Raw genomic sequence first — 57,671 nt, forward strand, 5'->3', positions numbered from 1 at the left:
TGCAACACCATCAGATATTTACCGTCACCAGAACGATAGACAAGCAAGAAGTAGTGCGCATCACGCCACATATCTTCACTAGCAAGTCTGATCTGGATCGTCTGGTCGAAGGCCTGCGTCAATTGCTTGAATCAAATAAGCCTTCTACATCACCGAAGCAGCAACGCGAACACGAGCACCATCACTAAGAAAGAAAACAATGATACTTATCCGGGCGCTGTATCTATCCGAGCATTTTTTGAAAGTGCTTAAAGACAAAGAGCCCAAGGCGCATGTCCATTCAGGACTAGCCACAGGACTCAGAAATCACCAATTTACAGAGAACAAAAAAGCTCATCGGCACTTAAAGCCAAATTCTATGCCCTCGCCCGCATTAAACGAAGTGCATTTTTATGAATAGCATCGGCGAGATTCTCAGGACAATTCAAGCGAGTTCGTACTTGAATCCTATAAGAAAATGAGCGTCAAAATGACTATTCGCATCATCTGGTTTCGCAATTAAATAAATGAACTTGAACCGCAAAATGAAAGAAGTTTTTTATCAACCCCGGCATAATCTGATCAAAACTAGATTTTCGGCGAAACATGGCGCCATGTTTCTGAGCCTATGCTTTATGATCTCGCCAGCCAGCGCGGGCGGCGATGCATCTGAAGGCAGTTTGTTTCTCTTGTTGCTTTTGATTTTGGGGATATTAATCGTCCCTCCCTTGCTCCTTGCTCTCATTGTTCCGCTTTTTGTGCCTAGCAAAGATCAAGCAAAACACAAAGTTGCAAGTGAATCTCAAAAAGCGTCTACAAGGTCCGGCTTCATAGCCAAAGTTTTTGTGTTGGCCCTCCTCATTTGGGGCTTTTCACTCTATGCCTACTATCAATTTCGCACATGGCACACAGCCAAACAAGAAAAACAAGGCAGCGAACAATTACTATCAGCAGAGTTAGCAGATGATTTAATGTGGAAAAATACTCCACTACGCGTCGCGGCCTGCCGAGCAGATCTTGCCAGTTTGAGGAACTTAGTAAGTTCAGAACAGAAAGAAGTAGACTTAGACCTGAAACTCAAAGTCGCCAAAGAATGCGCTGTAGGTCGAGAGCAGGCTGAAGTGCTTGCAGTTTTACTTGATGATCCAATCTACCATTCAGAAGATAACTTAAAGGCCATACTGGCAATTTCAGAAGCCGTTTTCGACAGCATGGATATTCAGTTGCTAGCAGTCTTACTTCAGAAAAAAACACATCTCCCCAAAGAACGACTACATGAGTTTTACTTAGCTGCACTCTTAAAAAATGATACGAAAACACCAGAGCAAAAACTTCTCTGGCTCAAAGCGCTATCAGAAAATGGAGTAGATCTCAATTACATCTCTAGCTCAGGTTCCTCCTTATTGAGAGTGGCATTTGAGACCCAGGCAGCGCCCATTATTCACTATGCTTTAGATCAAGGGATTGATCCCTATGCGGCGGTGATCAGAACTGTCAATGTCATCATTGAAAAGCGCATAGAAAGCTCGGGGGGCATCACCACACTTGAAAAAACTGAGCAATTTTCTTGGTCAGCATTGCAATCTTGGACCTTGCGTAGGTTTGGCTACACTTGGCCACAACAAAAAGAGCGCAACATAAAAATTCCCATATTGAACGAAGAGGAAATCCTTGCAATCAACCGTCGACTACGCGAATTAACGTCAGACGAATCAAATTTACGCTTTCAGAATTTTCAACTTCGAACGGATACACCTGATGGCGGCGCTTCACTATTTGCCTACATGCTAGAGCGAGGTGTCAAGTTAGATATTGCTGATGCGTCTGGAAAAGGTTTACTCTCTGCGCGAATGCTCTATTCCGATCAACTTATCGCGGTATTGGCGAAGCTAGAAGATAAGCAGCTTCAACAATTGATCTGTCCTAGGGTTCAACTTGGCACATCATCAGCTTCTTTGATCGATGAAGCCAGAAAATCTCATAATCAAGTATTGATTAGGTTCCTAGAAAACCGCCAGCTCAAGCGCTGTCCAGTGCGACATTAACACCGACCTTCCTATGAACAATTATCTTAAATATTGGCTTTGCTTTGCGATTCTATCCACCTTGGCATCACCTGCTATTGCACACGGCGGCGCCGAAGCAGGCGCCATTATGGTTTTATTTTTTAGCGCAGGCATCGCGATCGTGGTGTTTACAATCGCTGTGATCGTTTGCGGCATCAAACGCTACTCGGCTCTGAAGAACATAGGTATCTCACTACTATTTTCTGTCATCGCGTTTGTGACGGCAGTTTCTGTCTGGACCATACTCATAAAAAACGAAAACCAAATAGCAAAAGAAAAAGCGCAATCGACGGTAGATGATCAAAAAGAGTCCGAACAGATTTGGCGCAATAGTCCATTGAAAGAAGCCGCGTGCAATGCCGATTTAACCAAGCTCAAGACAATTCTATCAAGTAGCAATTTTAATAGAAGGGATCTGAGACGCGCCTTCGAAGACTGTGCGGTGGCGCAAGCGAATGCCGAAGTGGCTGATCTTCTGTTAGACCATATCTTGCGACCAGAATATACTCAAGATAAAACCGCGCATTGCACCTACCTAACGCCTGTTTTTAGACAAATTGGAAAAAGCATCAACTTAGAAGTACTGGCACTCTTTGCGCGAAGAAAATTGAGCTTAGATTGTCGCGAGGGCGTCAGGCAAATACCCACTTGGTGGTCTGAGACACAACAACAAAACAATGCCATATCCGATCCGAATTTTTCTCAGTACTTAAGCTATTTGGCCTCGCAAGGCGTTGATCTCTATGTGGATCTCGGCGGGCGCAATTTGCTATCTTATGCAATGGAATTCGGAGATGCTAAAACTATTGCATTAGTACTCAATGAACAATCCAAACCTTATACCTTATTAGCTAAAAGCTCAGATTGGACCGCCTTGCAATACTGGATATTGCGACGCCATGGATATCAGAGTTCACCACAGATTTACGGCGCACGAGTTATTCCTAAATTAAGTGATCAAGAACGGGCTAGCATACAGGCTCAATTACGTGAACTGACACCCGATGAAGCCAATTTCTTGAATCGTGACGGCTGGCGCTTTTCAAATTGGGGAGACTTCCCAGATGGTGGCGCCGCTTTGTTCCGCTATTTGCGACAGCGTGGTGCAAAGTTGCACATCCCTAATCAATATGGAATCGGCATTTTTAATGGAAGGACCACGTTCTCACCAGCGTTGATTGCCGAGCTAGATCAACTTAAGGATACAGAAATGCGTGAATTAAGCTGCCCAATAGACAATACCGGCGCAGTAAAAATGCCACTATATGCTGAGTCAAAGTTACATCAAAATCGCTCTATTACTGACTATCTCGATAAACGAAGACTCAGTAGCACTTGCTAATTAGCAGCGTGTTTCAATGGTAGGCTTTAAGCTAGATTTTTACACAAGGCCCATTTCTCAAATGAAAAAATTACTCCAATTTATCAGCGTGCTACCCTTGTTCGCAACCATCAATACTGTCAGTGCGGCGAACAAGTTAAATGTAGATCAATACATTGCAAACTACAGCAAATCCTATATTGCTTTGGGTTTGGGTGGTGAAATGGATTTGTCATATCAAAAGCAAATCGGCAAGTTACTAAAAACAAAAAACCTGGCACAACAACAGCGCTTTCTGACTTCACTACAACAACAAAGAAGCAAGCTTAAATTCGTTCCAGAACAGACTCAGGCATCGACCTGCCAAGATTTACAGCTCAAACAAATTGATTTTGAACTAGCCTTATTGAAGGAAAAACTACAGCTCATCCAACGATACAATGCGCTAGGAAAAAATGCCTTGATATCCGACCAAGGTATAGCCAAAAGTAGTATGGGCAAGGCTTGGTACGCCTTTTTGAGTAAAGCTTGGCTGACCATAGAAAGTCAGCCTGAAGAATTGATGGCGTTGGGGAATGCGGAGTTAAAACGCGCACTGCAGCGCTATCGCCAGTTACAAGACAATATGGGCTATGCGGGACGTGATGCAGAATTTGCGACTTATCTAAATAGTGCTGCCTTTCACTATCAAGGCGATTCAACACCACAAGCCGATTACGAAAAGCGACAAGCCATCGTCAATCAAAATCTACACAAACTATTTTTGCCAAACTCCATCCAGCCACCCCAAATCAAAGCATCCCCCATAGGATCAGCCTTACCCGTCGACGGCTATTACGAACCAGAAGAAAACACTTTCTATTTCAACAAAGCCAAATCGCATTACGAACGTCGCAATATCGATTGGTTATTGCTGCACGAAAGTACACCGGGGCACCACTACCAAAGTCGCTATGGCATCGAGCAAGCGACTTGCCCGAACAAACTGCCACACGGATTCTACTCAGCTTATGCCGAGGGCTGGGGTGCCTATGTGGAAGAGTTTGGGCATGAGTTAGGCTTGTTTCAGCAAGATGCCGATGAACTCGGTGCAGTGGAATGGGATTTGGTTCGTTCTATACGGGTCGTTCTCGATGTTGGTATCAACTACTACGACTGGAGCGAACAGCAAGCGAAAGAATTCTGGCAAAGTGAATTACCTATGTTACCGGCTTTAGCGGATCGCGAAATCAAGCGCGTACGCAACTGGCCAGCGCAAGCCATTACTTACAAATTAGGCGCGGTGAAGTTCCGCCAGTTACGTGAGGCGGAACAAAAGCGTTTAGGTGATCGCTTTGACATACGCCAGTTTCACCACAGCATGTTGAAATATGGGCCTCTGCCTATATCGATGCTGGATCAGGTTCTTGGTTCATCGGAATAGAGTCTGCTAAGCTGTAAGCCCAACAGATGATAGCGAACGCGAGATGGACGAATGAAAGAAGATTTCTGCCCCATTTTTCATTTCGCTTTGCAGCACGTCTAAAGTGCTTGATTCCGCTAAAGCATCACTCAAGGAGATTTCGCTTTTTATGTCATATTGACGCTGTTCTTACATCACTGACTCGACTGCCTTTTAAAGACAGCCAACTACTTAACCGTCATGCCAGGCTTGATCCCACTGCTGTCCGGAATAATTTTCTTGCCAGTTTTATTTTGTCGCTCCCTTTTCCCGCAAGCGGCGAGTTGGAAATGCGGGGTCGGGGAGTCAAAACTCGAATGCTGGCGTTTCAACGAAAATGTAGAGCAGCAAAAGATGTGGCTAGACCTTAGCTGCAATTGCAGGGTCTACCACGCCGCACCCCTGCCTCAAGCATTCGAAGCCAGACTCTAGCTAGCGCAATTTTGCGTCAATTCTAAAGTAGCAGCCGTTTTGTACAAATTCAGCAGAATTGAGCATGCTTAACTAAAAAACTAGCATCACACTCTGCCCCTGAACCGGATGGCCGGGCAATTATGATCAGGAGTAAGCATGTTACAAAGACGTCCGATTGCGCAAGCGATCGCCTTACTGTTTTCTGGCTTTGCAATGATGCCAGTCAACGCCCAACAAAATGACAGCAACAACAATACAACGCAGCGTGTCGAGGTGACTGGTAGCCGGATTAAGCGCATCGATGTGGAAACCGCTTCAGCGGTACAAGTGATCAGTAAAGAAGAAATCATGCGCAGCGGTGCGGTCACCTTGACCGATGTCTTGCGTACGATACCGGCAGGTAATGCAGGCGGTTACAACACCGAAGGGCCGCCAACGCAAGCCTTCGGCGCGGCTGGGATTTCTTTGCGTGGTTTGGGTGTTGGTTCAACACTGGTATTGGTCAACGGGCGCCGCACCGCCCCCTACGGCTTCGGTACCGCTTCTTTTGTTGATACTAATTCGATTCCTGTCGATGCCATCGAACGCATAGAGACTTTGCTCGATGGCGCGTCAGCGATCTATGGCGCAGATGCCATCGCGGGTGTCATCAACATCATTTTACGCAAGGACTATCAAGGCAAAGAAGTCTACGGCAGCCTCGGCACCAGTGGCTATCGTGACGCAAAATCGCGTTCTGCGGGCATCAGTTGGGGACAAGGGAATCTGGCAAAGGATGGCTACAACTGGATGATTAATTATGGCCACCATGAACAAGATCCGGTCTTAGCCAATGCACGACCACGCACTAAGGATGCTGATTTCCGTCGTTTTAACTTGACAGATTCTCGCTCCAGTTTCTATCGCAATGTGTATCAAACTGGTGGCTATTATGGCGGCAGTTTTATTGCGCCATTGGCCGGTTGCACCCCAGTCAATGACCCCGCAACACCCGCTTTAAATGGTCGCTGCGTATTGGACAACACAAAAAACGTCAACGTCGTCTCGGCATCGACCAATGATGCTGTCTATGCGACCGCCAACGTAGCGCTCGGATCAGATTGGCAATTATTTAGTGATGCCTCATTTAGCCGTGTTAAGTATGCAGCCAATACCTACAGCTATGGCACTTCCGCGTATGCGGCTTACACCTATGACTTAGTCGATGTAAAAGGTGAATTCGGCAATGCGCCTGGCTCACCGATTGCTTACTTGGTGTTGCCGATCGGGCATCCACAAAATCCGTTAAAAGATAAACCTGCGGCAGTACGCTACAACTTTGACGATATACAAAACCGCATACAATCTGCGAACGATAACTCGCGTCTGACCTTAGGTGCGCGCGGCAACCTCGGTGAGTGGGATACGGAAATTGGCCTGATGTATGCCAAGGCGAAAGGCGCAATTCGCTACCGTGGCTATATTCAAGATGCCGTGCTGACCGGCGAAGTTCTGGACAAAAACGGCTACGTGAATAAGAACTTTATACTCGGCGATGCCGCTGCCAACGATGCAGCATTGATGGCGCGACTGTATCCAGCCATGCGCAATGTATCGGATACCAGCACTGCCCTAATTGATGTCAAAGCCAGCCGCGAGCTATGGCAATTGCCTGGTGGTCGGGTCGGCGTGTCAGTCGGTGGCGAATTCCGCCAAGAAAAATTTAGCTCGGTGCCGGACACCTTATTTTCTTCTGGTGCGATCCAATTATTTTCAATCACAGGTTCCGTTGGTAAGCGCAATGTCGCCGCAGCTTATGGTGAAATCGTGGCACCTGTATTGAAAAATTTGGAACTCAACGCTGCCGCCCGCGTGGATCGCTACAACGATTTTGGTGCAGCCGCGACGCCGAAACTGGGCGTCAAATGGAAAGTTTTGCCACAATGGGCGGTACGTTCGACATTTGCCCATGGCTTCCGCGCGCCAACTTTACCTGAAATGAATTCAGGTACCTTCGCCGGTTATATGAAAGTGCAAGATCCTAAATTCTGTCCGACGCTGAGTGCGGACAATCCACAATGTGATCGTTATGTGCAATATGAGATTGGCCAAAACCCGAATTTAAAAGCTGAAAAATCCAAAAGCTATACATTAGGAACTGTCATTGAGCCGACCACAGGCTGGTCGCTTGCACTCGATTACTACGCCATACAACGACGCGATGAAGTATCGCAAATCAGTGCGAAATATTTGTTAGATCATGAAAGTGCTTATCCTCATCTGGTGATCCGGCATGCTGGCACCAACGTGATCGATAAACTATTATTGCTGACTTCGAATTTGGCGCAAACTGAAGTCCGCGGAATTGATCTGGATGCACGTGGTGAAGTGAATCTGGCTGACTACGGAAAACTACGCCTGAACGCGAGCTTGAATAAAGTACTAAGCTACAAATCGGCGGAAAATTCTAGTGTGGAAAAAGTCGATTACGCTGGTTACTACACAACGCCAAAAAATCGCGCGCGTTTTGGCTTGGCTTGGGAACAAGGCGATATGAATTTGGGCTTCAATTGGAATTATGTTGCTGGCTATTCTTTGAAACCGACACCCGAATCGAATTGCACTTATCAAGAAAAAAATCCCTCGTATTGCCAAGTAAAACCCTGGCTGACGACTGATGCTTACCTGACTTATCGCTATCAAAAGAATCTCAATTTGAGTCTGACAGTACAAAATTTAGTGAACAAGGAAGCCCCGTTTGACGCTTCTATGATCGCCTATCTGCAAGGTTTTAATGCGGCCTTCCATAATCAATTGGGACGCTTTGTGCAGATTAGTGCTAAGTATAGTTTTTAAGCCATTTAAGTTAAAGAACGAAAAATCAAAGCCGATCAACGCGGAAATGCAGAGGAAAGCTGAGAAGACTTTAATAAGCCTCTTACTTCGCTTCCTCGCATTTTTCCGGCGTCTCCGCTTCTCCGTGTTGAGCTCCTTTGCGTCTTAACGTCGTTCCAAGCGTACCAACACCGGCGCCTTCAATGCCGGTCTTTTTATTGATTGATCCATGTCACCGCTACCTTCAAAAATTTCATCAAAATTGACTGCACTTGCAAGACTGATTGCCTTTGCCACAGCGATGACTTTAAGCGCTTGCAACACAGCACCACAAAATCAGCTTTTTCCGAATCCCGCGCACAATGACAGCATGCGCACAGAATGTCCTAGCCTCATTCGAGCTTACGCAGATTTGCCTGATCCAGAAACTTTGTCTGCGCTAAAACGCCGTGCGGAACAAGCATTGGCTAATCACGGTCTACGAGTTCTGTGGGAAGTACGCAGCCCCCATGGACAAGGGTTAGCCTTCTCCGACCAACTCGGAGATCGCCAGCGCTTATCGCGTTTGCTCGATGCCATCTTGCCTGCCTTCACTCGCTACCCGCCCATTTTTTTCCAGAACATGCAGGTGCGCGACATTGTTTTGGTCAAAGATTTTCACGTCGGCGGTCAGTTTAGATTAGCCATGCCCGCACCGGAAAGCGATAGCTTGGTCTATGCTGATAACGGTCACCCACAACTTTGTATGGCTGGCATGGAAATGCGCATGCATCATGAGTTTTATCATCTGATAGAACATCGATTATTTAAAGATTTCTATTTTCGCGATCCTGCCTGGCTAGCCTTAAATCCCGTAGATACCCGCTATGGTCAAGGAGGTGCAACAGCTTATGGCAAACAATTTCAAAACCTCGGTCATCCGCATGCTGGGATGATTAGTATCTACGCCGGCTATGGTGTGGAAGAAGATAAGGCCGAAGTGTTTGGCTGGATGATGACACCTGGCTATGCAGAACGCTTACATGACTGGGCAAAGCAAGACAATTCACTCGCAGCAAAACTTGATTGGATGCGTAAATTATTGATCACGCCATCGCGCTGAAATCCTGATGCTACAAAATAAGACTGTTTTAAAGGAAATCGTACTGAATGTCTTATATGGCTTGACCCGGTATTCACTCATTGACGATAGCAGTGACTGCAACATGGATGCTGGATCAAGTCTCACTACGATCAGGTGGCTATAGATACCGGGCCGAACCCGGTATGACGATGTTTAGCTCATCTTTACCACCGCCTTCGACACTGAACAAATTCAATTCAACGCAAAGCTTGCGGTGCCACATGCGGCAATTTTCTCCCATTCAACATCGCCCAGGTCATTGCTGCCATCACTTGCGCGTTTTGAATTAAATTATCTTTCGAAACATGATCCACTGTATCAACCTGGCTATGCTAGGTATGCGAAAGATAATCGAGAGCATCTTGGACAGCGGCGAACGCGGTATGTACCGTCTCGTTAAGAAGGTGAAGAGGTGCCACTAATCGACATAAAAGTTCTACGCCGTACCAAGCCACAACAGCAAAGCTAATTTACAACTTCGATATTAAAATCAGCACTTTCGTGTCTAGCGATCAACAAATAGTCGCAATACTTTACGGCCTACTTCTAGCACAGCGCCCATTTCGACACATTCGCGTGCGAAAATAATATGTCAAGCCGCCCTCGAATAAATCGCTGACTCTGAAGCTCTTGAGATTGCCGGAAGATCAGCCATTAGCGCTAAAAAACAGAGATAATGCAATTGAAACGAAACCTAGTACGTTAAATGTATTAAAGCTGAATTGATCATCACTTCGATGTTAACAGCCAATTTTTGGTGAAATCCCGAACTATTCAATCACACAGTGAAACGAGCCTAAAATGCTATTTGTGGTAATTTTCAAAGACAAATTGAACCGATCCGACGTTAGAGCAAATTTATTGCAAGCCCATATTGAATGGCTTGAAGAACATCGAGCGATCATTCCGATTGGTGGATCTCTCAGGCATGAACCAGAACAAAATCCCATTGGCGGCTTATGGATTGCCGAAGCGGCTTCTAAGCAAGAGCTGGAGAAGCTCGTGCATACAGATCCCTTCTTTACCGCAGGACTACGCGAAAGTTACGATATCCTACACTGGTCAAAAGCGAATGAGGGACGTAAAGTTTCAATCTAAACTGCTCCTTTTGTCAGTAGAGCAAAAAAGTACTTTACTGCACACAATTCAGGAAAACGAAATTTGAATTGAGGCTAACTAAATCCTATTATGCGCGCACCGTTCTTCCATCAACTTCCAAGCATCGATAGTATGACGGCTGCTTTAGCAGTGTCACAATTCGGGTCTTTCTCGGCCGCCGCAATCGAACTAAACATCACACATGCAGCAGTCAGTCGACGTGTAGCAACACTGGAAGCATGGGCCGGTATTAAGGTCTTTAAACGGCATACGAGAGGCGTGGTTCCCACGGAGGATGGTCAGCGCATTTTGGCGCGTTTAGATGCCGCATTGACACAGATAGAAGAACTATCAATTCCCCGTAAAACCAAGCATGTGCTGCCGCCAGTTCGGGTGGCAGTCACACCATCGTTCGCACGCTTCTTCTTACTTCCAAAACTTTCGCTACTCTCAGGAACACCAAATGACATACACATCGAAGTGATAGCTAGCCTCAATCATGCAGACCTTTTGGGTGGCGAAGTCGATCTAGCAATTCGTTATGGTCGCGGCGCTTGGAAAAAAACCCATGCTGTTCGCCTCAACTAAATTCAATTCAACGCAAAACTTGCGGTGCCACATGCGGCAATTTTTTTCCATTCAACATCGCCCAGGTCATTGCGGCCATCACTTGCGCGTTTTGAATTAAATTATCTTTCGAAACATGATCCACTGTATCAACCTGGCTATGCCAAGTGTGCGAAAGATAATCGAGCGGATCTTGAACAGCGGCGAACGCGGGTATGCCTTGCTCGAAAAAAGCTTGATGATCAGAACCGCCGCCGAGCGCATACGTGATGTCAAGACTATTTAACTCTTTGGTCTGTTCCTTCGCTTCATTCAAGGCAGTGAACCACTCATCGACTTTCATATCCAGAAAGCCAGTAATACGCCCCCCGCCTGCATCTTGCGTCAGCATCGCCTGTATTTTCGTCTTCTCTGCCGCATGCGCTTTCAGATAAGCTTCGCTCCCCAATATGCCCTGCTCTTCACCCGAAAACAAAACGACACGCAGCGTCCGTTTAGGTTTTAGTTTCAGCGCATGCATCGCCCGCAAGACTTCCATCGTCACGACCGTACCTACCCCATTATCAGTGGCACCCGTTCCCAAATCCCAAGAATCTTGGTGCGCACCGAGTACCACCATTTCATTGCTCAATTCTGTACCAGGAAAGTCAGCCACCACGTTGTAGGCTTGCACTATATCTTTACTCAAGCGTCCACCAAACTGAAACTCCAACTTCGGTGTAATCCCACGGGCGATTAAGCGCTGCAACAAGTTGGCATGTTCTTTGGTGATAATCGCGGCGTTCTTTTTATAACGAGTGCTTGGACCGCCAAACATATCTTGCAAATTGCCGCCTCTACCGGAGACAAAAAATATCGCAGCGTAATCGGCAGCGCGTATCGCTTTATTGAATTCTTCAGAATATTGTTGGAAGTTTTTTTCTTGTTCCGGGGTTGGTTTGGGTGACGATATGGCTAGTACAATTTTTCCACGCAAACGCGGTGCAATTTGTTTAAACTCATCTAAGGTTTTCACATTCATCACAATCACTTCTGCAGTCACCTTATGTGGACTACTATCACTCCAGGCATGTTGCTGAACATCCAGTACCTTGCCGTTGGCATTCAGAAGTCTCACACTTGCCACACCTCGCGTCCAGGCTTTACCTAACTCGTAGGCCTCTTCATGCACATTCACCGCGCCGTATGCTTTGAGTTTTTCCATCGCCCACTTCTGCGCCTGACGTAGTTGCGGCGAACCTGTCAGGCGTGGACCTATGCCGTCACACATTTCTTCCAGATTCAACATTAACTGATTGTTTTGTGCAATTTCAGCTAGTAAGTTTTGTGAAATGTTGGCGGTTTTCACTTCTAATGTTTGCGCGGCAGCAGGCGACTGACTTTGTGCAAAACAATAGTTGTGAGATAAAAGACTTACGCTCAAGGCAAGAACAGCAAGTTTGCTTTGACGTGACAAAGATGTGGACATAGGAATCTCAGGTAAATGGGTGAGGAATAGCAAGTCGATTTTTTCTAAGAAAGAGCCAAGCACAAGTTCACTCTCTCTATACAAATTCGAAGGAAATCAAATGTGATTAACGACGAGGCATAGGCGGCAATTTTTTCACGAATTCTGCCAATCCACCTTTGTTACGCACGGCGATCAAGTCATCAATCGCTGGCACACGATTATCAGGATTTTTTGCCACTAAAGATTCATAAGCACGCAGCACGCCTTCGACACCTGCCAAGGTTTTCGCTTCGTCATCGGCTTCGTTTCTCATAGGATCTTTGATCTTCTTTTGCAACTGAAAAGCTGCTGTACTCACGGTATGATGAAAACGCAAGACACGCATCAAATCGCCCTTAGCCACCCCATTGTGAAACCAAAATACACCCTTATCAGGGCCGAACATATAATCGGGCACGTCGTCCGTCCATTTCTGAAACCAACGACCATCAGCCGAACTCATTACAGCTAAAGGATCTTTATCGGCCAAGGCCGCCAGTTTTACAACGCGTTCGCCTTCCTCTGCTGTCGCTGGGCCGCGATCGGCTTGGGCAAATACCGGATTGACAAAGGCAAAGCTGAGTAAAGCAAACGCAAAAATACGTTTCATTAAATTATTTAAGACCATGTTCATTCTCCAAAATCATTAGTTAGTTAATTGTTCGTTTCCCGCTTAGAATAAAAGCATCCGTAAGGGAGAAGGTTCACAGACTATAAGGATTGGATAGGTCTGTCCCTGCAAAACCGACAGAACAAAAAAAACGGCGACGAAATGGAAATATTTGGCGATAAAACAAATTGACTAGTTAGCTCAACTAAATCAAAAAATTTCTTCCGACTATTGCTTGCCAATTAAGTAACTTTCAATTTTCGAGAGGACGACGTCAGTCAAAAATAAAGGCAATTGAGATTAGTTTTTCTCTAAAAGAAGTTGAAATTGCGTCTGTCCTTCGGAATTTAGCATCAGTCTATGTGTGTAGCCGTGGCGATTTAATACCTCACGCACAAACATCAGTCCTATGCCTTGGCCGCCTTTTTTGGTCGTAAAGAATGGCGTGAACAACTGCGAGCTAGCTATATTTTTCAAACCTTTGCCGGAATCACAAATCGACAAATAGCCAGGTGCAGAATCTGTTGCCGCTCGTAGATCTATGCGCACAAAGTGCGGGCCAGCCTCTGCATTTTTCTGTGCAGCTTCTACGGCTTCGATACCATTTTTGACGATATTCATGACAGCCTGTTCAAACAAATGACGATCTATCATTTGTGATGGCAGCGCGTCACGGCATCCCCACTCGAGCGTAATACCATTGTCATGACAACGTTGTCGATAGAGAACTAAGACTGTATCTACAATCTCACTCAAGTCACAAGATTCTAACTGCAGGTCTGGCATTTTGACGACTTGAGTAAAACGTTCAATAAACTTGGCCAAATTGGTATTACGTTTTTGGACTGCGATGATCGCGGTCGAAAAATCTTGACTATCTTCGTCACGCAATTGTTCTCGATAAAAAAGCAAAGACTCCAACACTGATCCCGTCGCCGCGACGGTGTTATTCACTTCATGCGCCAGCACGCGTACCAGTTTTTCGTAGGTCGCTTTCTCCGAGCTGGCTAGTTCCTCGGTAATTTCGTCTATCAATAAAAATTCACGCCGAAAGCCGCGATCGACAAATTCACTGCGTTGGCAACGGAAACGCCGACCTTCTTCATTACTCAATACTTCGCTATGGCCAACGGCGATCGATTGTAAGTCTTCTATAAAACGAGACGCACTACCAGTAGTAGGCACGGCTAAAGCTTTACCCAACTGAATCTCGGAACCAAATAATTGAGAGGAAAAAGCATTACAGAGGCTGACCTTGCCATCAAAATCGAACACGATCACTGCACCCGGGGTTGCCTCCAAAAGTTGATCGAGAAAACCACGTTGTTCGCCTAGCCGCAACCTTTCTTGATACAAGGCATCGAGCATACGATTAAACAGTGAAGCTAATTCCTTGGCTTCTGCATTAGCGTTGGTCTTTATGCGCGCCGCATAGTTTTCATCATGCAGTAAATCCTGGAATTGACGTGCAAATCCAAGCGGTAATAAGGCTTTTTTCAGCACTTGATGACCGATAAAAAAACTGACGATCAATCCGACTTCAATTCCCACAACGACAAATGGGCGCTCATGCATCAAAACCAATGCAAGCGCAAAAAACAGCGCGTGTAACAAAAATAAATACAGCTGTAGACGCCGTTGTGAACTCACTTGGTTTCCTCGTCCATGGCTTCTGCCTCATGATGGGCGATCTGATGTTTTTCCATGCGACGATATAAGGCAAAACGACTCAAACCTAAGGCTTTAGCGACCCGGGACAAATTGCCCTGATGTAGTTCCATTGCCTTCTCTATCATGTGCTTTTCAACCTGATCTAAAGTCATCCCAGAGAATATCGACGTTGAGCTGCATTCTTGTGCATAGACATCGGCAACATCACTTTCGACTGATAGAAAATCCGCTTTCTCCAAGCTGTCTTTGCCAATTAAAAGCAAGGTTCTCTCTATGCTTTGCTTTAGTTGGCGAATATTACCTGGCCAATTTTGTTGAGATAGCCATTCAATAGCAGAAGGCGATAACTGCGCAGTCTGCATGCCATAGTGGTGACATAACTGTTCGGTCAAGCTGCGTGCCAGCAAGGGAATATCACTGCGCCGCTCGCGCAAAGGCGGTAGACGTAATGTGATTAAATTTAAGCGATAGAACAAATCTTCACGGAATTCACCACTGGCAACTTGCTCCGCCAATTCGCGATTGGTCGCTGAGACTATACGCACATCGACCTTCTCAGTTTTACTCGAACCCAAAACCTGATAGGTCTGGTTTTGCAAAACCCGCAGCAGCTTGACTTGATCTGAACGATTGAGTTCGCCGACTTCATCCAAGAACAAGGTTCCCAAATGCGCTGTCGCAAAGTGCCCTTTTCTGTCCGTCTTGGCATCAGTAAAAGCGCCGCGCACATGACCAAACATTTCGCTCTCAAAAAGTGACGAGGAGATCGCACCCATGTTCACCTTTACCGCTTCTTTCGCAGCCCGCGGGCTATTGCGATGAATGGCATCGGCGATTAATTCCTTACCTGTACCGCTCTCACCGAGTATCAGCACTGAGGCATTGGTCTTAGCGACACGACCTATGGTTGCCAAAACTTTCAAGAGCTCGGGATGCTCACCGACGATTTCTGAGAAGTCATATTGAGCATCGAGCTTGTGACGTGTCAGACGCGAGACTGGCGCATCTTCATTCAGCGCCAGCGTGGTTTGAATTAACTGCACCAGCGTTGCGTTATTCCAAGGCTTAGTAAAAAAATCGGCAGCGCCCGCTTTTACCCCTTTGACCGCCAGCGAAATCGAACCCCAAGCCGTCATCAACAATACCGGCAGCCGTGCATGTCTGCGATGAATTTCGGTCATCAAGGCTAAGCCCTCATCACCCGTGGTTTCCAATGAAAAATTCATGTCCAACAAAACCAAACTGAATGGCTGCCGCTCTAACAGTGCTAGTGCTTTAGCAGGTTCATCACAGCTCACACTGGCGTAGCCATTTTGTTTCAAAAGCAGCGCCAGCGAAACCTGCACTGATTCATCGTCATCTACGATTAGAATAGTCTGTGAAGACACGAGTGTTCCCTTTTTCTTTTGTATATTTCATTCGTAGTGCAAAGCTTCAGTCGGGCTCATACGGCTCGCCATCCATGCGGGATACAAAGCACAGGCAATTGATACTGCATAAATAATCGCCATAGCAATGCCTGCCGACACGAAGAAACTATTCCAGCCCATAAACTTAGCAAAGATGCCAGTAAAAGGTAACTGTATCAGAAACAGCATTCCTACCGCCATAGCCAAACTACTCATCAACACCTGCTCCGTCACAATTTGCCCATAAATTTGCGTACTGCTCGCCCCTACAGCACGGCGCAAACCAAGTTCGGGAATGCGGCTATTGACGTTTTGCCAGAGGACACCGAATAGACCGAAAGACACCATCAACAGCAGGAAAACTGCAATCACGACCGGCGGAACAAAGAAAATGGCTTTCTGACGCAGCATTTCGTCTCGCCCCTCGACTAAGGTCGCAATTTTGTACTCAATGTCACTACGCACCTGCTTTAACCGCTGATGCAATTTAATTTCAAAATTGCGCGGCGTGCCAGGTTTTACTTTGATTACCATATTAGTTAGTGGAACTAGAGCATCCGATTCTTGAGCCAGCAAAACGATATTGTCATTCCCCATAAATTCTCCGCGGTAGCGATAATGATCCACGACACCGATTATCTTGATCAAATCCGGGTTCTCACTCTTCGAATTTGCACTCGTGATCGTTTTTCCAATCGGATCTTCATTCGCAAATAAGGTATCGGCTAAACTCTGATTAATCACTGCTAATTTGATCCCACTACCCTCATCATGCTTGGAGAACCAGCGTCCACGAAGAATTTTCATTCCCAATGCGTCGCCCCCTTCACTATCCATTTTCAAAGAAAGAATATCGACCTTTTTGTCGCTATCGCCTTTACGCATTTGTGATCGGAAGGCAGAAAAAGAGTAAGGATAATATTGCACGAAGCTGACTGCGTCGACTTCAGGCATCGCCTTGAGGCTACGATGAAATTGATTGATCAACTCGCGTGCTTGGGAGCGACTTTGCTCTGATGTTTTCACACCTGAATCAGGATTCAAGAAACCATCGACTTTGCCGTCGAGTTGAATACTCCAACGGTTTTCATATTCAAATCCAAGCGGCGTGTTATATAGACGCAAGTTGTAAACAATTCCAACCACGACGGCAAAAACCACAACGAATATCAACAGAATTTCGGCACTAATCATGAGATTTTTACCTTTGCGTTTCCACAATATTTTCAATAAATGTTGCAGCATCAAACATTTCCTTTCAATGCAAAAACCGGATCGAGTTTGGCCATACGCCAAGCAGGCAATATGCCCGACACAACAGAAAAGACCGTCGCGATCAAGACGCCATACAGATACACCGTGAGATTGATCTCACCACGAAAGTAAGGAATCATTCCGGAGAAGCCTAACCACAGAAAAAACAGTTGCATAAACAAAAATGCCAATGCACAAGCAAACAAAGTCAGTAACAGATTCTCGAACAGAAATTGCCCCACCAACTCAAAATTTGAGGCGCCAAAGGCTTTCCGGACACCAATCTCAACGCTTCTTTCCATCATGCGTCCCATGTTCAAGTTCACCAAATTCAATGCGGGTAACAACATGAACAAAAACATCAACACCACGATCCATGCCATCACCGTGCCTGCACCAGAGTCCTCTGACTCTTCAGGTTGACCGCTATTTCTACTCGAAAATCCACGCGCAAATTCATCAAAACTTGTATTTGCAAGCATCTGCGTTTTGGGCCATTTAGTGGGATCATCTTGTTGTACCGTCGCGGAAATTTCACGAAGCTCTTTTTTCATCGTCGACAAATGCGATACATCTTTCGCGAGTAAGATCGCGTTGAAGTCACCACTGAGGCTATTTCTGTAATCACTCGTATTCATGGTCGTTAACGGCGCCCACATATCAGCACTAGAAATCGACTTACGCGCATCTTCCACAACGCCTATAATTTCATACTGTTGCATACTAATGCTGAGCTTGTGCCCAATTGGATTGAGATCACCAAATAGTTTTATTGCCATGGAGCCGGATATCACCACGTAAAAGCTTCCACGTTGAATATCATCATCGTTGATCCAACGACCTGCTAATAACTGAAAATCCAAAATCTTCCAGTAATTATCATCGGTATAACGAATGGTCGATTTATGAACTACATCATCCCGATATATAGCGACAGGCTTTGGGACAGAGACTGCGCCAACTAATTCAGCGCTCTTCATTGGCTTCAAGTATTGTTCGATTAATTTGTAACCCAGATTCGTTGTCCAAACATCCCCTTCGCCATACTTTGTTACGGTACTTACAGTGAGAATTCGGTCTCCGCGTTTCGCTAGCACACCAGATGGTGAATAACTCTGTTCTACCATCGCAGTAACCACCAACAAAACAATCAGCGTCAGCACAATACAAAACAGATTAATTGCCGTATACATTTTCCGCCGACGATAAACGTTCAGAGCGATCATTAAATAGTTCTTCAGCATAGCAATTCCTAAGCGACCAACTGGCCGTCAAACACACGAATGATGCGGCCGCTTTGTTTCGCGTGGCGTTCTTCATGCGTGACCATCACGACAGTGGTACCTTGCTGATTCAACTTTAACAGGATATCCATCACTTCAGCACCCATATGGCTGTCGAGATTGCCCGTTGGTTCGTCGGCTAACAGGATTTCTGGATTACCGACCATGGCACGTGCAATCGCTACCCGTTGCTGCTGACCGCCAGATAATTGGTTCGGGTAATGTTCCATGCGCGCGCTTAATCCCACGCTGGCAAGTGCTTGTTCTGCCAACTCACGTCGCTCCTTGGCGCTGGTTTTGCGGTACAAGAGTGGCAATTCAACGTTATCGATGACGCGTAGATCATTGATCAGATGAAAGCTCTGAAAAATAAAGCCAAAGGTTTTATTGCGCATTTTTGCCAGATCTTTGTCACCCCACTGGTGCAACTCTTGCCCTGCGATTTTGAGCTTGCCTTGCGCTGGTCGGTCAAGCAAACCTAGTAAGTTCAACAAGGTGCTCTTGCCGCAACCGCTAGGTCCCATGATAGAAACAAATTCCCCTTTTTCGATGCGCAAATTAATATCGCGTAAGGCGATCGTTTCGACTTTATCGGTTTGGTAAGTCTTACTGACATTTTCTAATTGAATCATCTTAATTCCTTTGTTTTCTGTAATCTTGTACTTGCCGTGGACGGGTAAGCGTATCAATTGACTCTGAAACTTTCCAAGTGTTTCAATTTGCTGACATCTGACACGATCAGCTTCTCGCCCGCTCGCAATCCTTGTATCACTTCTACCTGTTTACCGTCGCTTAAACCAAACTCCAGGCTTCGCTTTACCGCACGATTATTCTCGAGCACATACACTTCTTGCCTGCCTTTACCATTGATGGCGGGTCCTGCATCGACGATCAGAGTTTTCTCTTTTTGATCCGTAATAATGTTGGCCTCAACTCGTAATTTATGGCGCAAGGCTGGGTGATTTGGCTGCGATAGACTCACTAACAATTTCACTGAACCATTCTGAATCTCGGGCAAGATAGTCTGCACTTCACCTTGAATGATCTGCCCGCTATATTCCACTCTTACCGCTTGTCCGGGATTCAAATAGCGCGCGTAAAAATCCGAGACACTGGCCTCAACCCGAAAATTATGCAGTTCTGAAACCTTGGCAATCAACTGCCCGGTGTTCACACTCGCGCCCTCATCGGTCATGGACCAAGTTAACAAACCATCGAAAGGCGCTTTCACTTGTGTTTGCGCGAGTAAGCTCTGCTGCAATTCCATTTGTTTCTGAAAGATAGAGCGTTGCAAGCGCGCGCTTTCGATATTGCTACCGGTAGTTTTTCGGGTATCGATCAGTGATTCTTTGTGCTGGCGCAATTGCACTTCATTGCGTTTGACTGCCAGCTCAGCGGCTTGCAAGTCAACTTGTGAAGTAATGCCGTTGATGCCCAGTTTTTGAAAGCGAGCCAACTTGACTTTATTGCTTTGCAAATCCAGCTCCAACAATTCAATCTCACTGCTAATTTTTTTCAACAATCCGTCCAATTCATTACTTAATGACTGTACGCGAAGCTCTTGTTGGGAAATCTGTTCGCGCAGATTGTCAATCGCTACACGTATGGCTTGATCGTCCAAGACCATCAATAACTCACCTGCTTTCACCGTTTGTCCCGCTTTGGCAACGATCTTGGTGATACGGGTTTGATTCGGACTGGACAACTGCTCTTCCCGCACGGGCATCACAAGGCCTGAGGCATTGATCGTATTATCGACCTGCCCTATCCGGGCTTCAGAAACACGAATATCGGCAAGCGAAACGGATTGCGTCGCGGCACGATTGATAGCCCATCCTGAGCCGCAAATGACGATTAAGATCAGACTCGCGATGACCCATTTCTTGCGCTGGTGCCCCTGCAATTCCTCTTGACTGAATGTTCTATCCATTTTCAAATTCTCACTTAACTGGGTGGATGACGATACGATGTATGAGGTAACAGCAAGCCATGTGCCAGTTCGTTAAAATTGAAATAGTCTATATAAATCAAAAACTTATCAAATTCTGCAATAAATAGACATGAAACGATGTCGAGTGACGAGTGCGCTTTCACACCAAAAAGTGCGAATTCGCACAAGTGTTTTAAACTCAACATAAACTGGAAAAGCTGATCCGCGCTCAAAAAAAAAGCGCTGCAGAAGACTATCTGCAGCGCTTTTTGAAAAGTAAGGCAATAAAAAATAAGAAGCTTATTTGCCCTGCGCATCTAACCAGACACGAATCGCTGGCAGACGTTCTTGTTTAACTTTGACTCTATAGTTGATCCCCGCGATCACGGTATCAAGTTCACGACGTGCACTTGGGTCGAGATGGGCACTGGCATAGGCGTTTAATTTATCTATCATTTTTGGATCAGAAGATGTGCTTCCCAATGCCGGGAAGAAGCGACTGCGTGAGGTGCCATCTACTCTGTCGTTAACTTTCGCCATATTGGCAATGGCAAAATCAAATGCCAAGTCAGGATGATTGCCTGCAACCTGGCGTATCATGCCGGCGCTGATGGTGAGACCAGGTTCTTCTGTTAAAGCCAAATCTAGAGCACGTTGCGCTAAGGCCTTGTCATCACTCGCTGCTAACAGGCCATACAGGCTTTGTCGCACCAGAGAGGATTTTTCAGCCAAAGCTTTTGCATGCAAAATATCCCAGGTTTTTTGATCCGCATTTTCGGCAACTATGCTAAGGATTAATAAACGCAATGCGGCTGGCGCGGCACTAGGATCGCTGTCCATCAGGGCAAAACGACGCTGGGCTTCTGCTAATACGCCAGGCTCACCGAGTGAACCTAAAACCCCGATCAAATTGGTGCGAAAGTTGGAAACATACTCGGCCTCGCCTGCCTTCGCTTCCCAACCCAGTTTTTGCATGATGGGTGTTAAACGTTGTAAGGCAAATTGCTTAAACGCTTTTTGACGTGGTGCATCGTCTTTCAAATACGCATGTACGGTCGCAAAAGTACCCGCAATATTGTCCCAGACGTGAGTGCTTGCTGTCGCAGGTGTTACTTTTGCTAAATCCAGGTTTGCCGTGATTTCTTGCTGACCAGCCAGGCCCAAAGACCAGCTGTCTGACAATATGCCAACCTGGTCTATGGCGGCAACTTGTGAAAAATTCTGTGCCAATTGTGCAAATACTTTAGGCGCATACAAAGTGCGGTAATAACCTTTTTGCCCCGCGTTCACCACTACCGTGCCGCAGGCGGGCAACTGCATACTGCCCTTACCATTGACCACCAAAGTAGTGCCAACTATTTTTGTTCCGGCGATTTGCGCGACGACAGGTACACGCCAGCTCAGTGGTTTTTTATGAGGGAAATCCTTTGAAAACTCTCCTTGACGTAGGCTAACAATGGTTTTGCCATTTTTGCAGACCACCTCATCAACGTAAATCAAAGGCACACCAGCCTGTTCCGTAAAATCTTTAGCAATCGCAACGATAGGTTTACGCGCTGCCTTTTCCACTTGCACCCACAAATCGCGCGATTGTGTACTGCTATAGGCGTGTTTTCTCATGTAGGCACGGACTGCTTCGCGCCAGGCATTTTCACCTACATAGTTTTCTAGCATACGAATTACCGCTTCACCTTTTTGATAGGTGATGGTATCGAAAGCCTGACTGGCCTGATCGACTGTGACAATTTTTTGCACCACTGGATGGGTGGTCGCTAATGCATCACGTCCAATTGCCTCTTCACGCACGGAGATGGCATTAAATTCAGGCAACCATTCTGGGTGCAGGCGCATCATGGTGCGATTTTCCATCCATGAAGCAAAGCCTTCATTGAGCCACAAGTCATCCCACCATTGCATCGTCACCAAATCACCAAACCATTGGTGCGCTGTTTCGTGTGCTGCGGTAACGAATGCCAATTGCTTATTGGCATGCGTAGAAATACTTGGATCTAGCAGGATAGAACTTTCGAAAGTAAAGATCGCGCCCCAGTTTTCCATCGCACTAAAGAATTGACTGCTACCTGGTGCCGCGATGTTATCTAACTTTGGCAAAGGATAGCGGGTACCGAAGTAGTCATTAAATTCGCGCAAGATACCTTTGGATTCTTCCAACACATAACGCGCTTGATCGAGGCTGCCGCGCTTGGCGATGACGCCAATCTCGGTGCCATCCGCCATCACGGTGGCACGTTCAAAATCACCCACACTCAAGAACAACAAGTAGCTTGACATCTTCGGTGAGGTGCCAAATTTAACCAAGCTTGTACCATTACCCAAATCTGTTTTGGAGCTGACAGGCATATTACTAACCGCCATTTGCGCGGTTGGCACGGTCACTTCCAGATTGAAGGTCGCCTTAAAAATCGGCTCATCCCATGATGGGATCACCCTTCTTGCATCAGAATTTTCAAACTGCGTATACAAGGCTCTTTGCTTGCCTTGTGGACTGTCGTAATCGAGAGAAAACAAACCCACCGCCTGGGTGCCAATCAAACCGTCATATTCCAATTCCAGTTTGTATTCACCTTTTTTTAAACGCTGTGTGAAAGTGAAAGTCGCAGTTTGCGCTTCTTTATTGACGGTCGTGGTGACATCCTCGTTGATCACTTTCCCTTTCAAATCCTTCAATCGCACTTTCTTGAACGTCAGATCGGTCGCGTTCAAGGTAATTGTGTTGCTGGCCTGTAGTAGTTGCAAAGTGATCGCCACTTTGCCGGAAAAACGGGCGTCTTTTGCGTTTGGTATTAGCGCAATATCGTAATGACTGGGGCGCGCTTCGCGTGGCAACTGCGTTGTCACTTTACGATAATCCAGGCGCACCGTGCTATGTGGCAACGCGGCCAAACTTGCCTGACTGGTAAATCCAGCCAGTGCCAAAATGGCGAGTGAAATCAATGTTGGTTTCATTTTTTCTTCCCTATTGTATTTTTTTATAAATTCAAATCTATCGATAAGACTTATCTTCTATCCGTAAATATCTGACAAGCGCAAATCTGTGTAAGTCATAGATGGCTAGACTTTAAATTAAGTTCCCGCCATACCTATCTTAATTTGCACGTGACGCTCAATCCAAAGGCAAGGTGCGATAAGGGTTGACTTCCGATGCCCCCACCACGTTAGCCTTATTCCCCCAAGAATTACGTATGTAAGTCAAGACCGTCGCCACCTCGGTATCGTCAAGTACAGGGGCGAATGGTGGCATGCTGTAAGGTCGGGGATTTAATCTCGTCGCTGGTGCGAAACCGCCTGCAAGTATCAAGCGAATTGGATTACTCAGCGAACTCGTCTGCAAAGATGCATTGCCTTGTAAGGCAGGATAAATACCAGTCACGCCTTCACCACCTTTGCCATGACAATCCAGACAATGCGTTTTATAGATTTTTTCGCCGTGCTGCATGATTTGCAACATCTGTTCCTTGCTGACTGTCGGTCTGGCAATTGCCCTATCTAACAAGTCGGGTGTACTTTGTGTTTGTTGCGGCAATGCGCGCAAATAAGTTGCGATTGCTCGCGCATCTGGCTCACTTAAATACTGCAAGCTTTGTTGCACAACTTCAGCCATAGGACCGGCCACGCTGGATTTCAAATTATTACCGCGCACGAGTAAGTGCGTGATTTCTTGCTCACTCCATGTCGGCAAATTCAATTCATACGATGATTGTAAGGAGGGCGCATACCAAAGGATTTGGGCCATTTCTCCACCGGAAAAATCAGCACTACCCTGATTCGCACCAAAACTATTGCGCGTACTATGACAAGCGCTGCAATGTGCCAGACCGCGTACCAGATACGCACCGCGATTCCACTCTGTACTCTGTTGTGATTGGAAGCGTAACGCCCCCGGTTTGAAATACATGGCGCGCCACAAGGCCAAGGCAGGTCTTTGGTTATACGGAAACGTCAAATTGTGATCCGCATTCTTTTGCACTACGGCTGGCTGCGATTGCAGATAGGCATACATCGCATCGGCATCGGCCCGCGAAACATGGGTGTAATTCACAAAAGGAAAAGACGGGTACAGCAAGCGGCCATCTTTCGCTTTACCATTATGCAGCGCATTCCAAAAATCCTCTGCGCTCCACTCGCCTATGCCAGTCTGTTTGTCAGAGGTGATATTTGGCGTCACAAATTGCCCAAACTCGGACTGCATGACACGACCACCGGCAAATGCAGCGCCGCCTCGTGCGGTGTGACACGCCATGCAATCACCAATGCGCACCAGATAGGCGCCTCGCTCCAGTACGTCCTTGGAAGTGAGTTTCGCCGCATCGGGCGTTTTTGAATTTTGTTCCGATACCGTGAGCGCCGAACTTGCGTAGCTATCTCCTAAAGAATAACCATACCAAGCAAAAACCAGAACGGACAGAAGCAGCAGCAAAAGTGATATGCCTATGAATTTCCAACTACGTGAGGTCATAACACGCTCCCGCAAGCGATAGGCAATTTAAATCCGGCGAGCTCAGATTGGCGCACTGGCTTAGCGTCAGCTGGCATGATCTGCGCCGCCAACCACGCCGAAACTGCTGCGATATCGTTGGCATCCAATTGTTTCGCGACACTTTGCATGCAATCTGGCGCATGGGCATGGCGGCTGCCAGTTTTCCAAGCACCGAGTTGTGCCACCAAATAATCGCGCGGTAAGCCCAAGAGGCCGGGGATAAAAGGTGCAATGCCCGTCATTTTTTCAGCGTGACAGGCCACGCAGGCCGGGATTTTTTTACCCGCGTCACCCAACTTCACCAACACGCGTCCCCGCTCCAACAAAGCGGTTTCTGCAATGCTCGTTTGGGGCGCAGCATACGGTGGATTCAATAGGGAGAAGTAAGTGGCGATTTCTTGCAAATAACTATCCGTCATATGCGCCACCATATAGGTCATCATAGGATAGCTACGTTTACCATCACGGAAATTGCGCAATTGATTAAACAAATAGCCCTCAGGCTTACCAGCAATGCGCGGATAAAAACCATCGGTGGTCGCTCGACCTTCCTGACCATGACAAGCGACGCAGGCTTTGACGCGCTGCGCCAAGTTATCCGGCACCGTTTGCGCGGTCGCATTGGTCGACGTTAACATGCTGAAACTACTCATCAGCAAAGCGACAATATAAATAATTTTCTTCATCAAGAATATTTAACCATTCACATAAGCAAAAACGCTTGATTGCTGTCACTTATTTAGCCCTTAAGGCTGTTCGGCGCATCAATCAAGCGTCTTCTGTTTTACTGCAAAATACAAATTCAAAAACTCAGCAGTGGCTGACTAGTTCGCCTCTTTCAACTTCGTGTTGCTACGGGTCGTCGATTTATCGGCTAAACGTTTATTCGACTTAATCAATTCAATCTCATCACTGAGAATATTAGCGGCTTCAATCAGGAATACGTCTTTCGCTTCCTTATTGGCTTTTTCCGCTGCTAATTCAGATGCTAGGCTGCGTTCGTTGCCCTGCAGTCCATCATCTTGCGTTGCGACTTTCGCCAATGCATCCTTCTTCTCTGCTGGCTTGCCTTTGGAATCTAAGGCAGCACGAATTGCCTCACGTTCCTTAATTTTCTTTTCACGCAGATCACGTTCGATGCGACGTTCTTCTTCGTTCAAAGAAATCACTTTCTTCTCTTTTTGCTTTTTGAATTCTGCAATATCTTCATTAATGAATTGGAATTCCTTGTCCTTAGCAATGCGCATTTCATGACGCATTTGTAGCATCGCTTGCACATCTTTCAAACTACCAACCGTATGGAAATTCGCTGGTTTGATCTGTACCCATGGTAAGGCATTGTCGTAGCTGGATTCACCATAACTATCGGCATCAGTAAAACTAGGATAAGCGATATCGGGAGTCACGCCACGCAATTGTGTCGTGCCGCCGTTCACACGGAAAAACTGTGCAATCGTCATTTTCAAATCACCATATTGCGGTTTAGCGCTGCGTGCCATTTGATCAAGGCTAATGACAGTTTGTACCGTACCTTTACCAAAACTTGTTTCACCTATGATCAAGCCACGGCCATAATCTTGTATCGCCGCTGCAAAAATCTCAGATGCAGAAGCCGAACCACGATTGATCAACACACCCATAGGGCCGCCCCATGCGACGACACCGGCACTATCGCTCTCTACATGTACTTCGCCGCGAGAATTACGTTGCTGTACGACTGGACCTTTACCGATAAACAAGCTAGTCAACTCGACCGCTTCATTTAAAGAGCCGCCACCGTTATCGCGCAAATCGATAAGCACGCTATCAACTTTTTCTTTCTTCAATTCCGCCAAAAGTTTTGCCACATCACGGGTTGCACTCTTAAAATCTTTATCGCCACGACGACGCGCATCAAAATCCTGATAGAAAGTCGGCAAAGCAATGACGCCTATACGACGGGTACCTTCTGCCGTTTTAACTTCTTGTATGGTTTTCTTAGCCGCCTGCTGTTCCAAGGTGATTTTATTCCGCACTAACAATACCGTCTTATGCGCCCCGTCGGGTCCCGCATCGGCTGGCAACACGTCCAGCAAAACAGTAGTATCTTTTGGGCCGCGGATCAGTTTAACCACATCGTCGAGGCGCCAGCCCATCACATCGACTGGCGTGCTGTCTGCACCCTGACCAACACCCACGATACGATCACCGACCTTTAATTTGCCCGACAGAGCGGCTGGACTGCCCGGCACCATCTCGCGTATGGTTGCCATTTCGTCGCGATCTTGCAAAGTCGCACCTATACCTGTCATCGACAAACGCATCTGGATATCAAAGTCTTCCGCAGCTTTTGGACCAAGGTAGTTGGTGTGCGGCTCTACCGACATCGCGTACGCATTCATAAAGAGTTGAAACACATCTTCATTCTTTAACTTATTCATACGCGTTAAAGTCGATTCATAGCGCTTGTCTAAAGTTGCCTTGATCGCGGCAGATTCTTTACCCGCCAATTTCAAACGCAACCAGTCGTTCTTGACACGCTGACGCCATAGGTCGCGCATCTGGTCTATGTTTTGTGGCCAAGGCTCTTTTTCACGTTGATAGCGATAAGCTTCTTTCTGTGAAAAATCAAAGTCGCTATTGAGCAATTCACGGGCATAAGTCAGACGTTCTTTAAAGCGCTGATGATAGAGATTGAACATCGCAAAAGGCGTACTCAAATCTTGCGACAAGATCGCATCGTCGAGCTTATTGCGTGCGTCGCTAAATTGATCGATATCTGATTGCAGGAAGAAAATTCGGTCTGCATCCAGTGATTTCAAATAACGATCAAAAATCTTCTCTGACATTGCGTCATCAAGCGGTGTCGCTTTGTAATGAAAGCGCGTCAAAAATTCTGCCGCCATATTGGCCGCTTGAATTTGCGGTGCTTGAGCTTGGAAACTAATAGGGGCCGCGAGATTGGCAGCACTGGCGGCTTTGTTGTCGAGCGCAGAACTAGAATCTGCAAGAGCAAAATGGGTGGAGACGGCTAAGGCAACCATCATCCCGATAAAGGTTTTTTTCATCTTCATTCTCCAATTATTCGTATTTAATACATCTGCGGCATCGGTCTGAACTTTCGATCCGAACTATTGAGAAAAAAATCATAACTTATATCCCAAAAATTAAATATAAATTAGAAATTATCAATAGCGAAATACGAATATCTTTAATCACTTTGTGCTGTGCGTTCTGGCGCCATCCAAAGTCTTATGCACACGCTATATTTGCAATCGCAGCATATCACTTGTTGGCACATCGCACAGCACGCTCCAATTATTCTTCCTATGATTTTTACGTTTTTTTGTAACGATTTGTAGTTGAGACGCGTTTAAGTATCATAAGTTCCAACAAAGTTCGTCATAAACCCTTGTCGCATAAGAGAAATCTCGGTTAAAGAAAAGAATTGCAGTGTTTTTTCCACGCTGTTTCGCGTTTATATGTCACAAAAATTTGCCTGCATATTTTTATTTTTCGCCTACACTAAATTTATCTAAGGCAATTTCAGCATCTTTACCTGATGCCTAGTCACTCGAAGCGCGACATTTTGTAAGCATAAAGAACGCCGGATGTAAGCTAAAAAGGAGATCAAAATGAATATTTTTGACAACTATGCAGCACGCTACGAAAAAACTCGTGAAGAAGAATATTCATTGCAAGAGTTTCTCGATTTATGCAAAAAAAATCCACTGGCCTATGCTACCGCACCAGAACGCATGCTGGCAGCCATAGGCGAACCAGAGCAAATTGACACCCGTAACGACTCGCGACGTTCGCGTATCTTTTCCAATAAAATCATTAAAATCTATCCAGCCTTCCGCGAGTTCTACGGCATGGAAGAAGTGATAGAACAAGTCGTCGCCTACTTCCGCCACGCCGCGCAAGGTTTGGAAGAGCGCAAACAAGTTTTGTATCTACTTGGCCCTGTCGGTGGTGGTAAATCATCGATCGCCGAACGACTCAAATATTTAATGGAAAAAATCCCCTTCTATTGCATCAAAGGTTCACCCGTAAATGAATCGCCGCTAGGCTTGTTTAACGAGGAAGAAGACGGTGCGATTTTGGAAGAAGATTTTGGTATTCCACGCAGATATCTCAGAACGATACCCAGCCCATGGGCAGTCAAACGCTTGCATGAATTTGGCGGCGATATTAATCAATTCCGTGTCGTGCGACGCTATCCATCCGTCTTAAAACAAATTGCAGTATCTAAGACAGAACCTGGAGATGAAAACAATCAAGACATTTCCTCACTGGTCGGCAAAGTCGATATCCGCAAATTAGAAGATTATTCTCAAGACGATCCAGATGCTTACAGCTATTCGGGCGGACTCTGCCTCGCCAATCAAGGCTTGATGGAATTCGTAGAAATGTTCAAAGCGCCGATCAAGGTCTTGCATCCTTTATTGACCGCGACACAGGAGGGTAATTTCAAAGGTACAGAAGGCTTTGGTGCGATACCGTTTGAAGGCATTATTTTGGCGCACTCGAATGAATCCGAATGGAAAACCTTTAAAAATAACAAGAACAACGAAGCCTTTTTGGATCGTATCTACATCGTCAAAGTGCCGTATTGCCTGCGCGTTTCTGACGAAATCAAGATATACGAAAAACTGATACGCAGCTCCTCATTAGCACAAGCACCATGCGCCCCAGGCACCTTTAAAATGATGGCGCAATTCTCGATATTGTCGCGCTTGGTCGAACCTGAAAATTCCAGCATCTTTAGCAAAATGCTGGTGTATGACGGCGAGAACCTCAAAGACACCGATCCCAAAGCCAAGTCGCGCCAAGAATATGTCGATTACGCTGGCGTCGATGAAGGCATGAACGGCATCTCTACCCGCTTCGCTTTCAAAATTTTGTCGAAGGTTTTTAACTTCGACAACACCGAAGTCGCCGCTAACCCTGTGCACTTGTTATACGTGCTGGAACAGCAAATCGAACGCGAACAATTTTCACCCGAACTGGAACAAAAATATCTGTCCTACATCAAAGAATATCTGGCCGCCCGTTACGCTGAATTCATAGGCAAAGAAATCCAAACTGCGTATCTGGAGAGTTATTCTGAATACGGACAAAACATTTTCGACCGCTACGTGACCTTCGCCGACTTCTGGATACAAGACCAGGAATTCCGCGATCCCGATACGGGAGAAAGTTTTGACCGTGAAGCCTTAAATAGCGAATTGGAAAAAATTGAAAAACCTGCGGGCATCTCAAATCCCAAAGACTTCCGCAATGAAATCGTCAATTTCGTCCTACGCGCAAGAGCACAAAACGGCGGCAAGAATCCGACTTGGACCAGCTACGAAAAACTACGCACGGTCATTGAGAAAAAAATGTTCTCCAATACCGAAGAACTTTTGCCTGTCATTTCGTTCAATGCTAAAGCCAGCAGCGACGATGCCAACAAACATCAAGAGTTCGTCAGCCGCATGGTGGCGAAAGGTTATACCGCGAAACAAGTTAGATTACTGTGTGAATGGTATTTAAGGGTGAGGAAATCGTCTTAGGCTTCAAGGTGCTAAAGCCCCTCTCCCGCAAGCGGGAGAGGGGTTGGGGTGAGGTTAAGTAAGGATATGAGCCGAAATAGCGATAAAAATTTCAGCGACGGTAAATTGCAAGCAATTAGCAAACGGATATCTGAATCACCCTCATCCCCAACCCTTCTCCCGCCAGCGGGCGAAGGGAGCTAAAACGCTGCGATCCATTAGCACTAGCAACACCCAAGCATCAAAAACAGAACTTGTTCGGGAGCACAAATTGGTACATTTAATCGACAGACGAGTTCAAGGTAAAAACAAATCTGCCCCAAACCGCGAGCGTTTTTTGCGTCGCTATAAGGGCCAGATCAAAGACGCGGTTACGCGTGCCATCAAAGGACGTTCTATCACCGACATGGATAGCGGTGAAAAAATCGCCATTCCCGTCAAAGATGTTAACGAACCCAATTTTGGTCACGCTCACGGCGGTGTTTGGGAAAGCGTTAATCCCGGCAATCAGGAATACCAAACTGGCGATCAAATTGAGCGTCCCAAAGGTGGCGCTGGTAAAGGCAAAGGCCAAGCTGGTAATAGCGAAGAGATCAGCGAAGATGATTTTGTTTTCCAAATCAGTCGCGAAGAATTTCTCAATTATTTTTTTGAAGATTTAGAGTTACCTAATCTCATCAAAACTCAGCTCACCGCCATCACCGATTTCAAGAATCAACGCGCAGGCTATAGCACTACGGGCACAGCGTCGTCCTTACATGTACTACGTTCATTACGCGGCGCCTTGGGAAGACGCATCGCGGTCGGCGGCAAATCGAGTAAACGTTTGAAAAAAGCGGAAGAAGAATTGGCTGAGTTGTTGGCCGAAACCAGCGACAACCAAGATCCCAGAATTATCAAACTGCGGCAAGAAATACATCATCTGCGCACGCGTCTATTAGCGATTCCCTTTATCGATCCTTTCGATCTACGCTACAGCAATCGCATCAAAGTGCCCAAACCAAGCACGCAGGCCGTGATGTTTTGCCTGCTCGATGTCTCCGGCTCTATGGACGAAAAGAAGAAAGATATCGCCAAGCGCTTCTTTATTTTGCTTTATCTGTTCCTGCAACGCGCTTATGAAAAAATCGAAGTCGTCTTCATCCGCCACCACACGGCAGCCCTCGAAGTCGATGAAAAAGAATTCTTTCATTCACGCGAATCAGGCGGCACCATTGTCTCCTCTGCCCTGCGTTTATTGACTGAGGTGCTACAAACCCGTTACGCCTCCAGTGACTGGAACGCCTATGTGGCGCAGGCATCGGACGGAGACAATTGGGACAATGATTCTGTCATCTGCAAACAAATCCTCCTCAATACCATCATGCCCATGGTGCAATACTACGCCTACGTCGAGATCACGGAGGGCGATCCACAAAATCTGTGGCAAGAATATATGCAAGTCAAAGAACAAAAATCTCACTTCGCCATGCAAAAAATCGAGGAACCAGCCGACATTTATCCTGTCTTTAGAGAACTCTTTAAAAAACAAAGCAAGTAAAACATAGGTAAGGCTGAGAGGACTTAAGTATGAATAGCCACAATGCCAATCAGGAAGATGTGAATGATGCGGCCAAGAAGCACAATCCGCGCCGCCTGCCCGATCAATCCGAATGGACTTTCGAACTGATAGAACAAGCCCACGAAGAAGTTGCACGCGTTGCCAAAAATTTTCAGCTAGACACTTACCCGAATCAATTAGAAATCATCACCGCCGAACAAATGATGGATGCCTACGCCTCAGTCGGCATGCCCGTCTCGTACAACCACTGGTCCTTTGGCAAACATTTTTTATCCACAGAAAAAAGCTATAAGCGCGGTCACATGGGGCTGGCGTATGAGATTGTCATCAACTCCAATCCCTGCATCGCCTACCTGATGGAAGAAAACAGCCTCACCATGCAAACCCTGGTGATCGCCCACGCCGCCTACGGCCACAATTCCTTCTTCAAAGGCAATTACCTGTTCCGCACCTGGACCGATGCCGACGCCATCATCGACTACATGGTCTTCGCCAAACAATACATCAGCGACTGCGAACAACGCTATGGCATAGAGGCCGTAGAACTCTTAGTTGATTCTTGTCACGCGCTACAAAACTACGGCGTAGACCGCTACAAACGTCCCGCCAAAATTTCACTCGCCGAAGAAAAAGAGAGACAAGAAGAACGCGAACGCTACCTGCAATCACAGGTCAATGATCTGTGGCGCACCGTCCCCCGACGCGAAGACGTGGTCAGTGAAGAAGAAGTACGCCGTTACCCCGAAGAACCGCAAGAAAATCTGCTCTACTTCATAGAAAAATATTCGCCACTTTTACAACCATGGGAAAGAGAAATCGTCCGCATCATACGCAAGATTTCGCAATACTTTTATCCACAAAGACAAACCCAAGTCATGAACGAAGGCTGGGCGACGTTTTGGCATTACACGATTTTGTACCAGCTATTTGAAGAAGGCATAGTCGGCGATGGCTTCATGATGGAGTTTTTACAAAGCCACACCAATGTCATCTACCAACCGCCGGTCAGCAGCAAATACTACAACGGCATCAACCCCTACGCGCTAGGCTTCGCGATGATGAGCGACATCCGCCGCATCTGCGAACACCCGACCGAAGAAGACCGACTCTGGTTCCCCGACATCGCCGGCGCAGACTGGCTAAAAACCCTGCACTTCGCGATGCGTAATTTCAAAGACGAAAGCTTCATCGCACAATATCTATCACCCAAACTGATACGCGATTTTCACTTCTTCGCGATCTTAGACGACGACAGCAAAAAGACCCTCAGCGTCTCCGCCATCCACGACGAAGCCGGCTATCACGCGATACGCCAACAACTCGCAGGCCAATACAATCTAGGCAATCGCGAACCGAATATCCAAGTCTGGTCAGTCGACCTACAAGGCGACCGCGCCCTCACCTTGCGCCATAATCAATACTTACGTCGCCCCTTAAACAATCAAACTTCAGAAGTCTTAAAACACGTCGCGCGGCTGTGGGGATTTGATGTATATCTAGAGACCGTGGATAGCAATAATCAGATTATTGCTACGCAAGAGTGTAAGTTGGAGAAACGTAAGGGACGGCGTGGGTGAAGATGAATGAAAGCATATAACGAACTATTACAATACCAGATCAAGCCTTGATTGTTTTCCGCTTCTTTCTAACCCAATCTGGAATGGCAGATATTTCAGGAGCTGTGTCTATGTCAAAAATATGCTCTAGCAATCTCGTAATATCACGATCAATTTCTTCTTTACTGACCCCAAGCTTTGAACGCATATATATTGGAGTATTTTTTTCGAAATCTCCAAACGCGACAACTATATACTTAGTATTCATCTCACCTTGAAGCATCATATCGCCCTGGATTATCATGGTTTCCCAGCCCACTCCTGCTCTACGCGTATCGGCTTTCTCCGCGTAATTGGAATCACAGACTAAGAGTACTTTACTAGCCTTTAAAACCTCATTCGTCATCCATTGAGGAAGATCCATTCCGGGCCGAAGATGAAATCTATCGAGCCTCGCATCGACACCATTCGCACAAAGTTGATGTGCTAAATCAAATACCCACTCCTTTACACTCTCATCTTTCCAGGAATAAGAAATGAAGACCCGGGGATGCTCATCGACGATTGCATCAATTTTCGATGTCTTGGTATTCCATTCTAAAAAATTTTGTGCAGTAATTTTGTCAGGAATAAATACATTGAAAACTATCGATTCATCAGAAATTTTCTCCTTAATAATTTCAATGACATCTGCAGCATCAAGCCTCCCTGCCCCAGTTCCAAGTAAAGGTATATTTACAATGGTACAGTCATTTAATTTGCTGAAATTTACGATGCGCGAAAGAATACTATCGATTGCATCATTTTTTGACTCTATGCTATTAACATTAACTGACGCGGCGTAACCAATATAATCTGCTTTGGCATAACGCGCTGCAGTCGATATAAAAGAAACTTCGCCAAATGGAATTCTCTTACTTGGAAATGGTAAGTTATTCTGCTCTATTTCATTCTTGACCCACCGAGTAACACCTCCACCTGAATCACAAGGAAGAATTAGAAGATCGCACTTTTCGTCAAATACACTGCCGTGTTTTATCTTAAACATTAATAAATCGCCAAATTATTAGGATGATGGTTACATTTCTGAATCTTACATCAAAAACGCATTTATCTAAATTTCATCAAATAAGCCTCGTAGGGTCGACACTCTTTTTATGTCCACGCGAATTGCTTGGCTTGCGGCTCAAAATATCTCTTTACGCTTTATGTTTTTCACCTTTTTCAAACGTAACGCGTGGGCACGGTGAGGCTGTGCCCACCCTACGATTTTGCTGTCGAATTGGTGTCACGCACAATCCAAAATCACGGTGTTTTGACCGCAAGAATTTCTGTTTCAAACATCCAAAGCCATGTAGGGTGGGCACGCTTTTTGTGCGCACGCGGATTGTTTGATTTGCCGACGAAAATCTCTCTATGTGATTTATCCTTTTCACCTTTTTCAACCATAACGCGTGGGCACGGTGAGGCTGTGCCCACCCTACGATTTCGCTGTCGAATTGGTGTCACGCGCAATCCAAAATCACGGTGCTTTGATCGCAGCAATTTCTGTTTCAAACATCCAAAGCATAGCCCGTCGATAAGTCTCTCCTATCGTCGCAGCATGCGTACCACCTTCCAATCGGATCAGGTTCACTGTCCAAGGCGCATCAGCGCGTGACGACCATGTTGTGCCCCACTCTGTCGCGTTGCGCTGTCTTTGTTCGGTGTCGCGGGTACCAGAGGCGATCGCGACTTTCAAGTCTTTTCTGGCGTGACTTGCCGCTGCTTCAAAAAACCGTGCTCGGCCTGGCGTTAAGGCGGGATTGCTGGCGATGCGTCCCCAGAATAAATCGGGGTCTTGCAGCGCCGACCATAATACAAAATAACCGGCGCGCGATTGTCCGACCAGTACACGCCTTGCGGCGTTGGCGCGGAATTGATTTTCAATTTTGGGAATCAATTCTTTTTTCAAAAAATCTAAAAAACGTGGCGCACCATCGTCGCCTGGCGCGGCATCGGATGCGGGTGCTGAGAAGTCAATGTTGCGTTTATTAATCGCTGGATCAAAGCTGCCATAGCTTATGCCAACCACGATCGCTTCCGGGAGTTTTTCGTCATAATGTAAAAATAAATGCGTCGGTGCCAGCAGTGGAAACAGGCTATCGCCATCCAATACATACACCACAGGATAAGTCTTGGCGTCGCTAGCTTGATAGCCTTGCGGGAGACGCACATTGATATGAAAATCTCTGCCTACATAGCTCGACTTTAATTTGAAATAATCGCCTTGCAATGAGGGTAGATGATCGTAGGCGTCCTTGGGTGTCGTTATTTGCGCTGATGCTGTGGTTTGATTGGCGGATACATAGACGCAGGTGATGAAACTAAAAACAAGAATAAATATATTTTTCATTGGCTGTCGCTTTTGCGATGTAAGTGATGTTGAAGTTCGCTTGAAATTGTGCAGGAAATTTCAAATCCAGTGCCGCTCTTTTTTAAATTCTATTGCTTAGCTTGCATTGCTAAGGCTTCAGGATTATGCACAAGATTTAGGCGGAACACCGCCGGGTCCAAGCGTTAAAACAAGACAGCGTTACGATAAACAACATAATAGACAAATCCACACAAACGCGGTTGACATTCAACCCCTGCAAGGCAGATACTTTTTAGTAACGCTGGGTATCCTTAGAACCTGTTAGCACAAAACAGTCCCCTGCAAGTAACCGTACCTTAGCGCTACATTTATTGTCCTCATCGTTGCTTATGTCGCTATTTGCTCAAGCCGGAAAAAGACATTGATTCTATGTTGAATATATTTCAAAGTAATACCGCGGTCGTATTCTCTGGCGCCATACTGCTCGTGATAGCCGTATTAGCGTTTATTGTGATCGCGATTCAGCGACAAGGCCTGCGTTCGCTTCAAGCAGCCTACGATAAACTGAGCATCGTGCTCAGTAATAAAGAAGAAGTGGAGAAAAGACTAGCCGCGGAAGAAGCGCGTTTTCAATCGATGTTTGAGGACTCACCGGACCCGACCTGGATCATAGATGGTCATCAGTTTACGTTGTGCAATCGGGCTGCGGTGCAGATACTCGGCTATCCAAGTAAGGAGGCACTCAGCAATACCCACCCCTCGAAACTTTCCCCCGAATTTCAACCCAATGGCGAAGCATCTTATGCTAAGGCCGAACGTATGATGCATCTGGCCGATGAACGTGGCTTGCATCGCTTCGAATGGATACACACGCGTTTGGATGGAAGCAATTTTCCAGCCGAAGTCACCTTGTCGCGCATGACCATGAAGGGACGGCAAGTGATCTATTGCGTGTGGCGCGATATTACAGAGCGCAAAGAAATGGAAAGAAAGGAAGTCGAAAACCAACAACTTTTAACCACTATCATTGAAAACGCCGCAGCCTTAGTCTATGTTTTTGACAATAGAAATAGGCTGATACTGTGCAATCAGCAATTCGAAAAAGCGGTAGGACATCAGCGTTCAGACATTATTGGCAAAATGCGCACCAGCTTTCTTCCGACCGAGATTGCCCACGAACACTATCAAAACGATCTCCAGGTCCTGCAAAACAAAGTTACGACTTCGTTCGAAGAAACCAATTTGGAAGCAGATGGCTTGCACACCTATTTAACCATCAAGAATCCGCTCTATTCCGAACATGGAGAAGCCTGGGCTGTGATTGGCATTTCCACTGATATCACGGCGCGTAAACGTAGCGAAAATGAAGGGAAACTAGCGGCTACGGTTTTTCGCCATACTGCCGATGGCATTATTATTACTGATGTCGATGCCACGATAGTTTCGGTGAATCAGGCTTATACCAAGATCACTGGCTATGAGGCTAAGGAAGCGCTGGGGCGCAAGCCCAGCATGCTGCAATCAGGTCGGCAAGATAAAATATTTTACGAAGAGATGTGGCGCCAGATTATTGATCATGGCGTATGGCAAGGTGAAATCTGGAATCGCCGGAAGAACGGTGAAATCTTCCCCGCGTGGCAAACTATTACTTCCATTAAAAATGAAACGGGAGAGGCGACCAATTATGTCTCAGTATTTTCGGATATCACTGAGGTAAAACATTCGCAGGAAAAACTAGAACGACTAGCTCATTTTGATGCCCTGACCGAATTGCCTAATCGTGTTTTATTCAAGGACAGGGTCACTCATGCACTGATTCATGCCAGGCGTAATCATAAAAAACTCGCTATCGTCCTCTTTGATCTGGATGGTTTTAAAACGGTGAATGATAGTTTGGGTCATCCTATTGGCGACCGGCTTCTTCAATTGGTAGCGCAAAGATTACGCCAAGGTATGCGCGCTGAAGATACGGTGGCCCGCTTGGGTGGTGATGAATTTGCGGTATTAATTACTGAATTAAATGTCAGCGATGACGCGATTCAAGCGGCACAAACCATTTTGCAAGCATCACAAGAGCCTTACCTCGTCAATGACCACACGGTAATGGTCACCAGTAGCGTCGGCATTTCCATCTTCCCAGACGATAGCGACGATGGCAACGATCTTATCCGCAACGCCGATGCTGCTATGTATGAAGCCAAAGCTAAAGGCCGGAACACTTACTGCTTCTACCAGACAGCGATGACAGAAAAAGCGCAGCATCGCCTAATTGCGGAAAGAAACCTAAGAAGAGCCATAGAACAAAAAGAGTTTGAAGTATGGTATCAGCCACAGATTGACTTATCGAGTCAGCGTTTCCTCGGCGCCGAAGCATTACTACGCTGGCGCGACCCGGTACGTGGCCTGATTCCACCTTGCGATTTTATTCCGCTGGCCGAGCAGAATGGCATGATACTCCCCATAGGTGAACTGGTATTTCATCAAGTCTGCGCCGATTTTCGTGAATGGCATGCGGCAAATTTAAACGCCAGACGACTCTCGATCAATGTGGCTGGCCCACAATTTTATCGTAGCGATATCCTTGTTACGATCAAGCACTGTATGGCTGAATACCAGATTCCCCACGGCACGCTGGAGATCGAAATTACAGAAACTTTTATGATGGAAAATCCTCAAGAAATCAAGGACATACTCTTAGCAATTCAAGATCTGGGACTGACTATCGCGATTGATGATTTTGGTACTGGTTATTCGTCATTGGCCTATTTGAGAGAATTGCCTATCGACACCTTGAAAATCGACCGCGCCTTTATCCGCGACATTCCTTCCAACACAAAAGACATCGCCATTGTGCGCGCCATCCTGGCATTAGGCGCAAGCATGGGATTTAATGTCGTTGCAGAAGGCATAGAAACCCAAGAACAATGCGACTTCTTACAAGCAGAAGGTTGTTGTGAAGGACAAGGCTATTACTTCGCCAAACCCATGCCAAAAGCGGAATTCATGCTTTGGTTGCAAAACCAATCGAACGACATTTGAACCGGATCAAACACTCACCTAGCGCTGCAATGCCGTTCAGATAAGCGAACCAGGTGGTTAATTATGCTTCAAAACCCCTCAACGCCGAGACGCAGAGTCGCCGAGAAGCGCAGAGAAAAGCGAATATTTTACTGGGTTACTCTGCGTGTCTCTGCGTCTCAGCGCCTCGGCGTTGAGGGGTTTTCATTTTAGTCCAAAGCCACAAAGTCAATTCAGTTAAAAACTCGCATTTTCTCACTGAGATTTTCTCATTTTCGTCTTAACTGAACAGCATTACACCTAGCGCTGATTTTTTTTCAAACGCGCTAGGGCCTGTTGACCTAAAAAACCAAACAAAAAACCCACACCAGCCAATCCCCACACAATCGCCGCAACAATTTCGAAAGTATTGCGCAAATTGGGGTGATTGATCATCAATGGCCACAGTACCAGTGCACGTAACAAGCAAACGACTGCCATACCTGCCAAGCCTGTGCGTAACAATGGCAAACGTCGAATCACGCCCAGCGCAGAAAATGCATATGCGGCGCAGATGGCCATTAATCCTGCAATAACTAAGGCACTGACGGGAGCCAGCCAAGTGCCATCACGAGCTGATTGCACCACGCTAGGCGGTGCGCCGAAATAAGCGTACCAAGCAGCACCGCCGAAGATCGCCGCGATGTGAATAGCGACACCGGTCAAGGCAATGATGCCTGCTAAGTAGATCCAAATGCTTAGTGTTTTTTTCATGTGGCGTCACTGTTCAAAGAAGATTTCGGCTAGGGAAAATCAAAACCAATAATCAGCCACACACTTTCCATCACGTGGAAGATCCTCAAAAGTATCAAGTCCATCGAAATGATCGATAGCAATCTGCGCCACGGCATCTGGCTCTGCCAAACGTAAATTGACCGCAATACGACGGCGGCCCTGTTCGTCTAATTGCAAGCTACGCCAAAATGCCACGCATCCACACTGAGCACAAAAATGAAATCCCAAGGCTTTGCCACGCACATAGGCTCGCGTTTCTCCGCTAGTATTGATACCTTCGTTCTCGTAATCATAAGCCCACAGCACGCCGTAGCGACGGCAGGCAGTGCAATTGCAGGCGGTGGCACCATCCGGTTCGCCAAGCAAAGTCCATTCAACTGTGCCGCAAAGGCAGGATCCTTTGATCATGATGTTTTCTTTCACACTTATCAGCCACTTTTTTTAGAGGACGACACAATTACCCGCTAAGTGTCGTTGAACCCCAGTCATTTTAATCAATTCAATGCGCTCACATACGATGAAATGCAAACTAGTATGATAGTTTACAATTCTCTATCCAGCTCAAGCAAAATTAGTCCTAAATATCTTGATGCAGCAAAAACGATATGCCGCACAAAAATCAACCCTAGCTATGAATTTACCACTCACGTTCGCACTCAGCCTCTTACTTTGGATGCCTTCTGCAGTGCAGGCGGCCGATTGCGAAAAAAATGCATTAGGCACCTTCCGTACCATCACACTAAAACGTGAGGTAGCCTTGTATGGGACTAAGCAATACAAGGCGCTGCCATTAAACAAAAATGAAGTGGTACTGACGTTTGATGATGGTCCCTCCTTGGCGAATACGCCGCTGGTACTGAAAGCACTCGCCGACCACTGCAGCAAGGCCAGTTTTTTCATGATAGGCCAGCAATTGGCGCAGTATCCCGAGTTAGCAAAACAGGTTGCCAATGCGGGCCATTCGACAGGATTGCACAGCTATAGCCATCAACGTCTGTTAGCAATGACTGCTAATGAACAGTTGGCAGATTTAAAGAAGGCACAAGCGATTTACCAAGGCATTTTTGGCACGCCTGCACCCGCTTATCGCTTTCCGTTTTTGGAAGAAACACCGGCTTTACTCGAAGCGTTAAAAGCTAAGAACATGACCGTAGCGTCGATTGATTTGACTATCGACGATTGGCTGCCGGATGATACGACCGAGGTCTTACTTAAGCGACTCACGCTGAATCTGGACAAGTCCGGCGGCGGTATTATTCTTTTGCACGATGCCAACCAGATCACTGCGAAAGCACTGCCTGCCTTACTTAAACTATTAAAAGTCAAAGGCTATAAGCTGGTACATCTGCAGTGGGAAAAGGCCTAGACGTTTGAATGAAGCAAGTGTGATGACAGTATCAGTCACACTGGACTAAGTATGAACCACAACATTCTTCGCCAGTGTTTTGAAACGTACACCGTCGTCTTGCACCACAGTGATAGTCAAGTGACCTGTCTTGCTGGTATTGATATCGCGTACTATGCCAGATTTTCCTTTGTGGGTTCCTCCTATGACTGAACAGCGATCACCGTCTTTAAGTTGATGTTGTGTTTCGATTGACATAGTCAGTCCTCCTTATGCTTTAGCGATTTTTATGATTGTAATGCAAAGAACGACTTGTAGAGCTAGCTCTTTCGCTGCAAACATCGTTCACAATTCATAAACGGTTTATGATTTACCATAGCACTTCACTTTCTCAAGAAAGGAAAGGTCATGGGTTTATTAGACGCAGCTTTGGGTATTCTAGAAGGTTCGGGCGACGTTCAAGGAAATCTGGTGCAAGCGGCGTTGGGCATGTTAAGCCAAACACAAAATGGTGGTGGCTTGCAGGGTTTGATCGGTGCTTTTCAAAATGCGGGTCTGGGTGAAGTGATCGCCAGCTGGGTAGGTACGGGACAAAATTTACCGATTTCAGCAGAGCAAATTCAGCAAGCTTTGGGTGGAGGACATTTGAATCAGTTGGCCGAAGCAAGTGGACTGTCACATTCAGACGCTGCCGGTGGATTGGCTGCAATTTTGCCCGGCTTGATTGATCAGTTGACGCCAAATGGACAAGTCGCCGATGCGGATAATATTAATCCGGCTGCGATGTTGCAGCAGTTTTCTTCTTTGTTTGGTGGGCGTTAAACTGCCAGAGTCTGTTGTATTGATTTGAGCAATGAGGGTGCGTACGGCGCACCCTGCGTTTTTTCTTAAGTCAATAACTCGACGGGCAATCGAATCACAATACTCGTCCCCTTGCCGACCTGACTGTTCAAATTAAACTCTCCACCCCACGCCAACACGCGCTCACGCATGCCGCTCAGACCTACGCCGTCCGCAACCTGTTCCGTATCAAACCCCTGACCGTCATCGTCCACACTAATTCTTAATGCAGATCTGTCGGGCATCACTTGCAAGCTGATGTCGACTTGTTTTGCTTGGGCGTGTTTGAGTACATTAGAACAGGCTTCCTGCACGATGCGATAGGCTGAGATGGCCAGGTCAGGATCTAATTGAGCGAAGTCGCCTTCCGAGGAAAATTCAAAATGGCAATCTTCATGCGCCGCATTGTACAAGCGCAGCATCTCTTCAATCGCCCCTTCTAAACCCAACATATCTAACACTTCCGGACGCAGCCGACGTACCAGATTTCTACCATTTGCGTATAAATCCAAAGCCAGTTTAACCACGGCTTTTGCTCTGTCTTGTATCTCTTGAAAGACTGGTGCAAAGCGTTCATCGCTTTCTGCTTTAGCAGCGATTTTAGCAATACGTTCCGACTCTAAACGCACCGCAATCAATGAGGCATTCAATTCATCGTGAATTTCTATTGCAATGCTTTGACGTTCATTTTCGACGATGGCGTTGACTTTATGAATCAGGCGACGCTTCTCCGCGTCGGCTTTCAGGGCTTCATTGCGTGAAGCGATCAACTCTTTTGTTCGCTCAGCCACTGTGTTTTCTAAATGCGTTTGTGATTGGTGCAGGTTGTGCGCCATTTCATTGATGGAGCTTTGCAATTCACCGATCTCACCGCCATCTGAAATCTTAATATGCGTTTCGGTACGACCGGCACTGATATCGCGCAATGCTTCAATCGCACCGTGCATGGGCTTAGTCAGACTATTCGACAGATACCAGGCCAGCCAGGCACTGACTGAGAGCGCCAAGATCGACATCAACATTTCTATAGCAAAGCGGTAGCGCTGTTTGCTGAGTAGATAGGATTTGGTCATCGTGACACGCACATAGCCCAAGACCTGACTCTTTTCTTTCGAATGATCGAGTTTTGCTAATTCATCGGGTACCTGCGTATGCAAGTTCACCCACACCATATGACGCCGGATTGGCGACTCGACATAAACGTTTTCTGGTTTGGCTCTTCCGGCGTTTTCAACGTGACTCAGTTCTTTCTTATTAGCGTCAAAAATATCAATGCGATAAATACCGCGATCTGATTGGATCACGCTATAAATCATATGTTTGATACCCTGCAGGTTGCCGGCCGTGATGTTGTATTCAACCCCATCAGCTAAGGCAGTGGTGATGGTCTTCGCGCGACTATTTAACTCCTCTTCGACTTCGGTAATACGGGCATAGTAAGAATAGGAAATCAAAGAAAAGAATAAATACACGACCGGAAAAACGGCGATCACAGTCAGCCGAGTGCGTATACTCCAATTGCGCCATTGGATTGCGCTCGCCACTATTCCCAATTTTTTGTTGGTAATCATTATTTAAAGCTCAATCAAACCATGTTTCATCGCGAGCTTAGTAATCAAGGCGGGTCTATGTATGCCTAGCTTTTCTTTCACGGCTTGACTGATATTGCTGATGGTCTTTTGTGAGAGATCGAGTTTTTCTGCGATCTCTACATTGGTTAAGCCTTCAGCCATTAGTTTGAAAATTTCCAGGCTACGCTCGTCAAGTAAGGTTTGCGGTGAAGCATCACCACGCACCGAGAGATTGGCTAAACGCTCTGCGATCTGTGGCATGAAATAGAGCTCGCCCTGACTCGCCCTTTGCACCGCGACTGCCAGATCAGCGGGATCACAGTCTTTCGTCACAAAAGCTTTTGCCCCTAAACGATAGGTCTCTTTAATTAAGGCATCTTGGTCGAACTGACTTAGGAACACAATCTGCGCTTCAGGTTGTTTTTCCAAGATATGTTTAGCGGCATCTAAGCCGGTCATTTCCGCGCCAAAGCGGATATCAAGCACGACCACATCAGGTAGCAAGGCAACATACTGTTCAACCGCTTCTTGCGGCGTTTTGGCCTGTCCCACGACGTCCATACCTTCCGCCGCCAGCGACATGGCGAAGCCCTTCATCACAATGGGATGATCATCGGCTAACAAGACGCGTATCGACTTATCACTACTTTCGCGAAGCTTGCTTATTGATACTTGATTTGACATGTTTTTTCTCCTGATTTGATGTGGATGCCCACGTCAAACGAATAGAACCTACGAAAAATGGATACTGACCTGGTTGCGTTCGCCTAGCCGGTACGATTTTGCACAAGCCCAAATACTTAGGCATGGAAGTCATTTTACTAGCAAATAGCAATCCATTCGAGTTTATTTGCTAGTAACTAGCAAATATTTGTCATTTTTTGCGCACACCTAAGTCTTTGATTTAAAAGAAAGAAGTCGTACATCACTGCCAACCAACCCAGATCAAGTAAAATTTTTTCTAAAATTTAGCTTTATTTTTGCTAGTTACTAGCATATTATATTTCCAACGATGAGCAATAAAGATCTCCAAAGCACATCGTGAAACTAGCAATAGCAGTAAAACTATTTTTCCAATTTCACGCAATCAGGAGTTCATCATGACTACATACCACTTGGAACAAACACAGTTTGGGCAAGCACCCCGGAGAAAAATGTCTTCTTTGTTGATTGCCGGTGTTTTGCATGCAGTCGCGCTGGGATTTGCTTTGCAAGCAAGCAATGTGATTGATTTGCGCCAACCGACAATTATTGACTATGTGCGTGTGGCTCCTCCTTTGAAAATTGAAGAACCAGTGAAGATGAAAGAACCGCCTAAGACCAATCCAACTATTCCTGTTATTCAACCGCCTATCGTGGACTTTCCAAGAGATGATAAACCGACGATTACGGTGAAAGAAGGCGACAAGGTAGAACATAAGGAATTCGAGCGCACACCACCAACCACAGGCGGTCCCGCAAAAACTGAGATTACTAGCGCACGGGCACCTGTTCATATCGCTGCGCAAGTCGATTCAAATGCCTGTGAAAAACCAGAATACCCTGCCAGCTCGATTCGCAACACGGAAGAAGGCACGGTGAACTTAGCGATGCTGATCGGTCCTGACGGTCGCGTATTGGAGAGCAAAGTAGAAAAATCCAGCGGCTCACGGGCACTCGATAAAGCGGCGATTCAGGGCTTGAGTTTATGTAAATTCAAACCTGGCTCTATCGACGGCGTACCAGAAAAATCTTGGGCGAAATTGCAATATGTTTGGACGCTCAATTGACTTCTTAAGCAAGCAAATTTCAACATCTCAACCGACAAGGATTTATCATGAAAAACGATAGACATCAGCTGTTCTCCAAGCATCGCAATCGACTGTTGATACTCGGTATGTCGAGCATCTTGGTGGCATGCAGCGCCTCTAGCCGACTCGACTCAAGTGACAATGATCAAGCAAAAGCAGACGCCAAACCGAGACTCAATCAGGTCATGCCCACTGTGGTCGAAGAACCCAAATTACCTCAACATGAATTAAGCAAATCGACGGGCAAAGAGGATGCCGCAGCAAGACCGTTAGAACGAGTATTCATGCCAGCAATAGTGAGTCAAGCTGCCCCCTCGCCGGCGGCACCACCACCCGCCTTCATTCCGCCGCCAGAAATGATGGTGGCACCAAGCATGGCAGCAAACTATGCGCCACCTTTGCGTGAAGCATCGATAATCATCGCGCAAAGTAGCGCACAAAATACGGCGAAATATCAAAGCTACCAAGAAAACAGCTGGAAGCGTGTGGCGGAAGATCCCGTCTCTACATTTAGCGCCGATGTGGATACCGGCAGTTATGCTAACGTGAGGCGTTTTATACAGCAAGGTCAACTGCCTAACCCTGATGCGGTTAGAGCGGAAGAACTGGTCAATTATTTTTCTTATGACTATGCGCTGCCCAACAAAGATGAGCTCCATCCGTTCAGTGTCAACACACAATTGACCACATCGCCGTGGAATGCAACACGTCAACTACTGCGCATAGCAATCAAAGGCAAAGACATTGCGAAAGAAAGTTTGCCGGCTGCGAATCTGGTGTTCCTGGTCGATGTTTCAGGATCGATGTCGCCACAAGATCGCCTGCCCTTAGTGCGCAGCGCTTTAAAACTATTGACGACACAATTAAGAGCGCAGGATCGTGTCAGTTTGGTCAGCTATGCGAACGGCACTCAAGTTGTATTGACGCCTACGCCTGGCAATCAAAAAGATAAGATCAATTTAGCGATCGACCAATTGTCCGCCGGAGGTGGCACCAATGGTGAGGCAGGTATCAAACTCGCTTACGCACAAGCTCATGCAGCAAAAATAAGCGGTGGTATCAATCGCGTGCTGTTAGCGACGGATGGCGATTTAAATATCGGCGTCACCAATGATAAAGACTTAAAGTCTTTGGTAGAACGCGAGCGCAAAGCGGGCATCAGCTTAAGCACACTAGGCGTAGGTGACAGCAATTACAACGAAGCATTGATGAAAAAATTGGCGGACAATGGCGATGGTAGTTATCACTATTTAGATAGCCTGCAAGAAGCCCATAAGGTGCTGGTCAATGAATACACCTCCACCTTGGCCACTATCGCACAGGATTTAAAATTACAGTTAGAGTTTAACCCTGCCCTAGTCAAAGAATATCGTTTGATAGGCTATGAACTCCGTGCGCTAACTCGGGAACAATTCAATGACGATAAAGTAGATGCAGGTGATATCGGCTCCGGTCATACAGTAACAGCCTTGTATGAAATCGTACCGCAAGGAAGCAAAGGCAATGTCGATCCTCTGCGCTATCAGACGGACAAGGCAATCAAGGAAACCAGCAAGCAAGAGCTGGCATGGTTAAAGCTACGCTACAAACAACCGGGTAGCACACAAAGCCAGTTGATAGAAACACCGATACAGCAAGCAACGATGTTTCCGAATATCCGTGCCGCTGATCAGGACTTTCGTTTCGCTACCGCCGTCGCCGCCTGGGCACAATGGCTGCGTGGCAGCAGTCTGATTGAGAATTTTGGACCCAAGGAAATTCTGACATTGGCAAACTCTGCCCGTGGCAATGATCGCTTTGGTCATCGTGCAGAATTCGTGCGATTGGTTGAATTATCGGCCGCATTGCATCCCGAAAAAATAGCGCGGCACAGCGAGGGAAACAGAGATCTTGGAACCGAGTAATTCGCTCACTGGCACTCACTGGCAGCTAGTTGAGCTCAGCAACTTAACTTTCAGATGCTTGCTTCATCTGAAAGTTAGTGAGGTTTGAGCATTGAGCAATGTGCATTAACATCGTGCAGCATTCTATTTTTGATTCAACGGTACTTCGCCAACACCGCTTTCCAGGCAGGATCGCGGTGTTGTTGTGCCAGAATATGATTGAGAATTTGCTGCACTTTGACATACTTAATGGGCAACATGATTCTTCTCTCGTATTGATCGTGCGGTTTTTTTGAGATATGAAACTTGCCGACAAACTCAGGATTACGTTTCATCACAAAATCATGATTGGAGCGACTGATAATTGCGACATCAATCCGATCGGCTAATAGCTTTTTAAAATTATGATCTTCGCTGCTGGCATCATCGCGAATAAGCTGTCCCTTTTGCGCCATTTCACTGACACCAAAATAGTAATAGCCGAGTACCAGCCCCACCCGTAATCCCTTAAGTGATTCTAATGTCGTGAATTCAAAAGGATGCGTCGCACTGGATATCACCTCATCCACATCATTGATCAAACTAGTCGTCCACAGATATTTAGTTTCTTGCTTATCACCGAACCAGATGGGACTGACGCCTATCACCAAGCCATCTAAGGAATTTGAATTCACCATTAAATCAAGTCGACGTCGTGGCAAGTAATGAAGTTCGAACTGATACTCAGAATTATGTTTATTGAAGTAATTGAGTGCATCAAAGTAGAGGCCTTCTTGCGTCGCTTCTCTGACAACGAACGGTGGTTTCAAGTGATAGGTATAGACCTTAATCACGTCTTTGGCAAAGGCCGGCAGCACACCGCAGATCGACAAGCACAGCAAGCACAACATTCTAAGTTGGGTCATGACATTCCCGTCATCAAGAAAGAACTAGGCCAGGTATCGGTTCGACGATGCGACTTCAAAATAAACTCTCACAAACCTGCATGAGTAGCATAACGCATTCCGCATCAAAAATCTGCGCTATGCAAAGCACTAATCATTTTTAAATTCTATTTTGTAGAGTATTAAACTCAATTAATGTCATCACATGTGAACGCCCAGTCACAAAACTAGACCGCACAGACACAGAAATCGACAACAACGATGAAAATTCTTGAATCACCACAATATGCACCGTAGAGTTATGTGTAGCATTTTAAGTGCAATCAAAAATAATTAAATTTCATAAACCCCGCTCAATAAGTAATGCATGCCGACACTTAGCTTACTCTTACTCAGCATCATGTATTTTTTAACTGCGCGCTTCGGCATGGCAGTTTTCGCACTACAACCATCGAATATCACACTACTATGGCTGCCGGCTGGCATAGGTTTGGTGATGGTGTTGACGGAAAAAAATCGCGCTCTAATTTGGATCGCTGCAGCGAGTTTTCTGGCTAATTGGCAGGGCATGCAGCAAACAGATCTTTTCGCCAGCAATCTGCATACTGCAATTTCCGCGATTGCTGATGCCATGGCGCCTTGGTTGTCGGCCGCCGTATTACAGAAACAATTTCCTGCAGGCCTGCAAAGAGCTAGCGATTTATTTCGGTTTGTATTTTATGTGTGTTTCTTACCGACGCTATGCTCCGGCCTCATTATTGTGAGCAACCTGGTGCTGGGCGCCTATTTAAAGGCCGACCAGTATTTCATTTTTTTGGCAAAAATTATTGCCGCAGATAGTTTGGGTATACTTTTAATCTATCCCTTATATGCAGATTGGCGTTCCAGTATCGAAAAACAGCAGCACTGGTCCAATGCAGGCTGGTCAAATCTACTTTTTATTGGTCTGGCATTAGGCGGGGTCTGGCTAGCGTTTCATGGTTTGGCGGCGGCCATTTATATTTTGCCTGCAACGGCCTTACTACTGGCGTATCGCGTCAAAGCAGTCACGGTCAGTGCCTTACTCTTAAGTGCCACCGTATTACTACTGACTCTAAGCACAAAAAATTTGGGGCCGTTCTCGATTGCCAATCAAGATCAGGGTCATTTCCTATTAATCAGTTTCATCCTATTTACGACCTTGGCGACACAAAGTGTTTCTATCCAACAGCGCCAATTGGATCTGTCCATGGCAAGCAGCGAGAGTTGGCAGCAAAAAGCGATTCATGACACGCTGACCGGTCTGCATAATCGCGCCTACTTTGAAAATATTTTGGCGGATGAATGGCAACGCTTTCGTAAGTTTGATCGTCCCTTCGTCGTTGCAATGCTCGACATTGACCATTTTAAGTCCATTAACGATGTCCATGGACATGCTGCTGGCGATCAAGTATTAAGACTACTCGCGACAACGCTGCCACACTCATTGCGTCAAATCGATCTCGTCTGTCGCTATGGCGGCGAGGAATTCGTACTATTGCTACCGGGTGCCAGTATTGACGAAGCGAAGGCAATTTTGGAGCGCTTGCGCCTGACTATACAAAACCTGATCGTGCCTTTTGAAAATAAGAAGTTACACATCACAGTCAGCTTGGGTGCCGCCATATCCAAGCACAGCATGCAAGATCAGAATGAACTCATTATGGCGGCTGATAAGCAGCTGTATCGCGCCAAAGACTCAGGACGCAACCGGGTTGAATGCGAAGACAGCGATACCGCCTGATGCGGCCTTCCAGCTCCATAATACTTAAGGGGCCATCTTCAACTCACCGTCAATATCAGCGTTGAACCTGATCCAACTTAGCGATGGCGACTTTCAAGGCTTCAAAACAACGTACATCAATTGCCGTGTGTAAGTTCTCGGCCATCATTTCCAAGGTCTTGGGAATCGGAATCGCGCCTCGATAGGGGCGCTCTGCGGTAATAGCATCAAAAATATCGGCGGTGGTGATAATTCGGGTTTCCAAAGCAATCTCCTCTGCCTTCAATCCGCGAGGATAACCAGTGCCATCTAATTTTTCGTGATGCGAGGCGGCGACTTTTGCCAATTCCGAAAATACCGAAATACGCGCTAAGATAGTCTCGGTGTAACTCGCATGCAGCTTCACTTCGTCCCATTCTGAGATATCGAGTTTTCCTGCTTTATCTAAAACACTATTACTAACGCCCAGTTTACCTACATCGTGTAACAAAGCACCGCGTTTTAACCAACGGCGCCGTTCTGGACTGAGCTCTAAGGCTTCAGCAATCATATCCGTGTACAAAGCCACCCGTTCGCTATGACCGCTGGTATACGGACTTTTAGAGTCAACCACCTGGCCAAAGGCGGCAGCAATATCGTCTAAATAATCATCGTCTACCGGCACTTCATGTACGCTAGGCTCCAAGCTCAACACCTTGCTACCAATATCTTTTCCATTCAAAGCATGCCAAAACTCAGGATTTTTTGCGACACGTTCAAAAGCGTCAGTCAGGATAGGGTCAAACCAAACGCCAGATCGCTCCCGCACCTCAGTCAAGGCGGCTTCAGGGCCGTCGGCAACTTGAAACACATCTATCACTTGTGCCAACAATGCGATACGGGCAAAAATAGGAATCGCGCCTCCGCGTAATCCCTCAGGCTTTCCGTGTCCATTGAAATGTTCATCGAGGCTATAAATGCCGAGCGCGACTTCCTCAGAGAAGCGCAATAATCGAGCAATCTCCGCGCCGCGTTGGCAGCGGGTGGCGATCAGTTCATGGGCAATATTGCTGCCATCGCGCAAGATCGTAAGCACGCTACGAAAACGTTCAGCGAGACCAGCTTTAAGGCCGGTATGTTTTAAAACAAAATGTAAAACCTGAGGCAGACTATCGCCAACCGTTTTGAAATCCCGTTTAAATTGCAAATCGTCAGTCAGATAAAGCTCACAAATACGCGCTGCATTACTACTGCAACCGAGATCTTTTAGCAGCAAGGTATAGTACAGATCCCACAATTGATTTTCGGGCAGATTGATCTCTCGACCTATGTGCATACCTATCCAGCAGCATCGTATGCAATGACCTTCTGGTTGACCTTCGGTAATATCGAGTGCATGACTCAAGGCACTGATCAGTTCGGATAATTTAATTCCAGGGAGTTGTCCCAATTTGGGTAGCTCATCCAGACTGGGATTTTGATCAGAAGAAGTACTGAGCGTGGCGGCACTATTGATCAACATTTGAGACTCCCTTCGAGCATAACTCCTGATTATCCTGACACTTTTTTTATCAGCACTAGCAACGAAACAAAGAATACATCAAATCAAAAAAATTTGCCGGATAGAAACTAATCTAACCGGCAAACTGTGCTCACCCAATCCATATTATTTTCGATGTCTTTTATTTTCCAATTGAAAATAGCACCGCATTATTAATCGCATAGACCTTGCCATCTGCGCCGATTGCCGTGGGGGTATAAGACTCGCCCAGGCCACTTGTCAATCTTATCTTTTCACTCAGCTTATTCGTCGTCAAATCCCAGCGATACAAAATGCCATCTTCACTATTGACGATGACAGACTTGGTGAAGGGATCCACTGCGGCAGTATTCACACACCATTCTATAAAGCCGCCTGGCACCGCTGGATCTGGTGTCGGCCCCAGGATGGTCAAGACTTCCTTCATCGTTTTCACTGAGGACATTCTGTCAGTTTGCTCGGCAAAAGGATCAATAATCGCGATCTCGTTCATACCGTCGCCAGAGCCTGCACGCTCGTAGTTATTATATTTAACCATCAATAAATAGCTGGAGCTGCCATGGTAACTAGGCACCAAATTGGCTGGCACCAAAGATGGCGTAATATCCCAGCCAAATGAGCCCGGTATTTTTGTCTGCGACAAATCGGCATTAAAGTGTAATAACCAACCGCGCGCATTATGTGAGCCATAGGTTTTTTCTAAGACCCCGATGTACACGTCACCATCAGGGGCAACTAATGGAGAGGCAGTGCTATCGTCGGAAATATTCGCAGGACCTTTTTCGTTAGGATCAATTAATTGCACTTTCGATTTCAAGGCCAAACTAGTGCTATCGAGCGCCAGCAGATAACCAGTCTGTCTCACGCCAGTTGCGATGTTGTCGTTAGCAACGACGTAAATGGTTTTCTGATCTTTCGAAATTGCAATTGCGCTATTGGTAGCAGCTTTGACTACCGCATTGGTGCCCGCCACCGTCGCGACACTCACCCAAGTCGCTTTGCCGTCTGCAGCGATACGAGCGATACCACTGCTCAATCCAGCAGCATTGCCGGGCGTCGCAACAAAACCAAAATACAAATTATTTTGCGCATCACTGCTAATCGGCGTATTGATGATGATGGTTTTATCCAGGGTCGTTTTATTGGCGTTGTACATACTCTCACCATAAAACACCAAGGACTTAAAACTGCCTGTCGCGGCATCGGCATCATCGCGATACAAAACCTTACCACCGGCACCGGGCGCCACCACGCGATTACTTGCCGTTAAGCTGGCATTGTAAGTGGGTGTCCACCGAAACGCCGGCATCACATAATCGGTATTTTCTGACCAAATCAGCGCACCGTTTTCTGCTGACCTAGCCTCGATACGATAACTCAGTCCTGCACTGGTTTTTACAGGCAAAATCACGGTGTTTTTGGCCGTGATCACCGGTGAACCATAATGCACCAGCAAATAACCCTGAGCACTATATTGCGGCGCAACATCTACTGGCGTCTGCCACACGATACGAGAAAATGACTGAGTAGCGACGGCCGACAAACCATCATGCTGCGCATTCGCACCGAAGCTCATCCACGGTGGCCCCACTACATTGGGATTGCCGGTGCCAGTACCAGGATTGCCACCTGTACCGGTACCATTATTGTCACCCGGCGGTACGCTATTACTCGAACCGCCACCGCAGGCCGCCACAATAGCACCGACAATTAAAAGCGCCACTGTGCTCAAAGCATAACGACGCAAGCGTTTGTTTTTACTTGATGATTCTGACATTTTGGATCCTAGATATAAAATGCTGCGAATTGGATTCTTGTTTGTTTGGTGTTTCTCTTGTTCTTCTGAATTAACTTAAAAGCCACGTAAGATTGACCCAAGTTTTCAAAAAATTCAAGTGCATTCGCCCCAAAGCCGCACGATATAGCAAAGTTTAAAAAATAATGCGCGCTGTCTGCAATAATCCGCGACACTTCAAACTGAATGTAGATACTGATAATCTATTTAGGACTTACGCAAAATTGCGCTGGCTAGGCGTGGAGCCGAAGACAGTGCAATTGCACGGCGAGGCGAACACAACAACGCTAGCGTCTGTTTTGCGTAAGTCCTACTATTATTAGCTTTCATGCTTCAAACTTATTCGAGTACATTATAAAGACCATCAATGCATCGTCTCTTTACCACTTTAATTTGTCTTTGCTGGCTCAGTGCATGTCAACCAACCGCAACCGAGTCTGACACCGCCGCAAGCTCGCCAGCAGAGACGAGACCAGCTTCAAGCGCAGTTCAAAACCCGACTCTAATAAAATTAGATCGCACAAAGGCGGAAGACAAGGCTTATCCCATTTTATTTGTGACTCAAGTTCCACTCCACAGCGATAAAAATGGCCGCCTTTCGGCATTTGCCAATCACATGACGAATCCCGATCAAGTGCCGCGTGGCGGCGATTTGATGCTTCGCTACCCCGATGCCAGTTTGCGGAATCTAAGCAAAGAAGGCGGATTTGGCATGGATGGTTTGCAAGGCAAAAACGCGATCGCGGTACGCGAGCCAGTAGTTCATTGGAGCGGCAAAAAAGCCTTATTTAGTTTACTGCAAGGTGCACCGCGCCAAGGAGAGGCTTTGGACAACTCGCGTTGGCAAATCTACGAAGTCAGTGGATTAGAGCAAGGACAAAAAGTACACATACAAAAAGTCCCAGCACAAGATGCACGCTATAACAATTTGTCACCAATCTATGGCAGCGACGATAGTATTATTTTCATTTCTGACCGGCCACGTAAGGGCCAAGCGCATCTGTATCCACAATTAGACGAATACGAAGCTACCCCAAGCACGACGGGGGTTTGGAAACTACATCAAGGCGAATTGACACTACTTAGCCACACGCCGAGCGGCGCATTTAATCCACTCATAGACAGTTTTGGTCGCCTCATTTTTACCCGTTGGGATCATTTGCAACAAGATCAATTGGCGGATCGAGATCGCGACGCGGTGCGCAATCAGGTTGCTCTGCCATTTCGTTCATTTAACTATGCCGACGAATCGGCTCATGCAAAAAAATTGGATAGCCGGGCCGAGTTTTTTCCTGAATCACGTGTCGGCAGCAGTAGTGTTTATGGCGACGTCAGCGCCTTCCGCAGCAATTTTTTTACGATTTGGCAAATACATCAAGATGGCAGCGCAGAAGAAACCTTAAATCATGTCGGCCTGCATGAATTGAGCTACGGTTTTCTGACACCCAGTTTTCTGCAAGACTCTAATCTCAGCAATAAGACCGACCAAAGTTTGCATCAGAATCGTCTCTCGATTCGACGCGAAGGTGGTCTGTTTCAACTACGAGAAGATCCGCTTCAGGCGGGGACTTTTTTCGCTATCAACGCGCGGGAATCGGGTTCATTTGCCACCGACAGCATCGTCAAAGTTCTAGGTGATCCGCGTCTAAATCCAGAACAAATGCAAGTCATCGCGGTCACACCGATCAATAAAGGCGACAATATACCCGATGGTCGCTATCGCAACCCTCTCCCCTTGGCGAATGGCGGATTGATTGCCAGCCACACGTCGAATCAACTACCACCTGAGCCCGAGACCAGCCTCAATAATTTACGCTTACGGTTTCTCAATATCGATACCGTGAGTCATTTATACCAGCCCGGTGCCTATCTGACCAAGGGCGTACAAAAGAAAGTGGCCTGGTGGGATGGCAAAAAAATCCAAAACTTCGAGGGCGATTTATGGGAGTTAGAAGCGGTGGAAGTCCGCCCGCGCAAAGCACCAGCCAACACGGTGCCGCCACTGGACGCCCCCGAAAAAGCGCTGCTCGCAGAAGCCCAGGTGCAAGAACAAGCCTTGCGTGACTGGCTGCAAAAAAACGAACTGGCCTTAATCATTACGCGTGATCAAACTAGCCGCGACCGTGCTGATTTGCAGCAGCCGTTCAATTTGGAAGTACCCGGAGGCGTCAAAACCCTATCGGCACAAAATCCCAAAGGCAAACTGTATCAAATTAGCCATTTTCAAATTGTGCAAGCAGAACAATTGCGGGCCTATCCGGATCGCCCAGGTCGTCGCAATCTGGCACAGCCTCTGAACAAACTGCATAAGCTAAATCAGCAAACTGACAACAACACGATCGATATCACTGGAGCGGTCAAAATTGCTAAAGATGGATCGACTGCAGTATTAGTCCCGTCAGGCCGTGCATTAAGCTGGCAAACCACCGACGCTCAGGGTAATCCCGTGGTCAGAGAACGCAATTGGATTAGCTTCAAAGCCGGCGAAATCCGGGTATGTGCTTCTTGTCATGGCGTGAATACCCGCAATCAGGCAAATTTTCCAGCACCTATACAAAAACCTTTAGCATTCAAAGAATTTCTTAACTCATGGAAAAATCGCGATAAATAAGCTTAAATTCGGACAACTCCAAGCATTTTCAAGAAATCAACTCAAGCCAGACAAAACTTACCTGTTGCACAAAGCGATGGTTGGAATATTGCGACGCAAAAACCCCTAAATTCAGAATGAAAAGCCTTTATAATCAAGGGTTTTTGTTGCCCCATTTACCGTCTTGCATAATGCTTTCTGCTCTAGCGTTACGAAAACGCCCAAAAGACAGGTAAATTGATTTTCAACTTACATAAGCATTTATATAAGAATTTTTGACCTATGAAGGTTTTTCGTGGACTCCCAAATGCTGCTGCCCGTGCGCCTTGCGCCCTCGCCATTGGCAATTTTGACGGTGTACATCTCGGACATCAAGCCCTTTTGTCCGACTTGCGCGCAGCTGCCACGCGTCTGAACATCGAAGCTGCTGTCATGAGCTTTGAACCGCACCCACGTGCATTTTTTGCTCAAATGATGGGCGATCTCTCCAAAGCGCCCACTCGTATCGCCAATTTACGCGACAACTTGTCCGCATTAGATCTCGCCGGCGTAGATCGTGTCATCGTGGAACACTTCAATGCCCATTTTGCAGCTTTAAGCCCGGAAGACTTCATACAAAAAGTCTTGGTCGAAGGCATGCACGTCAAGCTGGTAATGGTCGGCGATGATTTTCGTTTTGGCGCAAAACGTGCGGGCGACATTAAGACCTTGATAGAAGCTGGTCAACGCTATGGTTTTGAAGTCCAAACCTTAACGACGGTAGAGCGCGACGGCAAACGCATCTCTTCCTCAGCGGTACGCGCGGCCTTAGCGGCTGGCGACTTCAAGGAAGCGCAACATCTGCTTGGTCGACCTTATCAGATTTCTGGCCATGTCGTGCATGGGCAAAAGTTAGGACGTACTTTAGGCTTCCCAACTTTAAACTTACGCATCGCCCATCACAAACCTGCGGTCATGGGCATCTTTGTGGTGCAAGTGCATGGTTTAAGTGAAAAACCTTTACCTGCTGTTGCCAGTATGGGTGTACGCCCGACTGTCGATGATAGTGGTCGCGTTTTACTCGAAACCCACATCCTTGATCATCACGTCGATGCCTACGGCAAAGTAATACAAGTTGAGTTCTTAAAGAAACTCCGCGATGAAGAAAAATACATAGACCTGCCGACCTTAACTGCCGCGATCAACCGCGATACAGAACAGGCGCGCAGCTACTTTCAACAACGAGTCGGCTCAGCAACTGACCGAATTTGAAGAACGCTCGGCAGGTTCATAAAAAATATAGGATGAAAAACTAAAAAAGATTTAGCCGCAGAGGCGCAGAGGACGCAGAGAAAAGCGTTAATTTTTTGGTGTGTCATTCCCGCGAAGGCGGGAATCCAGCGGCGTAACGTTGTGGAAGCCGAAAGACACTGGATTCCTGCCTTCGCAGGAATGACAACATAAATGATCTCGGTTACAAAGGGGTCAATAGATACATCAAAAAAACCTCAGCGTACTCTGCGCCTCTGCGGCAGAGTTCTTGATTTTGATCCAAAGAATTCCAAAATTTAATTTAAACGAAGAAAACTATGTCTAACGAAAAGCAAGCAAAAAAAGACGGCGGTAAGCCGGCTAGCAAGTATCCTGTCAACATGACGGAAACCCCCTTCCCTATGCGCGGCGATCTCGCCAAACGTGAACCGCAATGGATCAAGAGCTGGCAAGAAAAGAAAATCTACGAACGTGTGCGCAAAGCCGCCAAAGGTCGCCCCCAATTCATCTTGCATGATGGTCCTCCGTATGCGAATGGCGACATCCATATCGGTCACGCTGTCAACAAAGTATTGAAAGACATGATCATCAAAGCACGCACCATGGCTGGCTTTGATGCGCCTTACGTACCAGGCTGGGATTGCCACGGCATGCCTATCGAAATTCAAATCGAAAAGCTGCATGGTAAAAATTTACCGGTCGCCGAAGTCCAAG

At 46.5% G+C, this 57,671-nt stretch carries 43 protein-coding genes (2 of these 43 cut by a window edge); 20 read left to right on the plus strand and 23 right to left on the minus strand.

Annotation, left to right across the window (positions count from 1 at the left end; genetic code table 11):
- From AC1RR2_RS09390 to AC1RR2_RS09410, 5 genes are all read left to right on the plus strand, one after another.
- On the plus strand, positions 1 to 188 hold the 3' portion of the coding sequence (locus AC1RR2_RS09390) for an aminotransferase class V-fold PLP-dependent enzyme (RefSeq protein WP_493221989.1). 1,021 nt of this gene lie to the left of the window's left edge; the window shows 188 of its 1,209 coding nt (coding positions 1,022-1,209); the start codon falls outside the window, past its left edge; the stop codon is at positions 186 to 188.
- 336 nt (positions 189 to 524) lie between these two features.
- Positions 525 to 2,024, plus strand: coding sequence for a hypothetical protein (locus AC1RR2_RS09395; protein ID WP_493221990.1), 1,500 nt, complete (start codon positions 525 to 527; stop codon positions 2,022 to 2,024).
- Between the two features lie 13 nt (positions 2,025 to 2,037).
- Positions 2,038 to 3,387: a hypothetical protein gene (locus AC1RR2_RS09400; protein WP_493221991.1), complete on the plus strand. Its 1,350-nt coding sequence runs from the start codon at positions 2,038 to 2,040 to the stop codon at positions 3,385 to 3,387.
- Positions 3,388 to 3,448: 61 nt separating this feature from the next.
- The gene (locus AC1RR2_RS09405; protein ID WP_493221992.1) at positions 3,449 to 4,789 is read left to right on the plus strand and encodes a DUF885 domain-containing protein; all 1,341 of its coding nucleotides are present in this window, start codon (positions 3,449 to 3,451) and stop codon (positions 4,787 to 4,789) included.
- 588 nt (positions 4,790 to 5,377) lie between these two features.
- Positions 5,378 to 8,056, plus strand: coding sequence for a TonB-dependent receptor plug domain-containing protein (locus AC1RR2_RS09410; protein ID WP_493221993.1), 2,679 nt, complete (start codon positions 5,378 to 5,380; stop codon positions 8,054 to 8,056).
- Between the two features lie 144 nt (positions 8,057 to 8,200).
- Here AC1RR2_RS09410 and AC1RR2_RS09415 read toward each other — a convergent pair whose 3' ends face one another.
- On the minus strand, positions 8,201 to 8,356 hold the full coding sequence (locus AC1RR2_RS09415) for a hypothetical protein (RefSeq protein ID WP_493221994.1): 156 nt from the start codon (positions 8,354 to 8,356) through the stop codon (positions 8,201 to 8,203).
- Between the two features lie 49 nt (positions 8,357 to 8,405).
- Between AC1RR2_RS09415 and AC1RR2_RS09420 the strand changes: the two genes are divergently transcribed.
- The 3 genes from AC1RR2_RS09420 to AC1RR2_RS09430 all read left to right on the plus strand — a co-directional run bounded on the left by AC1RR2_RS09420 (position 8,406) and on the right by AC1RR2_RS09430 (position 10,844).
- Positions 8,406 to 9,137 carry a hypothetical protein gene (locus tag AC1RR2_RS09420; RefSeq protein WP_493221995.1) on the plus strand — a complete coding sequence of 244 codons (732 nt, stop codon included), beginning with the start codon at positions 8,406 to 8,408 and terminating at the stop codon, positions 9,135 to 9,137.
- A gap of 822 nt (positions 9,138 to 9,959) precedes the next feature.
- Complete coding sequence (locus AC1RR2_RS09425; RefSeq protein ID WP_493221996.1) at positions 9,960 to 10,256, plus strand: YciI family protein; 297 nt, start codon at positions 9,960 to 9,962, stop codon at positions 10,254 to 10,256.
- 90 nt (positions 10,257 to 10,346) lie between these two features.
- Complete coding sequence (locus AC1RR2_RS09430; protein WP_493221997.1) at positions 10,347 to 10,844, plus strand: LysR family transcriptional regulator; 498 nt, start codon at positions 10,347 to 10,349, stop codon at positions 10,842 to 10,844.
- Between the two features lie 7 nt (positions 10,845 to 10,851).
- On the opposite strand, the gene AC1RR2_RS09435 is transcribed toward AC1RR2_RS09430, so the two are convergent.
- From AC1RR2_RS09435 to AC1RR2_RS09490, 12 genes are all read right to left on the minus strand, one after another.
- Positions 10,852 to 12,291, minus strand: a complete 1,440-nt coding sequence (locus AC1RR2_RS09435; protein WP_493221998.1) for a M20/M25/M40 family metallo-hydrolase — start codon at positions 12,289 to 12,291, stop codon at positions 10,852 to 10,854.
- Between the two features lie 106 nt (positions 12,292 to 12,397).
- The gene (locus AC1RR2_RS09440) at positions 12,398 to 12,940 is read right to left on the minus strand and encodes a hypothetical protein (protein ID WP_493221999.1); all 543 of its coding nucleotides are present in this window, start codon (positions 12,938 to 12,940) and stop codon (positions 12,398 to 12,400) included.
- A 282-nt stretch (positions 12,941 to 13,222) separates the two neighbouring features.
- The gene (locus tag AC1RR2_RS09445) at positions 13,223 to 14,572 is read right to left on the minus strand and encodes a sensor histidine kinase (RefSeq protein WP_493222000.1); all 1,350 of its coding nucleotides are present in this window, start codon (positions 14,570 to 14,572) and stop codon (positions 13,223 to 13,225) included.
- Positions 14,569 to 15,981, minus strand: coding sequence for a sigma-54-dependent transcriptional regulator (locus tag AC1RR2_RS09450; RefSeq protein WP_493222001.1), 1,413 nt, complete (start codon positions 15,979 to 15,981; stop codon positions 14,569 to 14,571). Before AC1RR2_RS09450 ends, AC1RR2_RS09445 begins: the two co-directional genes overlap by 4 nt.
- A gap of 27 nt (positions 15,982 to 16,008) precedes the next feature.
- Positions 16,009 to 17,247: an ABC transporter permease gene (locus tag AC1RR2_RS09455; protein ID WP_493222002.1), complete on the minus strand. Its 1,239-nt coding sequence runs from the start codon at positions 17,245 to 17,247 to the stop codon at positions 16,009 to 16,011.
- Positions 17,247 to 18,500, minus strand: coding sequence for an ABC transporter permease (locus tag AC1RR2_RS09460; protein WP_493222003.1), 1,254 nt, complete (start codon positions 18,498 to 18,500; stop codon positions 17,247 to 17,249). Before AC1RR2_RS09460 ends, AC1RR2_RS09455 begins: the two co-directional genes overlap by 1 nt.
- 8 nt (positions 18,501 to 18,508) lie before the next feature.
- Positions 18,509 to 19,171, minus strand: a complete 663-nt coding sequence (locus AC1RR2_RS09465) for an ABC transporter ATP-binding protein (protein WP_493222004.1) — start codon at positions 19,169 to 19,171, stop codon at positions 18,509 to 18,511.
- Between the two features lie 53 nt (positions 19,172 to 19,224).
- On the minus strand, positions 19,225 to 20,469 hold the full coding sequence (locus AC1RR2_RS09470; RefSeq protein ID WP_493222005.1) for an efflux RND transporter periplasmic adaptor subunit: 1,245 nt from the start codon (positions 20,467 to 20,469) through the stop codon (positions 19,225 to 19,227).
- Between the two features lie 300 nt (positions 20,470 to 20,769).
- The gene (locus AC1RR2_RS09475) at positions 20,770 to 23,436 is read right to left on the minus strand and encodes a M1 family metallopeptidase (protein ID WP_493222006.1); all 2,667 of its coding nucleotides are present in this window, start codon (positions 23,434 to 23,436) and stop codon (positions 20,770 to 20,772) included.
- Positions 23,437 to 23,593: 157 nt separating this feature from the next.
- Entirely contained in the window at positions 23,594 to 24,946 is a 1,353-nt protein-coding gene (locus AC1RR2_RS09480) for a c-type cytochrome (protein ID WP_493222007.1), read from the minus strand.
- Positions 24,943 to 25,653 carry a c-type cytochrome gene (locus AC1RR2_RS09485; RefSeq protein ID WP_493222008.1) on the minus strand — a complete coding sequence of 237 codons (711 nt, stop codon included), beginning with the start codon at positions 25,651 to 25,653 and terminating at the stop codon, positions 24,943 to 24,945. Before AC1RR2_RS09485 ends, AC1RR2_RS09480 begins: the two co-directional genes overlap by 4 nt.
- A 138-nt stretch (positions 25,654 to 25,791) precedes the next feature.
- Positions 25,792 to 28,014 carry a carboxy terminal-processing peptidase gene (locus tag AC1RR2_RS09490; RefSeq protein ID WP_493222009.1) on the minus strand — a complete coding sequence of 741 codons (2,223 nt, stop codon included), beginning with the start codon at positions 28,012 to 28,014 and terminating at the stop codon, positions 25,792 to 25,794.
- A gap of 567 nt (positions 28,015 to 28,581) precedes the next feature.
- Here AC1RR2_RS09490 and AC1RR2_RS09495 point away from each other — a divergent pair.
- From AC1RR2_RS09495 to AC1RR2_RS09505, 3 genes are all read left to right on the plus strand, one after another.
- Positions 28,582 to 30,504 carry a PrkA family serine protein kinase gene (locus AC1RR2_RS09495; protein ID WP_493222010.1) on the plus strand — a complete coding sequence of 641 codons (1,923 nt, stop codon included), beginning with the start codon at positions 28,582 to 28,584 and terminating at the stop codon, positions 30,502 to 30,504.
- A gap of 250 nt (positions 30,505 to 30,754) precedes the next feature.
- The gene (locus AC1RR2_RS09500) at positions 30,755 to 32,023 is read left to right on the plus strand and encodes a YeaH/YhbH family protein (protein ID WP_493222011.1); all 1,269 of its coding nucleotides are present in this window, start codon (positions 30,755 to 30,757) and stop codon (positions 32,021 to 32,023) included.
- Between the two features lie 29 nt (positions 32,024 to 32,052).
- Positions 32,053 to 33,621 (plus strand): SpoVR family protein, encoded by a 1,569-nt coding sequence (locus tag AC1RR2_RS09505; RefSeq protein WP_493222012.1) that lies wholly within the window; start codon positions 32,053 to 32,055, stop codon positions 33,619 to 33,621.
- Positions 33,622 to 33,661: 40 nt separating this feature from the next.
- On the opposite strand, the gene AC1RR2_RS09510 is transcribed toward AC1RR2_RS09505, so the two are convergent.
- The gene (locus AC1RR2_RS09510) at positions 33,662 to 34,648 is read right to left on the minus strand and encodes a TIR domain-containing protein (protein ID WP_493222013.1); all 987 of its coding nucleotides are present in this window, start codon (positions 34,646 to 34,648) and stop codon (positions 33,662 to 33,664) included.
- 474 nt (positions 34,649 to 35,122) lie between these two features.
- A complete protein-coding gene (locus tag AC1RR2_RS09515) occupies positions 35,123 to 35,995 on the minus strand; it encodes an alpha/beta hydrolase (RefSeq protein ID WP_493222014.1) in 873 nt (290 codons plus the stop codon).
- A gap of 390 nt (positions 35,996 to 36,385) precedes the next feature.
- Here AC1RR2_RS09515 and AC1RR2_RS09520 point away from each other — a divergent pair, with 390 nt between their 5' ends.
- Positions 36,386 to 38,995, plus strand: coding sequence for a sensor domain-containing protein (locus AC1RR2_RS09520; protein WP_493222015.1), 2,610 nt, complete (start codon positions 36,386 to 36,388; stop codon positions 38,993 to 38,995).
- A gap of 279 nt (positions 38,996 to 39,274) precedes the next feature.
- On the opposite strand, the gene AC1RR2_RS09525 is transcribed toward AC1RR2_RS09520, so the two are convergent.
- Together AC1RR2_RS09525 and AC1RR2_RS09530 are read right to left on the minus strand one after the other, a co-directional pair.
- Complete coding sequence (locus tag AC1RR2_RS09525; RefSeq protein WP_493222016.1) at positions 39,275 to 39,727, minus strand: hypothetical protein; 453 nt, start codon at positions 39,725 to 39,727, stop codon at positions 39,275 to 39,277.
- 39 nt (positions 39,728 to 39,766) lie between these two features.
- Positions 39,767 to 40,156 (minus strand): GFA family protein, encoded by a 390-nt coding sequence (locus AC1RR2_RS09530; protein ID WP_493222017.1) that lies wholly within the window; start codon positions 40,154 to 40,156, stop codon positions 39,767 to 39,769.
- Positions 40,157 to 40,379: 223 nt separating this feature from the next.
- Here AC1RR2_RS09530 and AC1RR2_RS09535 point away from each other — a divergent pair, with 223 nt between their 5' ends.
- A complete protein-coding gene (locus AC1RR2_RS09535; RefSeq protein WP_493222018.1) occupies positions 40,380 to 41,114 on the plus strand; it encodes a polysaccharide deacetylase family protein in 735 nt (244 codons plus the stop codon).
- Between the two features lie 45 nt (positions 41,115 to 41,159).
- Here the strand turns inward: AC1RR2_RS09535 and AC1RR2_RS09540 are convergent, their stop codons facing one another.
- On the minus strand, positions 41,160 to 41,351 hold the full coding sequence (locus AC1RR2_RS09540) for a hypothetical protein (RefSeq protein ID WP_493222019.1): 192 nt from the start codon (positions 41,349 to 41,351) through the stop codon (positions 41,160 to 41,162).
- 150 nt (positions 41,352 to 41,501) lie between these two features.
- Between AC1RR2_RS09540 and AC1RR2_RS09545 the strand changes: the two genes are divergently transcribed.
- Complete coding sequence (locus AC1RR2_RS09545; RefSeq protein WP_493222020.1) at positions 41,502 to 41,915, plus strand: YidB family protein; 414 nt, start codon at positions 41,502 to 41,504, stop codon at positions 41,913 to 41,915.
- Between the two features lie 65 nt (positions 41,916 to 41,980).
- Here the strand turns inward: AC1RR2_RS09545 and AC1RR2_RS09550 are convergent, their stop codons facing one another.
- Positions 41,981 to 43,504, minus strand: coding sequence for an ATP-binding protein (locus tag AC1RR2_RS09550; protein WP_493222021.1), 1,524 nt, complete (start codon positions 43,502 to 43,504; stop codon positions 41,981 to 41,983).
- A gap of 3 nt (positions 43,505 to 43,507) precedes the next feature.
- The gene (locus AC1RR2_RS09555; protein ID WP_493222022.1) at positions 43,508 to 44,188 is read right to left on the minus strand and encodes a response regulator transcription factor; all 681 of its coding nucleotides are present in this window, start codon (positions 44,186 to 44,188) and stop codon (positions 43,508 to 43,510) included.
- Between the two features lie 416 nt (positions 44,189 to 44,604).
- On the opposite strand from AC1RR2_RS09555, the gene AC1RR2_RS09560 reads away from it, so the two are divergent.
- Together AC1RR2_RS09560 and AC1RR2_RS09565 are read left to right on the plus strand one after the other, a co-directional pair.
- Complete coding sequence (locus AC1RR2_RS09560) at positions 44,605 to 45,273, plus strand: energy transducer TonB (protein ID WP_493222023.1); 669 nt, start codon at positions 44,605 to 44,607, stop codon at positions 45,271 to 45,273.
- A 47-nt stretch (positions 45,274 to 45,320) separates the two neighbouring features.
- Positions 45,321 to 47,198, plus strand: a complete 1,878-nt coding sequence (locus tag AC1RR2_RS09565; protein ID WP_493222024.1) for a vWA domain-containing protein — start codon at positions 45,321 to 45,323, stop codon at positions 47,196 to 47,198.
- 134 nt (positions 47,199 to 47,332) lie between these two features.
- Here AC1RR2_RS09565 and AC1RR2_RS09570 read toward each other — a convergent pair whose 3' ends face one another.
- Positions 47,333 to 48,082 carry a substrate-binding periplasmic protein gene (locus AC1RR2_RS09570; protein ID WP_493222025.1) on the minus strand — a complete coding sequence of 250 codons (750 nt, stop codon included), beginning with the start codon at positions 48,080 to 48,082 and terminating at the stop codon, positions 47,333 to 47,335.
- 346 nt (positions 48,083 to 48,428) lie between these two features.
- Here AC1RR2_RS09570 and AC1RR2_RS09575 point away from each other — a divergent pair, with 346 nt between their 5' ends.
- Complete coding sequence (locus tag AC1RR2_RS09575; RefSeq protein WP_493222026.1) at positions 48,429 to 49,823, plus strand: GGDEF domain-containing protein; 1,395 nt, start codon at positions 48,429 to 48,431, stop codon at positions 49,821 to 49,823.
- A 55-nt stretch (positions 49,824 to 49,878) separates the two neighbouring features.
- Here AC1RR2_RS09575 and AC1RR2_RS09580 read toward each other — a convergent pair whose 3' ends face one another.
- On the minus strand, positions 49,879 to 51,303 hold the full coding sequence (locus AC1RR2_RS09580; protein ID WP_493222027.1) for an HD-GYP domain-containing protein: 1,425 nt from the start codon (positions 51,301 to 51,303) through the stop codon (positions 49,879 to 49,881).
- Positions 51,304 to 51,463: 160 nt separating this feature from the next.
- Positions 51,464 to 53,098, minus strand: coding sequence for a hypothetical protein (locus AC1RR2_RS09585; RefSeq protein WP_493222028.1), 1,635 nt, complete (start codon positions 53,096 to 53,098; stop codon positions 51,464 to 51,466).
- A 634-nt stretch (positions 53,099 to 53,732) separates the two neighbouring features.
- On the opposite strand from AC1RR2_RS09585, the gene AC1RR2_RS09590 reads away from it, so the two are divergent.
- The 3 genes from AC1RR2_RS09590 to ileS all read left to right on the plus strand — a co-directional run.
- On the plus strand, positions 53,733 to 55,727 hold the full coding sequence (locus AC1RR2_RS09590; RefSeq protein ID WP_493222029.1) for an HzsA-related protein: 1,995 nt from the start codon (positions 53,733 to 53,735) through the stop codon (positions 55,725 to 55,727).
- Between the two features lie 261 nt (positions 55,728 to 55,988).
- On the plus strand, positions 55,989 to 56,957 hold the full coding sequence (locus AC1RR2_RS09595; protein ID WP_493222030.1) for a bifunctional riboflavin kinase/FAD synthetase: 969 nt from the start codon (positions 55,989 to 55,991) through the stop codon (positions 56,955 to 56,957).
- Positions 56,958 to 57,274: 317 nt separating this feature from the next.
- Positions 57,275 to 57,671 carry the 5' portion of an isoleucine--tRNA ligase gene (ileS, locus tag AC1RR2_RS09600; RefSeq protein ID WP_493222031.1) on the plus strand. Its footprint extends 2,483 nt past the window's final position, so only the first 397 of its 2,880 coding nucleotides appear in the window; its start codon is at positions 57,275 to 57,277; the stop codon falls past the right edge of the window.

It is taken from the genome of Undibacterium sp. GW821-FHT11H02 (genome assembly GCF_058808015.1).

Coding starts and splice junctions, on each gene's coding strand:
- AC1RR2_RS09395 (WP_493221990.1), top strand. CDS start 525: ATGAAAGAAGTTTTTTATCAACCCCGGCATAATCTGATCAAAACTAGA.
- AC1RR2_RS09400 (WP_493221991.1), top strand. CDS start 2,038: ATGAACAATTATCTTAAATATTGGCTTTGCTTTGCGATTCTATCCACC.
- AC1RR2_RS09405 (WP_493221992.1), top strand. CDS start 3,449: ATGAAAAAATTACTCCAATTTATCAGCGTGCTACCCTTGTTCGCAACC.
- AC1RR2_RS09410 (WP_493221993.1), top strand. CDS start 5,378: ATGTTACAAAGACGTCCGATTGCGCAAGCGATCGCCTTACTGTTTTCT.
- AC1RR2_RS09420 (WP_493221995.1), top strand. CDS start 8,406: ATGCGCACAGAATGTCCTAGCCTCATTCGAGCTTACGCAGATTTGCCT.
- AC1RR2_RS09425 (WP_493221996.1), top strand. CDS start 9,960: ATGCTATTTGTGGTAATTTTCAAAGACAAATTGAACCGATCCGACGTT.
- AC1RR2_RS09430 (WP_493221997.1), top strand. CDS start 10,347: ATGCGCGCACCGTTCTTCCATCAACTTCCAAGCATCGATAGTATGACG.
- AC1RR2_RS09435 (WP_493221998.1), bottom strand. CDS start 12,291: ATGTCCACATCTTTGTCACGTCAAAGCAAACTTGCTGTTCTTGCCTTG.
- AC1RR2_RS09440 (WP_493221999.1), bottom strand. CDS start 12,940: ATGGTCTTAAATAATTTAATGAAACGTATTTTTGCGTTTGCTTTACTC.
- AC1RR2_RS09455 (WP_493222002.1), bottom strand. CDS start 17,247: ATGCTGCAACATTTATTGAAAATATTGTGGAAACGCAAAGGTAAAAAT.
- AC1RR2_RS09460 (WP_493222003.1), bottom strand. CDS start 18,500: ATGCTGAAGAACTATTTAATGATCGCTCTGAACGTTTATCGTCGGCGG.
- AC1RR2_RS09465 (WP_493222004.1), bottom strand. CDS start 19,171: ATGATTCAATTAGAAAATGTCAGTAAGACTTACCAAACCGATAAAGTC.
- AC1RR2_RS09470 (WP_493222005.1), bottom strand. CDS start 20,469: ATGGATAGAACATTCAGTCAAGAGGAATTGCAGGGGCACCAGCGCAAG.
- AC1RR2_RS09475 (WP_493222006.1), bottom strand. CDS start 23,436: ATGAAACCAACATTGATTTCACTCGCCATTTTGGCACTGGCTGGATTT.
- AC1RR2_RS09480 (WP_493222007.1), bottom strand. CDS start 24,946: ATGACCTCACGTAGTTGGAAATTCATAGGCATATCACTTTTGCTGCTG.
- AC1RR2_RS09485 (WP_493222008.1), bottom strand. CDS start 25,653: ATGAAGAAAATTATTTATATTGTCGCTTTGCTGATGAGTAGTTTCAGC.
- AC1RR2_RS09490 (WP_493222009.1), bottom strand. CDS start 28,014: ATGAAAAAAACCTTTATCGGGATGATGGTTGCCTTAGCCGTCTCCACC.
- AC1RR2_RS09495 (WP_493222010.1), top strand. CDS start 28,582: ATGAATATTTTTGACAACTATGCAGCACGCTACGAAAAAACTCGTGAA.
- AC1RR2_RS09505 (WP_493222012.1), top strand. CDS start 32,053: ATGAATAGCCACAATGCCAATCAGGAAGATGTGAATGATGCGGCCAAG.
- AC1RR2_RS09510 (WP_493222013.1), bottom strand. CDS start 34,648: ATGTTTAAGATAAAACACGGCAGTGTATTTGACGAAAAGTGCGATCTT.
- AC1RR2_RS09515 (WP_493222014.1), bottom strand. CDS start 35,995: ATGAAAAATATATTTATTCTTGTTTTTAGTTTCATCACCTGCGTCTAT.
- AC1RR2_RS09520 (WP_493222015.1), top strand. CDS start 36,386: ATGTTGAATATATTTCAAAGTAATACCGCGGTCGTATTCTCTGGCGCC.
- AC1RR2_RS09525 (WP_493222016.1), bottom strand. CDS start 39,727: ATGAAAAAAACACTAAGCATTTGGATCTACTTAGCAGGCATCATTGCC.
- AC1RR2_RS09530 (WP_493222017.1), bottom strand. CDS start 40,156: ATGATCAAAGGATCCTGCCTTTGCGGCACAGTTGAATGGACTTTGCTT.
- AC1RR2_RS09535 (WP_493222018.1), top strand. CDS start 40,380: ATGAATTTACCACTCACGTTCGCACTCAGCCTCTTACTTTGGATGCCT.
- AC1RR2_RS09540 (WP_493222019.1), bottom strand. CDS start 41,351: ATGTCAATCGAAACACAACATCAACTTAAAGACGGTGATCGCTGTTCA.
- AC1RR2_RS09545 (WP_493222020.1), top strand. CDS start 41,502: ATGGGTTTATTAGACGCAGCTTTGGGTATTCTAGAAGGTTCGGGCGAC.
- AC1RR2_RS09550 (WP_493222021.1), bottom strand. CDS start 43,504: ATGATTACCAACAAAAAATTGGGAATAGTGGCGAGCGCAATCCAATGG.
- AC1RR2_RS09555 (WP_493222022.1), bottom strand. CDS start 44,188: ATGTCAAATCAAGTATCAATAAGCAAGCTTCGCGAAAGTAGTGATAAG.
- AC1RR2_RS09560 (WP_493222023.1), top strand. CDS start 44,605: ATGACTACATACCACTTGGAACAAACACAGTTTGGGCAAGCACCCCGG.
- AC1RR2_RS09565 (WP_493222024.1), top strand. CDS start 45,321: ATGAAAAACGATAGACATCAGCTGTTCTCCAAGCATCGCAATCGACTG.
- AC1RR2_RS09570 (WP_493222025.1), bottom strand. CDS start 48,082: ATGACCCAACTTAGAATGTTGTGCTTGCTGTGCTTGTCGATCTGCGGT.
- AC1RR2_RS09575 (WP_493222026.1), top strand. CDS start 48,429: ATGCCGACACTTAGCTTACTCTTACTCAGCATCATGTATTTTTTAACT.
- AC1RR2_RS09580 (WP_493222027.1), bottom strand. CDS start 51,303: ATGTTGATCAATAGTGCCGCCACGCTCAGTACTTCTTCTGATCAAAAT.
- AC1RR2_RS09585 (WP_493222028.1), bottom strand. CDS start 53,098: ATGTCAGAATCATCAAGTAAAAACAAACGCTTGCGTCGTTATGCTTTG.
- AC1RR2_RS09590 (WP_493222029.1), top strand. CDS start 53,733: ATGACGAATCCCGATCAAGTGCCGCGTGGCGGCGATTTGATGCTTCGC.
- AC1RR2_RS09595 (WP_493222030.1), top strand. CDS start 55,989: ATGAAGGTTTTTCGTGGACTCCCAAATGCTGCTGCCCGTGCGCCTTGC.